Annotated in this window: 50 protein-coding genes and 5 tRNA genes (1 of these 55 running past the window's edge); 34 read left to right on the top strand and 21 right to left on the bottom strand. The window is 46.0% G+C overall.

The genetic code is table 11. From position 1 onward, the window contains the following. On the top strand, positions 1-1,923 hold the 3' portion of the coding sequence (rep, locus tag R7P67_RS17955) for a DNA helicase Rep (protein WP_005379104.1). 93 nt of this gene lie to the left of the window's left edge; the window shows 1,923 of its 2,016 coding nt (coding positions 94-2,016); the start codon falls outside the window, past its left edge; its stop codon occupies positions 1,921-1,923. A 73-nt stretch (positions 1,924-1,996) separates the two neighbouring features. Here the strand turns inward: rep and R7P67_RS17950 are convergent, their stop codons facing one another. Further along, positions 1,997-2,410, bottom strand: coding sequence for a c-type cytochrome (locus tag R7P67_RS17950; RefSeq protein WP_262652863.1), 414 nt, complete (start codon positions 2,408-2,410; stop codon positions 1,997-1,999). Positions 2,411-2,745: 335 nt separating this feature from the next. Here R7P67_RS17950 and R7P67_RS17945 point away from each other — a divergent pair. The 5 genes from R7P67_RS17945 to R7P67_RS17925 all read left to right on the top strand — a co-directional run bounded on the left by R7P67_RS17945 (position 2,746) and on the right by R7P67_RS17925 (position 3,342). Then, positions 2,746-2,822 (top strand) — tRNA-Arg (locus R7P67_RS17945). Positions 2,823-2,855: 33 nt separating this feature from the next. Continuing rightward, positions 2,856-2,931 (top strand) — tRNA-His (locus R7P67_RS17940). Between the two features lie 69 nt (positions 2,932-3,000). Further along, positions 3,001-3,077 (top strand) — tRNA-Pro (locus tag R7P67_RS17935). Between the two features lie 48 nt (positions 3,078-3,125). Then, positions 3,126-3,201, top strand: a tRNA-His gene (locus tag R7P67_RS17930). A gap of 64 nt (positions 3,202-3,265) precedes the next feature. After that, positions 3,266-3,342 (top strand) — tRNA-Pro (locus tag R7P67_RS17925). Between the two features lie 338 nt (positions 3,343-3,680). On the opposite strand, the gene R7P67_RS17920 is transcribed toward R7P67_RS17925, so the two are convergent. Next, complete coding sequence (locus R7P67_RS17920; protein ID WP_262652861.1) at positions 3,681-4,406, bottom strand: HAD family hydrolase; 726 nt, start codon at positions 4,404-4,406, stop codon at positions 3,681-3,683. A gap of 661 nt (positions 4,407-5,067) precedes the next feature. On the opposite strand from R7P67_RS17920, the gene R7P67_RS17915 reads away from it, so the two are divergent. The 5 genes from R7P67_RS17915 to R7P67_RS17895 all read left to right on the top strand — a co-directional run bounded on the left by R7P67_RS17915 (position 5,068) and on the right by R7P67_RS17895 (position 11,684). After that, complete coding sequence (locus R7P67_RS17915; RefSeq protein ID WP_005379108.1) at positions 5,068-6,783, top strand: dipeptide ABC transporter ATP-binding protein; 1,716 nt, start codon at positions 5,068-5,070, stop codon at positions 6,781-6,783. Between the two features lie 92 nt (positions 6,784-6,875). After that, complete coding sequence (locus tag R7P67_RS17910) at positions 6,876-8,429, top strand: ABC transporter substrate-binding protein (RefSeq protein ID WP_005379109.1); 1,554 nt, start codon at positions 6,876-6,878, stop codon at positions 8,427-8,429. 147 nt (positions 8,430-8,576) lie between these two features. Next, a complete protein-coding gene (locus tag R7P67_RS17905; RefSeq protein ID WP_005379110.1) occupies positions 8,577-9,554 on the top strand; it encodes an ABC transporter permease in 978 nt (325 codons plus the stop codon). A gap of 2 nt (positions 9,555-9,556) precedes the next feature. After that, positions 9,557-10,507: an ABC transporter permease gene (locus R7P67_RS17900; RefSeq protein ID WP_005384239.1), complete on the top strand. Its 951-nt coding sequence runs from the start codon at positions 9,557-9,559 to the stop codon at positions 10,505-10,507. A gap of 157 nt (positions 10,508-10,664) precedes the next feature. Next, positions 10,665-11,684 carry an SPOR domain-containing protein gene (locus R7P67_RS17895; RefSeq protein ID WP_005384238.1) on the top strand — a complete coding sequence of 340 codons (1,020 nt, stop codon included), beginning with the start codon at positions 10,665-10,667 and terminating at the stop codon, positions 11,682-11,684. A 75-nt stretch (positions 11,685-11,759) separates the two neighbouring features. Here R7P67_RS17895 and R7P67_RS17890 read toward each other — a convergent pair whose 3' ends face one another. From R7P67_RS17890 to R7P67_RS17865, 6 genes are all read right to left on the bottom strand, one after another. Beyond that, the gene (locus R7P67_RS17890; protein WP_012841245.1) at positions 11,760-11,903 is read right to left on the bottom strand and encodes a hypothetical protein; all 144 of its coding nucleotides are present in this window, start codon (positions 11,901-11,903) and stop codon (positions 11,760-11,762) included. Continuing rightward, the gene (locus R7P67_RS17885) at positions 11,893-14,214 is read right to left on the bottom strand and encodes a hypothetical protein (RefSeq protein ID WP_053349775.1); all 2,322 of its coding nucleotides are present in this window, start codon (positions 14,212-14,214) and stop codon (positions 11,893-11,895) included. Before R7P67_RS17885 ends, R7P67_RS17890 begins: the two co-directional genes overlap by 11 nt. A gap of 262 nt (positions 14,215-14,476) precedes the next feature. Continuing rightward, the gene (locus R7P67_RS17880) at positions 14,477-16,036 is read right to left on the bottom strand and encodes a hypothetical protein (RefSeq protein ID WP_238844386.1); all 1,560 of its coding nucleotides are present in this window, start codon (positions 16,034-16,036) and stop codon (positions 14,477-14,479) included. A 2-nt stretch (positions 16,037-16,038) separates the two neighbouring features. After that, on the bottom strand, positions 16,039-16,611 hold the full coding sequence (locus R7P67_RS17875; protein WP_104979902.1) for a sigma-70 family RNA polymerase sigma factor: 573 nt from the start codon (positions 16,609-16,611) through the stop codon (positions 16,039-16,041). Positions 16,612-16,613: 2 nt separating this feature from the next. Continuing rightward, on the bottom strand, positions 16,614-18,086 hold the full coding sequence (locus R7P67_RS17870; RefSeq protein WP_262652858.1) for a chromosome partitioning protein ParA: 1,473 nt from the start codon (positions 18,084-18,086) through the stop codon (positions 16,614-16,616). A gap of 13 nt (positions 18,087-18,099) precedes the next feature. Continuing rightward, the gene (locus R7P67_RS17865; protein ID WP_005384231.1) at positions 18,100-19,452 is read right to left on the bottom strand and encodes a serine/threonine-protein kinase; all 1,353 of its coding nucleotides are present in this window, start codon (positions 19,450-19,452) and stop codon (positions 18,100-18,102) included. A 219-nt stretch (positions 19,453-19,671) separates the two neighbouring features. Here R7P67_RS17865 and R7P67_RS17860 point away from each other — a divergent pair, with 219 nt between their 5' ends. The 4 genes from R7P67_RS17860 to R7P67_RS17845 all read left to right on the top strand — a co-directional run bounded on the left by R7P67_RS17860 (position 19,672) and on the right by R7P67_RS17845 (position 22,668). Beyond that, the gene (locus R7P67_RS17860) at positions 19,672-20,679 is read left to right on the top strand and encodes a substrate-binding domain-containing protein (protein WP_005379123.1); all 1,008 of its coding nucleotides are present in this window, start codon (positions 19,672-19,674) and stop codon (positions 20,677-20,679) included. A 55-nt stretch (positions 20,680-20,734) separates the two neighbouring features. Beyond that, on the top strand, positions 20,735-21,670 hold the full coding sequence (locus tag R7P67_RS17855; RefSeq protein ID WP_005379132.1) for a LysR family transcriptional regulator: 936 nt from the start codon (positions 20,735-20,737) through the stop codon (positions 21,668-21,670). A gap of 267 nt (positions 21,671-21,937) precedes the next feature. Continuing rightward, positions 21,938-22,342: an SMR family transporter gene (locus tag R7P67_RS17850; protein WP_005384225.1), complete on the top strand. Its 405-nt coding sequence runs from the start codon at positions 21,938-21,940 to the stop codon at positions 22,340-22,342. Beyond that, positions 22,339-22,668 (top strand): SMR family transporter, encoded by a 330-nt coding sequence (locus R7P67_RS17845; protein ID WP_005478614.1) that lies wholly within the window; start codon positions 22,339-22,341, stop codon positions 22,666-22,668. The genes R7P67_RS17850 and R7P67_RS17845 overlap by 4 nt, the downstream gene beginning before the upstream one ends. A 1,602-nt stretch (positions 22,669-24,270) precedes the next feature. On the opposite strand, the gene edd is transcribed toward R7P67_RS17845, so the two are convergent. Further along, positions 24,271-26,067, bottom strand: coding sequence for a phosphogluconate dehydratase (gene edd, locus R7P67_RS17840; protein WP_318086030.1), 1,797 nt, complete (start codon positions 26,065-26,067; stop codon positions 24,271-24,273). Next, positions 26,067-26,591, bottom strand: coding sequence for a gluconokinase (locus R7P67_RS17835; protein ID WP_005379140.1), 525 nt, complete (start codon positions 26,589-26,591; stop codon positions 26,067-26,069). Before R7P67_RS17835 ends, edd begins: the two co-directional genes overlap by 1 nt. 153 nt (positions 26,592-26,744) lie before the next feature. Here R7P67_RS17835 and R7P67_RS17830 point away from each other — a divergent pair, with 153 nt between their 5' ends. Continuing rightward, positions 26,745-28,121 (top strand): GntP family permease, encoded by a 1,377-nt coding sequence (locus tag R7P67_RS17830; RefSeq protein WP_012841240.1) that lies wholly within the window; start codon positions 26,745-26,747, stop codon positions 28,119-28,121. 9 nt (positions 28,122-28,130) lie between these two features. Further along, positions 28,131-28,742 carry a bifunctional 4-hydroxy-2-oxoglutarate aldolase/2-dehydro-3-deoxy-phosphogluconate aldolase gene (locus R7P67_RS17825; RefSeq protein WP_025624148.1) on the top strand — a complete coding sequence of 204 codons (612 nt, stop codon included), beginning with the start codon at positions 28,131-28,133 and terminating at the stop codon, positions 28,740-28,742. Positions 28,743-28,847: 105 nt separating this feature from the next. Here the strand turns inward: R7P67_RS17825 and xapA are convergent, their stop codons facing one another. Then, positions 28,848-29,672 carry a xanthosine phosphorylase gene (xapA, locus tag R7P67_RS17820; RefSeq protein WP_005379149.1) on the bottom strand — a complete coding sequence of 275 codons (825 nt, stop codon included), beginning with the start codon at positions 29,670-29,672 and terminating at the stop codon, positions 28,848-28,850. 120 nt (positions 29,673-29,792) lie between these two features. Between xapA and R7P67_RS17815 the strand changes: the two genes are divergently transcribed. Then, positions 29,793-30,698 (top strand): LysR family transcriptional regulator, encoded by a 906-nt coding sequence (locus R7P67_RS17815; protein ID WP_069509860.1) that lies wholly within the window; start codon positions 29,793-29,795, stop codon positions 30,696-30,698. Between the two features lie 81 nt (positions 30,699-30,779). Here R7P67_RS17815 and gorA read toward each other — a convergent pair whose 3' ends face one another. Both gorA and R7P67_RS17805 read right to left on the bottom strand, forming a co-directional pair. After that, positions 30,780-32,135, bottom strand: a complete 1,356-nt coding sequence (gene gorA, locus R7P67_RS17810) for a glutathione-disulfide reductase (RefSeq protein WP_318086029.1) — start codon at positions 32,133-32,135, stop codon at positions 30,780-30,782. Between the two features lie 259 nt (positions 32,136-32,394). Continuing rightward, complete coding sequence (locus R7P67_RS17805) at positions 32,395-33,234, bottom strand: 23S rRNA (adenine(2030)-N(6))-methyltransferase RlmJ (protein WP_005379158.1); 840 nt, start codon at positions 33,232-33,234, stop codon at positions 32,395-32,397. Between the two features lie 399 nt (positions 33,235-33,633). On the opposite strand from R7P67_RS17805, the gene prlC reads away from it, so the two are divergent. After that, positions 33,634-35,676, top strand: coding sequence for an oligopeptidase A (gene prlC, locus R7P67_RS17800; RefSeq protein WP_017635033.1), 2,043 nt, complete (start codon positions 33,634-33,636; stop codon positions 35,674-35,676). Between the two features lie 66 nt (positions 35,677-35,742). Here prlC and asnC read toward each other — a convergent pair whose 3' ends face one another. Continuing rightward, the gene (gene asnC / locus R7P67_RS17795; protein ID WP_005389595.1) at positions 35,743-36,207 is read right to left on the bottom strand and encodes a transcriptional regulator AsnC; all 465 of its coding nucleotides are present in this window, start codon (positions 36,205-36,207) and stop codon (positions 35,743-35,745) included. A gap of 113 nt (positions 36,208-36,320) precedes the next feature. Between asnC and R7P67_RS17790 the strand changes: the two genes are divergently transcribed. The 3 genes from R7P67_RS17790 (at position 36,321) to R7P67_RS17780 (ending at position 41,074) form a co-directional block, all read left to right on the top strand. Next, positions 36,321-39,446: an EAL domain-containing protein gene (locus tag R7P67_RS17790; RefSeq protein ID WP_318086028.1), complete on the top strand. Its 3,126-nt coding sequence runs from the start codon at positions 36,321-36,323 to the stop codon at positions 39,444-39,446. 89 nt (positions 39,447-39,535) lie between these two features. Continuing rightward, on the top strand, positions 39,536-40,315 hold the full coding sequence (locus tag R7P67_RS17785; protein ID WP_005379162.1) for a class I SAM-dependent methyltransferase: 780 nt from the start codon (positions 39,536-39,538) through the stop codon (positions 40,313-40,315). 186 nt (positions 40,316-40,501) lie between these two features. Further along, a complete protein-coding gene (locus R7P67_RS17780) occupies positions 40,502-41,074 on the top strand; it encodes a hypothetical protein (protein ID WP_176311225.1) in 573 nt (190 codons plus the stop codon). Between the two features lie 68 nt (positions 41,075-41,142). On the opposite strand, the gene R7P67_RS17775 is transcribed toward R7P67_RS17780, so the two are convergent. Next, positions 41,143-42,021, bottom strand: a complete 879-nt coding sequence (locus R7P67_RS17775; protein ID WP_025768287.1) for a carboxylate/amino acid/amine transporter — start codon at positions 42,019-42,021, stop codon at positions 41,143-41,145. 64 nt (positions 42,022-42,085) lie between these two features. Then, a complete protein-coding gene (gene uspA, locus R7P67_RS17770) occupies positions 42,086-42,511 on the bottom strand; it encodes a universal stress protein UspA (RefSeq protein WP_005379165.1) in 426 nt (141 codons plus the stop codon). Between the two features lie 282 nt (positions 42,512-42,793). Between uspA and ftnA the strand changes: the two genes are divergently transcribed. The 3 genes from ftnA (at position 42,794) to R7P67_RS17755 (ending at position 45,110) form a co-directional block, all read left to right on the top strand. Further along, positions 42,794-43,321 carry a non-heme ferritin gene (gene ftnA, locus R7P67_RS17765; protein WP_005379167.1) on the top strand — a complete coding sequence of 176 codons (528 nt, stop codon included), beginning with the start codon at positions 42,794-42,796 and terminating at the stop codon, positions 43,319-43,321. Between the two features lie 91 nt (positions 43,322-43,412). Continuing rightward, positions 43,413-43,736, top strand: coding sequence for a universal stress protein UspB (gene uspB / locus R7P67_RS17760; RefSeq protein ID WP_005379169.1), 324 nt, complete (start codon positions 43,413-43,415; stop codon positions 43,734-43,736). Between the two features lie 180 nt (positions 43,737-43,916). Continuing rightward, positions 43,917-45,110: an NAD(P)/FAD-dependent oxidoreductase gene (locus tag R7P67_RS17755; RefSeq protein WP_149192280.1), complete on the top strand. Its 1,194-nt coding sequence runs from the start codon at positions 43,917-43,919 to the stop codon at positions 45,108-45,110. Between the two features lie 93 nt (positions 45,111-45,203). Here the strand turns inward: R7P67_RS17755 and R7P67_RS17750 are convergent, their stop codons facing one another. Beyond that, positions 45,204-46,547: a sigma-54 interaction domain-containing protein gene (locus R7P67_RS17750; protein WP_005382945.1), complete on the bottom strand. Its 1,344-nt coding sequence runs from the start codon at positions 46,545-46,547 to the stop codon at positions 45,204-45,206. A gap of 436 nt (positions 46,548-46,983) precedes the next feature. Between R7P67_RS17750 and R7P67_RS17745 the strand changes: the two genes are divergently transcribed. The 5 genes from R7P67_RS17745 (at position 46,984) to R7P67_RS17725 (ending at position 50,308) form a co-directional block, all read left to right on the top strand. Then, entirely contained in the window at positions 46,984-47,535 is a 552-nt protein-coding gene (locus tag R7P67_RS17745) for a BON domain-containing protein (protein ID WP_047103707.1), read from the top strand. A gap of 45 nt (positions 47,536-47,580) precedes the next feature. Beyond that, a complete protein-coding gene (locus R7P67_RS17740; protein ID WP_005379177.1) occupies positions 47,581-47,757 on the top strand; it encodes a DUF1328 family protein in 177 nt (58 codons plus the stop codon). An 8-nt stretch (positions 47,758-47,765) separates the two neighbouring features. Beyond that, positions 47,766-47,963: a hypothetical protein gene (locus R7P67_RS17735; RefSeq protein WP_005379178.1), complete on the top strand. Its 198-nt coding sequence runs from the start codon at positions 47,766-47,768 to the stop codon at positions 47,961-47,963. 104 nt (positions 47,964-48,067) lie between these two features. Beyond that, positions 48,068-48,499 carry a hemerythrin domain-containing protein gene (locus R7P67_RS17730; protein ID WP_005379185.1) on the top strand — a complete coding sequence of 144 codons (432 nt, stop codon included), beginning with the start codon at positions 48,068-48,070 and terminating at the stop codon, positions 48,497-48,499. Between the two features lie 144 nt (positions 48,500-48,643). Next, the gene (locus R7P67_RS17725; protein WP_170890701.1) at positions 48,644-50,308 is read left to right on the top strand and encodes a diacylglycerol kinase family protein; all 1,665 of its coding nucleotides are present in this window, start codon (positions 48,644-48,646) and stop codon (positions 50,306-50,308) included. 205 nt (positions 50,309-50,513) lie between these two features. Here the strand turns inward: R7P67_RS17725 and R7P67_RS17720 are convergent, their stop codons facing one another. After that, positions 50,514-50,912, bottom strand: coding sequence for a hypothetical protein (locus R7P67_RS17720; RefSeq protein ID WP_005379193.1), 399 nt, complete (start codon positions 50,910-50,912; stop codon positions 50,514-50,516). Between the two features lie 148 nt (positions 50,913-51,060). Continuing rightward, the gene (locus R7P67_RS17715; protein ID WP_005379194.1) at positions 51,061-51,498 is read right to left on the bottom strand and encodes a DUF2383 domain-containing protein; all 438 of its coding nucleotides are present in this window, start codon (positions 51,496-51,498) and stop codon (positions 51,061-51,063) included. Positions 51,499-51,859: 361 nt separating this feature from the next. Here R7P67_RS17715 and R7P67_RS17710 point away from each other — a divergent pair, with 361 nt between their 5' ends. The 4 genes from R7P67_RS17710 to R7P67_RS17695 are packed head-to-tail and all read left to right on the top strand — an operon-like array spanning position 51,860 to position 54,101. Then, on the top strand, positions 51,860-52,108 hold the full coding sequence (locus R7P67_RS17710) for a hypothetical protein (protein ID WP_005379196.1): 249 nt from the start codon (positions 51,860-51,862) through the stop codon (positions 52,106-52,108). Positions 52,109-52,156: 48 nt separating this feature from the next. Then, on the top strand, positions 52,157-52,669 hold the full coding sequence (locus tag R7P67_RS17705) for a phage holin family protein (protein WP_047103713.1): 513 nt from the start codon (positions 52,157-52,159) through the stop codon (positions 52,667-52,669). Continuing rightward, positions 52,659-52,985, top strand: a complete 327-nt coding sequence (locus R7P67_RS17700; RefSeq protein ID WP_050550070.1) for a hypothetical protein — start codon at positions 52,659-52,661, stop codon at positions 52,983-52,985. The genes R7P67_RS17705 and R7P67_RS17700 overlap by 11 nt, the downstream gene beginning before the upstream one ends. 45 nt (positions 52,986-53,030) lie before the next feature. Then, complete coding sequence (locus R7P67_RS17695; protein WP_054576814.1) at positions 53,031-54,101, top strand: AI-2E family transporter; 1,071 nt, start codon at positions 53,031-53,033, stop codon at positions 54,099-54,101. Positions 54,102-54,119: 18 nt separating this feature from the next. Here R7P67_RS17695 and R7P67_RS17690 read toward each other — a convergent pair whose 3' ends face one another. Together R7P67_RS17690 and R7P67_RS17685 are read right to left on the bottom strand one after the other, a co-directional pair. Then, a complete protein-coding gene (locus R7P67_RS17690; protein ID WP_170890700.1) occupies positions 54,120-56,567 on the bottom strand; it encodes an EAL domain-containing protein in 2,448 nt (815 codons plus the stop codon). Positions 56,568-56,761: 194 nt separating this feature from the next. After that, on the bottom strand, positions 56,762-57,667 hold the full coding sequence (locus R7P67_RS17685; RefSeq protein ID WP_017635023.1) for a DMT family transporter: 906 nt from the start codon (positions 57,665-57,667) through the stop codon (positions 56,762-56,764). Between the last annotated feature and the right edge of the window lie 4 nt (positions 57,668-57,671).

The following is a 57,671-nucleotide window of genomic DNA, read 5'->3' as shown; positions in this document are numbered from 1 at the left end:
ATTACCAATAAAATCGCTTATCTGGTTCAGCAATGTGGTTACAAAGCGCGTAACATTGCGGCGGTGACGTTTACCAACAAAGCAGCACGTGAAATGAAGGAGCGTGTAGGTCAAACGTTAGGGAAAGGTGAGTCTAAAGGTTTGATGGTATCAACATTCCACACTTTAGGATTGAACATCATCAAGCGTGAGTACAAGCATTTAGGGTTGAAAGCGGGCTTCTCACTGTTTGATGACCAAGACCAGCTAGCGCTGCTCAAAGAACTTACCGAAAAGCAGCTTGATGGTGATAAAGATCTGCTACGTCAGCTTCTGAGTTGTATTTCCAACTGGAAAAACGACATGTTGACGCCAGAGCAAGCCAAAGCGCGTGCGCAAGGTGAACAGCAACAATTGTTTGCGTTCTGTTTTGATATGTACCAAAAGCAAATGAAAGCCTATAACGCGCTTGATTTTGATGACCTAATTTTGATGCCCGTTTTACTCTTACGTAATCATGAAGATGTTCGTCAGCGTTGGCAGAATCGTATCCGTTACCTACTGGTTGACGAGTATCAAGATACCAACACGAGTCAGTATGAGCTGGTCAAATTAATTGTCGGAGAACGTGGGCGATTGACTGTTGTAGGGGATGACGATCAGTCTATTTATTCATGGCGTGGTGCGAAACCTCAGAACCTCGTGTTGCTGGGTGAAGATTATCCGAATTTGCGTTTGATTAAGCTAGAGCAAAACTACCGTTCAACGAGTCGAATCCTGCGTGCGGCCAACATTTTGATAGCTAACAACCCTCACGTCTATGAGAAGTCCTTGTTCTCTGAAATTCCTGACGGTGAAAAACTCAAAGTGTTGTTGGCTAAAAATGAAGAGCACGAAGCAGAGCGCGTAACGGGTGAACTAATTGCGCATAAGTTCCTAAACCGTACCGAATATAAAGATTATGCGATTCTATATCGTGGTAACCACCAATCACGTTTGATTGAAAAGTCTCTGATGCAAAACCGTGTACCGTATAAAATTTCTGGTGGCACCTCGTTTTTTGCACGCGCAGAGATTAAAGACATCATGGCGTATTTGCGTGTTTTGGTTAATCCGGATGACGACAATGCATTTTTGCGCATTGTGAACACTCCGCGACGTGAAATTGGCCCAGTAACGTTAGAGAAATTAGGCAGTTATGCCAATATGCGAGGCAAGAGCCTGTTTGAGTCGAGCTTTGAAATGGGGCTCGAACAGCACCTAACGGGACGTGGCCTAGAAAACCTGCGTCGTTTCACCCAATGGCTAGTGGCGATTGCTGATCAAGCTGAGCGTGGTGATACCGTCGAAGCGGTTCGTTCGCTAGTTCGTGATATCCATTATGAAGATTGGCTATACGAAACTTCAGCAAGTCCGAAAGCCGCTGAAATGAGAATGAAGAACGTTTCTGACCTTTATTCCTGGATAGTGGCGGACCTAGAGGGTGACAACTACGATCAAGAAGAGAAAACGTTAAAAGAAGTCGTTCAACGTTTGACCTTGCGTGACATGATGGAGCGCGGTGAAGAAGATGAAGACAGTGATGCAGTACAACTGATGACCTTGCACGCATCAAAAGGCCTTGAGTTCCCATATGTATACTTAATTGGGTCCGAAGAAGGTATTTTACCGCACCAAACCAGTATTGATGAAGATAACGTGGAAGAAGAGCGTCGCCTGATGTACGTTGGTATTACTCGCGCGCAACGTGAACTGACTTTCACTATGTGCAAAGAGCGTCGGCAGTTCGGCGAGTTGATCAAACCGACTCAAAGCCGCTTTTTGGATGAGTTGCCATTTGATGACGTTGAATGGGAAGTAAACAAAAAGCCAGTATCAGCAGAAGAGCGTATGGCGAAAGGTCAAGCACACATTGCCAATATTCGAGCAATGTTTAAGAAGTAAAGTAACCTTGTTCTCACTGACTAAAAACAAAAAGGCTTGCCAACTGGCAAGCCTTTTTCGTTGATGTCTTTACTTATAGACCTTCAATCATGTGGTCAATTGCTGCGATGATTTCATCGTCAGAACAGTCCATACAGGTTCCTTTGGCTGGCATCGCATTGAAGCCTTCTAATGCGTGCTTCACTAACGTATCTTTGCCATGTGCAATACGTGGTGCCCAATCATCGGCATTACCTGTTTTAGGTGCGCCGTTTACACCAGATGCGTGACAAGCAATACAAAAAGTACCATAAACTGTGGCGCCATCACGTGGACCGGTTGGTTCTTCTTTCACTGGCTCAGAACCTGCTAGATAAACATCACCGACAGGTTGGATGCGTTCTGCGATCGCATCGTATTCAGTTTGGCTGATGTCAGAAGCTAAAGCTGCCGTAGAAAACGTTAAGGCAGCGAACAAAACGCTAATCATTTGTCGAGACATATCCATTAAACCCACTTCACATTCCCGAGGTAAGTGACTTACCTATTTATATAGTTAGAGTATTAATGCCGAGCAGAGAAATCATTAAATTCCACTGAATGGCATAGAATGATTAGACAACTTGGTTGCAGCTGTTAAATCAATGTAAATAATGGGTGATTATATCCCGATAACTTGTTGCAATAAACAACAAGTTATCCATGACAGGGCGTGAATCACATCAAAAATCCACTTTAACGGAAGATAACTGTCGAAAAAGAGACCAAACGATAAAAAAAGTAAAAAAAGTACTAGACGGCATAGTGTGATATCCGTATTATTCCACTCCGCCGATAGGGCATGCGCCCGTAGCTCAGTTGGATAGAGCGTTGGCCTCCGGAGCCAAAGGTCGAAGGTTCGAATCCTTTCGGGCGTACCATTGCCTCGGAGGATACATCGGTAAAAATCAGTGGTGGCTATAGCTCAGTTGGTAGAGCCCCGGATTGTGATTCCGGTTGTCGCGAGTTCAAGTCTCGTTAGCCACCCCATTCTTTCTTTTTTAGATTGAATGCGGTAGCATTGCTCCTAATCTTGATTCAATCAAGATAAAACATCGTCGGTGAATAGCGCAGCTTGGTAGCGCATCTGGTTTGGGACCAGAGGGTCGGGGGTTCGAATCCCTCTTCACCGACCACTATTTAGTTTATGGCTCGAATAGAGCGGTAAACAGCAAAAATTGATGGTGGCTATAGCTCAGTTGGTAGAGCCCTGGATTGTGATTCCGGTGGTCGCGAGTTCGAATCTCGTTAGCCACCCCATTAATTAAGGTGACTTCTTAGTTGAAGTGTCCTGTCTGATTTGAGAAAATCAGTAAATACAGTTCGGTGAATAGCGCAGCTTGGTAGCGCATCTGGTTTGGGACCAGAGGGTCGGGGGTTCGAATCCCTCTTCACCGACCACTATTAGAAAGCCTGCTTTTTAGCAGGCTTTCGTCGTTTTAGAGTTTATGATCTCGCTTGGACTGTATTAGTCGGTAATGTATCAATGGATTTGAACCCAAGTGGGGTTCGCCTGAAGTTAGAATTCGGCTCTTCACCGACCGCTATTTAGAGCCTCAGTCGAAAGACTGGGGCTTTTTTGCATCTCTCCTGAAAAGAATCGGCATTCCATTTCAATTTTCCCCAAAAGTGTACAGCTCTAGGGGCTTTTGACCACCTATGATCCAAATGCTTTTCGAGCTGACAAAATAAACCCCAGAGCAGTGTCTGGGGGTTTGTAGTTTTCTAATCCGCTGCTTTTATTGGGCGAGTGTTTTAAGGATTTCTTTTACTTCTACCGTTTTTTGGATTTCAAAACTTGGCGTTATATCCGTTGAGTTACTTGCGCCTGTCGCATTCACCCACACACTCAAAATGCCCATATTGTTAGCGCCAGCAATGTCAGCAGGTAAAGAGTCGCCCACGTGTAGAGCCTCTTCTGGTTTTACTTCGACCAAGTCGAGCGCTTTTTGGAAAATACTTGTAGCAGGTTTCTCTTCTGGCTCTTCTCCTCCCACAATAATATGGTCCACCCAGTTGCTCATTTGTGTCGCGTTTAATTTAGGGTGTTGAGAAAAAATCGGGCCGTTAGTGATCACGACGAGTTTGTAATGTTGACGAAGGTCGCTGAGCATTTCTTTTACACCAGGGAAGAAAGTGAACGCGCCCATACGTGCAGAGTCAAAGTAGTCTTGAGCTTGTTGAGCCTCTTTTGCAGCGATGCTGACGCCTTGCTCCGCCAAGATGTTTTGGATCAGGCCACAACGGAAGGCATTTTCATCGGGTAGCAGAGCCACAAGGTGAGGGAACTCAGCATTCAGCTTTTTGTATACACCCTGCAAGTAGCGCTGCAAAAACGCTTTTGGCTCGGTAACTTGTGGATAGGTCTTATGAATCCAAGTTGTAAACGCTTGTCCTGCAACTTTATCGGCTTGTGACGTTGCACATAAAGTCTCGTCCATATCAAAAAAAATCGCTTTAAGCACAGGGGCTCCTTTTATTTACGGCTTGGCTTTGACACTGTTCATCTATTATCCCACTCTCAATTGTGTCGTAAAGGGTTAAAACCGGCGAGTTTTCTTATGACGTACGAATGAGGATAGCGGTACTTTCCTTTGCTTAGTCAATAAACCGCTTAAGTGGCGCATATTCTGCGTTGGAGCAGGATTTGTGTGGTTTTGCTGTTTTGTTCACGTTTTGACCTATCCTTTCTCTTCCTAAGTTTGGCTTTTTGTATTTGCCGACTATTTTATTAATAGTTTTTTATGTTGAAAAAACACTTTTTGCATATGATATTGTTTGTTAAATGTTAATAAATGCACATGAATAATATGGTTAATGATCTTGTTTAGCTCATGTTTACTTTTAGAGCATTTTTCTAGTTTTATTGGTGCATGACGCACAAAAATAGTGTGATATGAAAATGGTTAAATACTTGTTAATGCATTTTTATTCGCTAATTGTGCGTTTATTTAATGTTTTTTCGGCGGAATATACTTTAATTGTTGCTTTTTTGTGTGATTTTTGCCAAATTATTTCCGCATTAAGATTTCAGAGTATTATTCTGAATTTGAACGGATTCATTCAGGTGATGAATGGTGCCTTTGGCATGATTCGATACCACAGACAAGGCAGTAGAGGTCTGAAATGTCACTATTAGAAGTGAAAAACCTTCGTATTGAATACCCATCCCGACACGGCGTTCACGCTGCCGTGAAGTCACTTTCTTTTCATATTGAACGTGGTGAAATCGTGGGTGTTGTTGGCGAATCAGGTGCGGGTAAATCCACCGTTGGTAACGCTGTTATCGATTTGCTTAGTCCCCCAGGTCGCGTTGCTAGCGGTGATGTATTCTTGGATGGAGAAAAAATTTCTGGCCTATCACCAGAAGCGATGCGTAAGGTTCGCGGCTCGAAAATAGGTTTTATTTTCCAAGATCCGATGACCTCGCTCAATCCACTTTTTACTGTTGAGCAACAGCTGAAAGAGACGATCCACGCTAACATGAAGGTCTCTGATGAAGAGGCGTATCAGCGCGCGCTTTCTCTTATGCAGCAGGTTGGTATTCCGCAACCAGAAAACCGCTTAAAACAGTACCCGCACCAATTCTCTGGTGGTATGCGTCAGCGTGTTGTCATTGCTATTGCTTTGGCTGGTGAGCCTGATCTCATCATCGCGGACGAACCAACTACGGCGTTAGACGTTTCTATCCAAGACCAAATCCTCAACTTGATCCGCGAGCTGTGTATCAAGAACAATGTCGGCTGTATGTTAGTTACTCACGATATGGGTGTCGTCTCCAACGTCACCGATCGCGTGGCGGTAATGTATCGTGGTGACTTGGTGGAGTTTGGACCAACAGCCAAAGTATTGGGCGATCCTGATCACTCTTACACTCGCAGTCTAATTTCAGCGGTACCACGTTCAGACAGAAAGTTAGATCGTTTCCCGTTAGTAAGCTATATCGAAGAAGCGGCGGAAATGGAGCCACTCGATATCAAGAACCACTGGTTAGGACAAAGCCAAGATGAGCGTGAGTACACTGGCCCGCTTTTGGACGTGAAGAACGTCAATCTTCGCTTTGTGACCAAAGACTCTTTGTTCGAGAGCCGCCGAGAATACGTGCAAGCATCTAATAATGTGAGCTTTGAAGTGCACGAAGGCGAAACCTTTGGTTTGGTGGGCGAGTCTGGTTCAGGTAAATCGACCATTGCACGTGTGATTGCTGGTTTATACCAACCTAACTCTGGTCAGGTGAAATTCGAGGGCATTGACCTGACCGCTTTAACCTCTGAGAAAGAGCGCCGCCCGATGCGTCGTCAAATGCAGATGGTGTTCCAAAACCCATATACTTCAATGAACCCTCGTATGAAGGTATTCGATATTATTGCTGAGCCAATCCGTTTCCATAAATTGACGAAAAACGAGTCGGAAACTCGCCAAATCGTGAATGACCTATTGGATCATGTTGGTTTGGGTCGAATGGCTGGGCTTAAGTACCCTCATGAATTCTCCGGTGGTCAGCGTCAGCGTATTTCTATTGCGCGTGCGTTGGCGACTCGTCCTCGACTTTTGATTTGTGATGAACCGACCTCAGCACTGGACGTATCGGTACAGGCACAAATTCTAAACTTGCTGAAAGATCTGCAAAGTGAGCTGAACTTGACTATGTTGTTTATCAGCCACGATTTACCTGTTATTCGTCAGATGTGTGACCGAGTAGGTGTGATGCAAATGGGTACACTTTTAGAAGTGGCACCAACAGAACAGTTATTCACGGCACCTCAACACGAATACAGCAAAAAATTGATTTCTCTGATGCCGGAGTTTACTGGCTTGCGAGAAGAGATCGAAACGGCATAAACCAAGCAATTCGCTTGGCTAACCTTTAGTCATAACAAAGACGCAAACACAACAACAAGGGATCCGTATCCCCGCATGAAGGAGTTATGCAAATGAAAACCATGAAAAGCAAATTAGCAGTGGCGCTAATGGCTGCGGGCCTAAGCTTTAACGCAATGGCAGCAGATATCAAAGTTGGCTATGCAGCTGACCCAGTATCGCTTGACCCACATGAGCAGCTATCAGGTGGCACACTGCAAATGTCACACATGGTATTTGATCCGTTGGTTCGCTTTACTCAAAAAATGGATTTCGAGCCTCGCCTAGCGGAAAGCTGGGAACGTATTAACGATACGACTGTTCGTTTCAAACTGCGTGAAGGTGTGAAATTCCATTCTGGCAATACTCTAACGGCTGACGACGTCGTGTGGACGTTCCAGCGTTTACAAAGCTCTCCTGACTTTAAAAACATCTTCGACCCGTACGAGAAAATCGTCAAAGTTGACGACAACACGTTCGATCTTGTAACTAAAGGTCCTTACCCACTAGTGCTGCAAACCGCAACGTACATTTTCCCAATGGACAGCAAGTTCTACACTGGCAAAACTGCGGACGGCAAAGATAAGTCTGAGCTAGTGAAGCACGGTAATTCATTCGCATCGACTAACGTTTCTGGCACGGGTCCATTCATTGTGACTTCTCGTGAACAGGGCGTAAAAGTGGAATTTGAACGCTTTAAAGATTACTGGGACAAAGAGTCGAAAGGTAACGTTGATAAGCTAACGCTTGTGCCAATCAAAGAAGACGCAACTCGTGTAGCAGCGCTGCTTTCTGGCGGTGTTGACATGATTCACCCTGTAGCGCCAAACGACCACAAACGCGTTGAAGATGCTGACGGCATCGACCTAGTTACGCTACCTGGTACTCGTATCATCACGTTCCAACTAAACCAAAACAGCAACGAAGCATTGAAAGACGTTCGCGTTCGCCAAGCGATTGTTCACGCAATCAATAACGAAGGTATCGTGAAGAAAATCATGAAAGGCTTCGCAACGGCCGCTGGTCAGCAAAGCCCGGCTGGTTACGTAGGTCACGATGACAAACTGGTTCCTCGCTACGATTTGAAGAAAGCGAAAGAACTGATGAAAGAAGCGGGTTACGAAAACGGCCTGACGCTAACGATGATCGCACCAAACAACCGTTACGTGAATGATGCGAAAGTAGCACAAGCGGCAGCGGCAATGTTGTCTAAGATCGGTATCAAGGTTGATCTGAAGACCATGCCAAAAGCGCAGTACTGGCCTGAGTTCGACAAGTGTGCGGCAGACATGCTGATGATCGGTTGGCACTCAGATACAGAAGACTCAGCGAACTTCAACGAGTTCCTAACTATGACTCGTAACGAAGAAACCGGTCGTGGTCAGTACAACTGTGGTTACTACTCAAACCCAGAAATGGACAAAGTGGTTGAAGCTGCGAACGTAGAGACGGATCCTGCGAAACGTGCAGAAATGCTGAAGGGCGTAGAAGCGACACTATACAACGACGCAGCATTCGTACCGCTACACTGGCAAAGTGAAGCATGGGGCGCGAAGTCTAACGTGAAAGCGGCAGACATCGTTAACCCAATGGTAATGCCTTACTTCGGTGACCTAGTGGTTGAATAATCACGGTTAGTCGACTTTGAGGAGGGATGGATTTCCCTCCTCAACTTAAAGCACTCGACTCAGTTTTGTTTCAGTCGGATTGAGTTGGTTATTTAGACTGAATTTTCTCTCTAATTTAGAGATCTATGGATAGTTAAGGGGCAAGGAATGTTTTCGTTTCTGGTCAAGCGCCTGTTTCAGGCACTGATAGTGATGTTTGTGATCAGTTTGGTGGCGTTTGCCATTCAGGACAACCTGGGTGATCCGCTGCGTGAGCTTGTAGGTCAGTCGGTTTCGGAATCGGAGCGTCAAGCGCTACGCGACGACTTGGGCCTGAACGATCCCTTTATCACAAAGTACACGCGCTTTGTGGGTAATGCACTACAAGGTGATTTGGGTACATCATACTTTTTCAAGCGACCTGCGGTTGAGGTGATCCTCGATAAGCTGGTGGCAACATTAGAGCTCGTGTTTGGCGCGACGCTTATCATCATTGTTTTCTCTATTCCGCTTGGGGTGTACTCTGCGATTCATCCTAAGAGTGTTTTTACCAAATTTGTCATGGCGATGAGCAGTGTCGGCATCTCGATTCCGGTGTTCTTAACCGCAATCATGCTGATGTATGTCTTCTCCATAGAACTTGGTTGGTTGCCTTCCTATGGGCGAGGTGAAACCGCTAACGTACTCGGTTGGGAATCTGGCTTCTTTACCATTGATGGTATCAAGCACCTCATCCTACCTTGTATTGCGCTAGCGTCTATTATGCTGCCGTTGTTCATCCGCTTGGTGCGTTCAGAAATGCTGGAAGTTCTGAGTTCGGAATACATTAAGTTCGCCAAAGCAAAAGGTTTGAACTTACAAAAGATTTATTACCAACATGCACTTAAGAACACCATGCTACCAGTATTGACGGTAGGTGGCGTGCAGATTGGTACCATGGTGGCCTACACCATTCTTACTGAAACCGTGTTCCAATGGCCGGGCACTGGCTTCCTTTTCCTAGAGGCAATCAACCGTGTAGATACACCGCTGATCACTGCCTACGTTATCTTTGTTGGTCTGATCTTCGTGGTAACCAATACCATCGTTGACTTGCTGTACGGCATCATCAACCCAACTGTGAACCTAACTGGAAAAGGAGCTTAATCATGAGCCAATCAAATTTAACACCAGCTCCTGCTCCATCAGCGTGGCAGCGTTTCAAAGAGTCAGATTTTCTGTATTACTTCAAACGCGACAAAGTGGCGATGGCGAGTTTTACCGTCTTTATGATGTTCTTAGTATTGGCATTGGCTGCACCGATTCTTGCGCCAACAGACCCGTACGATCTGACGTCTATCGACATCATGGATTCTGAGTTGCCACCTTCGTGGATGGAAGATGGCGATGAGCGCTTTGTGTTGGGTACTGACGAGCAAGGTCGCGATATTTTATCGACCATTCTTTACGGTTCTCGTTTGTCTTTGACGATCGGCTTTTTAGCCGTCGGTCTTCAGTTGATTCTGGGTATCATCATTGGTTTGTCGGCGGGTTACTTCGGTGGTCGTATCGATAGCTTCTTGATGCGCTTTGCGGATGTTCAACTATCGTTCTCAACCATGATGGTGGCGATCATCGTATCGGCCATTTTCAAAGCCAGCTTTGGCAGCGATTTTTACAGCCAATACGCAGTGGTGATGCTGGTGGTGATCATCGGTGTGGCTGAATGGCCGCAATACGCACGGACTATTCGTGCCTCGGTATTGGCAGAGAAGAAGAAAGAATACGTCGAAGCGGCGCGTGTGATGGGCTTTAAAGCGCCACGCATCATGTTCCGTCACATTCTGCCGAACTGTCTATCGCCAATCTTGGTTATCTCGACGGTACAGGTAGCGAACGCGATCATGTCGGAAGCGGCACTGTCATTCCTAGGTTTGGGTCTGCCAGTCGATCAGCCGTCACTGGGTGCGCTAATCAGCATCGGCTTTAACTACATCTTCTCTGGTGCATGGTGGATTACTGCTTTCCCTGGCATCGTGCTAGTAACATTGGTTTTGGTTATCAACCTGTTGGGCGACTGGCTACGTGATGTATTCAACCCGAAACTGTACAAAGGATAAGAATTTTCCCACCAAGCGTTGTAAATTCACTTAATTCCTTCCTAAACTGAGAGCCGGATGCAAATTCCGGCTCTTTTTTTGCTAGTTATTCTTTGTTCACATTTTTTTGGCGCTTTGCCGCCATAATGACCTTACCCACTAATTTAGAGTGAAGTGTATGGAAATGAAGAAGGCACAACACCCATCTCGTATCTTCCAAGCAAGCCTGGCTTTGGGTTTGTTGCTGGTATGCGCCCAGTTTTCTAATCCAGTTGAGGCGGAGGAGTTCCTTTGCCAAGCCACTCAAGCCAGCGAGAAAGAATTACCGATGCTTGAGAAAACATGCCCAATTGGTAACGGAGTATGGGGAAAGAAAGTGCCGCAAGGAGGCAACTACCTCTACTGGATTCAATGCGGATTACTACCAAAGCCAATGTCACTCGCGAAAGCTAAGCCTCTCTATAGTAAAATCACGACTGACGTATGGATGAAGCCTGAATCCAAAGGCTATCGCTGTTTGATTGGACCTTACAAGGCATTGTCTGATGCGAGGGATGACTTACGAGGAGTCAAAACCTTGTCGAATTACAAAGAGGCGTTCATCCGAGTGGTTGGGAAAGGGACGAAACAACCAGTAACACCACCTACACCTAAATCTACTGTATCGTCGAAATCAGCCGCATCTTCGGTTAAGCCAACACCGACGGTGACCCCGAAACCCGCGCCAGTTCCTGCTGTGCGAGCTGATACCGACGCCTTTAAAGCGCGGGCAGAGAAGCCAGATACCAAGGCAAAAAGTTCGCGTGATAGCTCTTCGTCTACGCCTGTTGCTAAGACCAAAGCGAAGCCAATTGTCACTGGAAATGATGACATTGAAGTTCGGTTGAGAACTTCAGTACAGGGCAAAACGTACGTGGTCCCATATTTACTCGATCACCATAATCAGTTTTACATGGAACATGGTAAGCCGTGGAACCGCCTCAACTACGAAAACTCGCACAAAGTATGTCAGCAACTGGGTATGAACTTAGCTAACCCTGCAGAGTTTAAAGCGCTGAGGGCGTCTGGGGTGATGGAAAAAAATCAATGGCCACTGCAACTGCCGTATTGGGGCAAAGATAAGAAAGGTTTGTTCGCCGATCGTGAGCCCAATCAGCTCACCGGAACCTCATTATTGAACGTGGTGTGCGTGAAATAACGACTCAGATATTGCGGTCAAAATATAGAAGAAAGCCCCGAGTTCGGGGCTTTTTTGCGGTCTCAAATATTATCGCTATTTGAGTGGCGTTTCTTTGTGACAGTTAGAGCAGATATACACTTCTTTGATGCCGACCAATCGTTCCCAAAGTGTTCTGCGTCTTCTACGCAAATGCACGCTATCACAGCAAGGGTTAACGATGGTTGCTTTAGTCATCATCACCAGGCTCCAAAATCGGTAGTGAACTCGCGATGCTTGTCATGGCTTCTTTGCTGTTAGAGTACAGACCATATTCCGGTGCGGATTCATGACCGTTTTGTTCTTTACTCCAACGAATACCAATATAAAAGTCACCAAAATCGCGGTTGATGTAACGATGACGAGTTTTGTAATCTGACTCTGAGCCTGTTTCTTCTAGAATCAGCAGTTCACGGTCTTCATCATTCTGGATTTCCCAATTACCTGGAGTTTGGAATCCTGTTGGCATGAACGAAGTGTAGTTGTAAGTATCAGTGTCGTATTCGTACGCACCTGACGAGTATTTCAGGACTGTGTCGTCGCCTGTGCCATTACTTTCTACCATCAAGTCATGCTCTACCGTGCCGTGTTTGATGTGTTCTGCAACCGAAAGTGATTCTGCAAATGGGGTATTGCTTGAGTCCATCCAGAACAGCTCATCATCTGATATTTTAACGATCATTTGAGTGCCGTTATGCTCGGTTTTGTGCTGGTACAACATTTCATACTCGTCGCCGTAGCTGTTGTATAGCTTACCGTCTTTCAGCTCAACGTCGTTACAGTCTTTATTGTTGTATTCCGTGTAACCAGTTTGTTGGTCCAGATCGGCAAGAATGGCGTAAGCATCGTGTTCCCATGTGTCTTTTAGGAAGTCACTGATGTTCGCTTTGTACTCTTGATTCATCTCATCGTGGTTTGAACCCCAGCAGAATAGTAGGCCTTCAGAATCTTGCATCAACATGGCGTAGCCAATTTCACCATCTTTCTGTGCAAAGCTACCCATTTTCCATTCTTGACCGTTGAAGTGCTCGTGAGTGAAGCCCAAAGTCGGTACTACTGGTGGTGGCGTGACGCCTTCGATAACCGTTGGCATGCTGAGCGCAATTTGTACCGCGGTATGGCCATCTGTTGCGCTAATCGCCAGTACTGCTCCAGCTTCACCTGCTTTTGTTGGTGTGCCTTTAATGGTGATAATTGCATTACCATCCTCAGATACTGTTAGACCTTCAATGTCTACATAGTCCGCTGAGTAGTCGGTAATTTGACCGTCTTTATCTTGGAACAAACCAGAAATATCGAGTGTTTGTTCAAACACTTCACCTTGTTGTAGGTACCAACCATCAACGATGGACTGCAGACGCGCTTGTTCTGTTTCTACAACCATTGGTGGTAAGTTTGCCGATTCGATTTCGAACTGAAATACGGTGCTTACCGTACCCAAAACCTTACCTGACGAATCAATGTCTTGCGCAGTTAGAACAATCTCAAAATCACCAGCTTTCTCTACGATTGCAGTTGGATGTAGAACAATCAGGTTGCCAGTTTGCACAACTTCAATGCCTGTGCCTGCAAAGTTGTGCGTCAGTTTGGTTGTCACAAGGTTTTGGTCTTTGTCTGCAAATAGACCTTCAATGTCTAGCTCTAAGCCATCAAAGTCCACGCCTTGTACGATTTTTGGTAGTTTTTCTAGCTTATCTTTAGCTGCCTTTTCGACGATTTTGTTTACGGTTAGCTTGTTATTAACTGCCGTTTCAGGTGCTAAGGTGTCGCTGTCTGGGGTCGCGTCAGTGATGATTGGACGTAGATTTGGGTCATTGATGTTTTCGCCAGATGCAACAAGACGTTCCACTTCTTGGTTTGCCGCTTGAGCAAACTCCGTGGCTTTTTTCTCGTAGTTCGTTGGGTTTTGTGCTTTCGAGTCGGTCAGAATCTGAGCGGTTTTATGTAGTTCGGCGTTTTTTGTCGCACCTTCAACAAAATCACTGTACAGATCAATTGGTGCTTCTTCTGAGCCTCCTAGCGCTTGGTTTACTTTCGCTTTCGCATCTTCTTCACTAATGGCTGGATCTTTTGCCATTTCAATCGCCACAAGATCCGTGATAGGTGAAATCACGTTTGACGATGTTGGTGCACGGAATACGATTTCGTGCGCCATAGCTTGGCCTGGATGATCCATATCAACCGTGTATTTGCCAGCGTACTCTTTCGCATCCAAGGCGATGAGCTGTTTCTGCTTTGAACCGTTTGGTGTGATGGTCTGTAGCGCTAGAGTGCTTTCTGGTTTTGCATCCAATTTCAGTTGACCTTTCTCATCGGTCAGACCAAGGAATGTTTCTTGAGTGTCCCATTGGCCGTTGTTGTTCGTATCTTCAAAAACAACGGCATGCTTGAAGTAGCCGTCAAAACCTGTGATCACAACGCCGTCGTTAGCACTGTTTGAACCACCATCTGAACCGCCACAGCCTGTAAGAGCGATAGCCACTGACGCTGCTAGTAAACTCACCTTATTCATTATTTATTTGTCCTTGTTTCGTTTCCGAATGAGAAAGTCGCTTTTTTTATTATTTTTTTCTTTATATCTCACTAGTGAGATATAAGAGAGTGGTGTCTTTTTAATGACTATTGAGCTTAGGTTCAAGACACGAAAATCCGCACAAAACCCGTAAAATTTATTTCTATTTTTTGTCTATGATGGAAAATTTATAATTTGATCACGGTTCCAGTTTTATTTTGGGAATGATTGTTTTGTTAAAATAACCACCTGTAAAAAAGGTTTATTGGGTGTCGCTAAGGACAGGGGCGTGATAAATCATGTTGATCTTAAATTCCTCAACGCGATCAGCAAATTGAGGGTGAGGTTTAAGCACATAACTGTAGACTTCGCCTGGAATGAATATGTCGTAATCTGTGTATTCAAGGTTGTAAAACATAAATGTTCGTTGCCAGTAATTATCTGGCCAGTCAGCACAATGTATTGGTGTCACGTTGTCAAAATCCATTGAGCTAGAGATAATATCGGCAAACTCTCCTCGCCCAGCTACGATAGAGCTGTACCAGTAAAATAAATAATCATGACAAAAGAGGTCATGTTGATTTGATTTCATATTGAGATCAGAGTCCAGTTTGTGCACTGGTTCGTTACCCTGAACACTTCTATCAAATATGTAGTTGCTAGCAGTCCCGTTTATGTAACCTCCTCCTGAAATTGGAAAGAGGTAGTCAAACGACGTTCCTTGATATTCGTACTCGCCAGTGTGGACATTGATGCGCTTTTCCATGGACTGCTTGTTCTTTTGCATGGTATAGCTTTCGAATTGTTTACCATCAAACACGGTGGTGAAGTAGTTCCGAGTATCTTCATGAACCTGAGATGGGTATTCTTTTTTGATGGTCCAAATTTGGCGTACACCTTGGACATAAACGATCAACGAGTCATCACTGATTTTGTACTTGCCCACTTTTTTCAAGTCTCCCTTTTCAGGACACTGGCGTTTGTTGTGTGAGGCGGCATAACTTACTTCGCCCCCCTCAAACTGAAAGGCCTCGCAATACACCACTTCATACGCGTACGCGATACCTGCAAGATTTTGTGTCGTCTCTAGGCGATAAACTACATCGCCAACTAACGAGTGTTCTGTGTCATTTTGATCTGGTGTGATAACGGGTAACTCAAAGCGCGTTGTGACCCATGCATGATCGCTATTACCGTGATAATCATCGCGCGCTGCTACCGCCAAATATGTGGTGGTTTTTATTTCCTCAGGCGCTCCTTGCACCATCATTTGTCCTTGGTTGAGGACTCTTAACCCATTGGCGTTTTCAAGCCAAATCTGAGTGGTGAGGAGATCGCCATCTGGGTCTTCAAAAAGCTGGTTAAGGTTGAGCGAATAACTCACCGGAGAGTTTTGTTTCAGCTCCCAAGCATAAATAATGGTTTGTAGCTGCTGTTCCACAGTGAGGTTGATGATGGGTTTATTATTCTCTGATGGGTCCTCTTGTGGTCGGCTGTTCTTATCACCCAATGCTGACTCGTAAAACGTGTTGTCTTCTGTGGTATGAAATGGATTCGTAACAGGGCCTGGTTGTCCTAAAAGGGCGGAGTTAAATGCGTCATCTCCCGCTTTTTTATGAGTGCGATCCAACGCAGAACCTGTCAACGCTTGCTTTACTTCAACTAAAGATGTGCGCTCATATTGACGATGTGCTTGCTGGGTTGACTTGTCGGCGTTGTCTGACGAGTCTTCCACAGATGCCAAATTGTGTTTGTTTGAAATGAAGTAAATACCGAACAAACCGACGCATACTGCGCCGATTATCCAAAGCTTTTTGTTCATGATTACGTGTGCGCCATTCGTGATTGTAGCCAACTGCGAGAGAATTTGAGGTCTTTCTCTATCAGGCTTGCGCTGCATTCGAGTAGCTCACTGATTTCTTGGTTTTTCATGCCCATTAAATACTTGAGTTTGAGTGCGCTCGATTGGCGTGGATAGCGGCTACTGAAACTATCCAGAGCTTTATCCATGATAATCAATTGCTCGAAACGATCTTCTTCATCTCTCATCAATGTAATGTGTTGACGCTTTTGTGCTTGGTGCGAGCGTGCGTTGTCGATCAAGATTTGACGCATCACTTTGGCGGCCATCAAAAAGAAATCGCGCTTTGTTTCAATTTCACTCATGTCGCAGTTGGACATTTTCAGGTAAGCATCATGAATTAATGCCGTGGTGCTGTTGACGCTGTCTGCCAGTACTTTGTTGTCGGTGCCGTACTTTTCTGCATTTCGTTCACGCTCGTGTTGGGCGATCTTACGCAACTGTAAATAAGCAAACTGATAGAGCTCGCTCTCAGCTTGTTTATCACCAGATTGCCATTGTTGAATGATTTGTGTCAGTGCTACTGCTGTTGCCATGGTTATACATCCTCGCTCACTTTGACAAATTCAGAAATGGTGTGGGTTTCAATGCGATCAGAGCCGTCTTGGTTGCGCAGAACATTTTGTTGATAGCGATATAAAATGCCTTGCTCCCAAGTTGCACCAGCTGGCAAGTATTCCCAGGTGGTGTAATTGATTTCGGATGGGGTTGTTGACCAACGTACCATGACGTTCATTTGCGCGAGTTCGGCTTTGGGGGCGCTATTGTTGACCCACCACATGTCGGAAAATTCGCGGGTAACATCTTGGGTGTACAGGCTTATATCGGTTGGGCAGGTGTCCGTATTTTGCGGCAGTCGCATGACTTGTTGATGGCGCATCAATAGGCACGATTGTGTCATGGACTGTTGGTGGTATTCGGTTTGCTGCCACACACCGAGGTAGTCAATATCGTGTTCGCTAGTATTGGGATACGTAAACCAGAGCATTTCTGTGCGGTTATTGTGTTGGATGTTTTTTTTACGCCCGAGACCTTGTACTTTTTCCATCAATAACTCGGTGCTCGGATCAAAATTGAGGGCAACGGAGCGGTACTTCCAGTCGCCTTCATCATCGAAGTCTTCGAGAGAAAAGCCATTCAAGTCGTTGCGGGTGCACCCTGTGATTGAACAACCAACGATATTAAACCAATCCGCAAACTTACTTATCGGTTCGACGACATCTTCCGTGATAGGGCGTTTCATCGAGAGGAAGCAGCCTTGAAAATGATCGCCAATGCTTGGGTGTTCAATCAATGAGTCTTTGGTGATGGTGAATCGAGTTTCACCAATAGGAGGACGATATTTGGGATGATGCTGATAGCGTAGATCGTAAGCACAAGCGCGGCCTTGCCAATCCTTCTTTTTGATGACGATGTTTTTGAACGTCATGTCGCGAGGTTCAAAAATGATCTCATCAGAGGAAAAATTTTTTTCAATGTACTGCTGGCTTTCGTTTAGGTGCTCAATCGCCTCATTGACAGATACCCAATCGAGATTGAGGTAGAGTTTAGCGTCATCCAGGTAATTGAGATCAAGGCCTTTGAGCTGGCTTTGAAAGTGAGGATCAGAAAGCACACGGTTTGCTAGGACAATTTCCTCACGATTCTCAGGCGTGCTGTCGAGAGAAAGCAGCAGACGCGTCATATTGATGCTGCGGCTAGGTTTGGTTGTCGCCATCGTCGGCGTCAGCACTTCTTGGCTTGATAAGGTCGTCAGCAGATAACCTTTATCATCGTTACCAAGGAAGAAGCTAATTACATCACCGGGTTGGTAATGAAATGCTCCTTGTTGAGTGACGCCAGTGATATTGGAACTGGTTTTGTAATACAGGCCAGTCACTGGGGCGTCGATAAAGTAACCTTGCTTCAAGGTTGAAGCTGGTGGGTGTGAAGTGGCAGCTGAAACGTCTGCTGCCAACGTGGACGTAGCCGTCAATGCAGACAGCCAAAATACCACTGAACGTGTATACATCTTGTTTTAAGCCTTATTGGTTGGTGCTGTCCTTAGACGCACAATTTGGCTGACAACTCATTGGTGTAGTTAGGTGCTTCTCTGGCACCGGTGTCATCATCGCCAACAACATTTTTTGTTTTATATGTTTGGGGATATCTGGGTTAGAGAGTATCCGCCTTCGTGTTAACTCCATCATGGAGTTCACTGAGAGATGTTCGACATTTTGCCCCTTCGCGTGGAAGATGAGGCGAGTCATTTCGTACATCATATCTTCTGCAATCTTCTTCTCTTGTTGCAGCTGGATATTCTTTTGCATCATGGCGCTGCCAAATAACACACCAGAGAGCACAATGATGCCTGACAATACCGAAGCAAGGGGACGTCGCTGTACCAAGCGAAAGGCGCTATACAATGGCCAGTTTTTTTTCTGCTCGATTGGGCGGCGTTCGATAATTCGTTCGATATCAATGCGCAATGCTCTAGCATCGGTATATCGCATTTGAGTGGCAGGACGCGTTGCGCGTCTTATCACCCAGTAAACATCAGACCAAATTGTTGGTGATGGAAACATCAAAGCGAGAATTTTGCCCAAGGAGTACACGTCGCTTTGCTCTGTTAGAACCTGTCCTGCTTGCTGCTCTGGGCTGGCAAAATTTTGGCTAAACGCAATCAGCGCTGAGGGTGAGTCTTCTCGGTTGGAGTGCGCTTTTTGAGTCAAGTTGAAGTCAAGCAGCTTGGGACGCTTGCTACGATCAATCAGTATATTTTCTGGTTTTAGATCGGCATGCAAAACCTGGTGTTGGTGGGCGTGCTCCATCGCCTGACAGATCTGCTTAAACAGCAGCAGCTTCTCCGTTTTTTCTAGCTTATTTTCAGATAGGTACTCATCTAAAGTTTGACCAAACACCCGCTCCATCACGATGTAAACCGAATCTTGATGGAGACCGCCGTCAAACACTTTCGCGATGTAAGGATGGTTTAGACGCGCGAGAAGTTGAGCTTCATCGAAGAGTGCGCGTTGCCCTAACACATTGCTCAAATTGCTTTGAATAAACTTGATAGCCAGATCTTGCTCGAACGTTTCATCTGCACGTAGAGCGGCGTATACGACACCCATGCCACCACGCCCCAACTCATGAGTTAGGCGGTACTTACTGATGATTTCTCCGCTTAGATCGACGTCTTGGTTCGTAGCCTGATGAGCACCAAAATAAAGTAACTGCGTTAGTTGTTCTTCCGGTGTCTCGTTGGCTAAAAGAGGAACGAGTTGTCGATACAGCTCAGGTTGACTTCGTTGCAATGCTTGGAGGTATTGCTGCTTTTGGGAGTCGTCCAGATCAAGCAGGTGGTAGTAAATCTGGGTTTCGCTAGAGCCTAACTGCACTGTGACTAATGTCTTATTCTTTTAGGTACGGCATTTTATAAGAACTTTGATATAAATGTCATTTATTTATTCGGTTTTGATTCACAATCCATGAAACGCAATTTGATGGCTAGTGGAGTAATAACGTCATGATTTTGCGAATTATTTTCACTGAGCTTGTCGGCAGAGAGTCTATTCGTCATAATGTTACTTGTAACATTACTGATAAATCACATATTTATGGCTCAACAGAATAAGAAAACTCGTACGACATTGCAGGATGTCGCAGACCAGGTTGGCGTCACGAAGATGACCGTTTCACGCTATATGCGTAACCCTGAATCGGTGGCAGAAAAGACTCGGGCCAAGATTGCGACTGCGATTGAAGAGATGGGTTACATCGAAAACCGTGCACCGGCGATGTTGTCAAAGTCCTCCAGTAAAGCCATTGGTATTTTACTGCCGTCTTTGTCCAACCAAATTTTTGCTTCCTTTGTTCAGGGCATAGAGATGGTGACCAAAGCCAATGGCTATGAGACGCTTTTAGCGCATTTTAGCTACGATGAGCTTGAAGAAGAGCGCAAGATCGCGTCATTACTCTCTTATCAAGTCGATGGGCTTATTCTAACTGAAAGCCATCACACGCCGCGTACATTACAGATGATCAAAAATGCGGGCATTCCGGTGGTCGAAACCATGGAACTGCCATCGGAGCCGATTGATATGGCGGTTGGACTCGATCATGAAGATGCGTCGTACACCGTGGTTAAGCAGATGCTAGATACGGGGAAGCGTACAATCGTCTATTTTGGCGCGCGTCTGGATACGCGAACCAAATTGCGGATGCAAGGTTACGATCGCGCGATGACAGAAGCAGGGCTAGAACCCAAACATGTATTAACTGGTGATCATTCTAGTTTTTCTTTAGCGCATGATTTGCTCGAACGCGCACTGGAAATGCACCCAACGCTCGATGGGGTGTTCTGTACCAACGATGACATCGCAATTGGCACCATGCTGAGTGCGCAGCAACGTGGCATTCAAGTTCCACAGCAATTGGCAGTGGCGGGCTATAACGCGCTGGATATCGGTCAAACCATCAGTCCGAAACTGACCAGCGTTGATACGCCGCGTTTCCAAATTGGTGTAAAGAGCGCAGAGCTATTAATTGCGCGCCTGAAAGGCGAAACGCAAGAAGAAAAAGTCTTCGATATGGGTTATCAGATCACGTCGGGAGAGAGTGTTTAACTAATTGTTAACTGCTCTTTGTATTCGCTCATCAATGGTATTGGTAGGTTAGGGTATGGCACATCAGCTGGATGCATTGGATCTCAACTTAATGCGTTTATTAAAAGCCGTGGTGGAAAACCGCAGCATCAAGCTGGCCGCAATGCAGCTTGGCATTTCTCAACCGAGCGCCAGCCGCGGCGTGATGAAGTTGAAGCAAGTGTTTGATGACCCGCTTTTTGTGCGTAAAGCACATGGGGTAGAGCCATCACCCATGGCGATTCGTCTCGCCGCCGAGTTCGACAATATGGTTGCACCATTGGAAAAAGTGGTGCAAGAATTTGAAGTGTTCGACCCACTGCAATACCAAGGGCAGATTGCGATTGTAACTGACCCTTATTTGATGGATGAGCAAGGGCAGCGACTGCTCACTGGTTGTCATCGAGCCTTTCCCAAAGCGCACTTTGCCTTTTCCAGCTGGAATACTTACTCGCACGATGAAATGTTAGAAGGTGAGCACGATTACTGCATTCTTGACCAAGAGACCGAGCTGTCGAAAGACATTTACATGCGCCCGTTATTCGTTGAAAAACGAGTGATTTTGGCGCGCAAAAACCACCCAACGTTGTCGAAAGTCAGCAATGATTGGGACACGGTGTCCAAACTACCACTCGTCTCTTTGCCTGCGCCTGCGTCATATAAACCGCTTTGTACCGTGGAGTCCGAGTATCGACGCATGGGTTATGAGCCAGTAGTGTTACTGAAGTCCTATAATTTGCGTTTGGCTTGCCAAATGTTGCAAGAAACCGACGCGATTATGTATGCCAGTCAAAGCTCGGCATTGTTGATGCCAGAACTCGCCTCTTACGCAATGCCACCCGTTAATCGTGAGTTCAGTCAGTTTGTGGTCTCTGGCGGTTTCCTTCAAACCAACCGCAACCATCCTTTGCACAGACACCTACATAAAGTGGTGCGACAAACCCTCAATACGCCGCTGATTTTTACGCAATGACGTCACCTGATGGCATCGGCTGAATGAGAGTAGATGCTTTAACCTTATCAATATTATGTGATTACATAGACAACTTACTTCTTAAGATATTCAAAAATGAATATCTCAATTACCTGTCTCTTTTTCCTACCCAGCGCTAACCTTATCTCAAATAGTCAGGAGAAGTGGCTCATTTTTATCTTTTTAACTTTTTGAATGTCGATACAGGTACGCGACATTCACCATTCTCCGTTATGCATCTTTTTTATTTCTGATGGAGGATTAATCATGCTAGTTGCACGTCTATTTTTATTGCTCGCCATCGTTGCCGAAGTGGCTGGTACAAGCACTATGTCTCTTATCGGACAAGGGCACGGGTGGTGGGGCTACATCGTAATGTATGTGCTGATCGCAATCTCTTACTACTTTCTCGCGTTTGCCGCGAAGAAAATATCTATCGGTGTGGCATACGCTGTTTGGGAAGGGTTGGGTATCTCGTTGATCACCGTGGTGTCGATCATCGCCTTTGATGCACACTTAAACCATCAAGAGTTGTTTGGTTTGATGTTAGCCGTTGTTGGCATTGTGTGTGTGACCTTAGGGGAATCACATGGTCAACCTAACGCCAAGAAAAATGCCGATAAACCGGCAAAAGAACGTTCATTTTCTACTAGTACAAGGTGCGAATCATGAGTCAATTTTTTACGATGTCATTTGGATTTGTCGTGATGGCTGCCTTGGTCGATATCATGGCCAATATGGCGCTGACACGCTCAAAAGGTTTTAAATATAAAGGCTGGGGCATTGCGGCGATTGTGTTGGTACTGACAGCATTCACGCTGTTGGCACAAGCGGTGAAAGAGATCGACTTAGCCATTGCTTATGCCTCTTGGGGTGCGATCGGTATCTTGGGTACCGCAGTGGGTGGAGCCTTGCTGTTTAAGCAGAAACTCAAACCAATCGGCTGGTTTGGTATCTTTGTGGTGATTGCTGCGGTCGTGGTGATGAAGACCGCTTGATATAATTTACTGAATGCTAGATATCGTCATTCTGAGCAGCAAGAGACGAGCGTGATTCAGAATCTACCAACAAAAAGTGCTGTGGAAGAGGGGTTTTCTCTGGCTTCACAGCACCTTGATATTAGATTCCTGATCTCGCCTAGGCTCGTCGGAATGACGGACTCATTCATTTTTAAAAAGAACAGAGGCCAATCCTAAAGTTCGTCATTTTGAACAGCAAGAGACGAGCGTGATTCAGAATCTACCAACAAAAAGTGCTGTGGAAGAGGGGTTTTCTCTGGCTTCACAGCATTTTGCTATTAGATTCCTGATCTCGCCTAGGCTCGTCGGAATGACGGATTCATTCGTTTTTTAGAAAGAACTGAGGCCAATCCTAAAGTTCGTCATTTTGAACAGCGAGGGACGAGCAAGATTCAGAATCTACCAACAAAAAGTGCTGTGGCAGAGGAGTTTTCTCTGGATTCACAGCACGTTGATATTAAATTCCTGATCTCGCCTAGGCTCGTCGGAATGACGGATTCATTTTTTTAGAAAGAGCAGTGACCAATCCTAAAGCTTGCCATTCTGAATAGCGAGGAACGAGTGTGATTCAGAATCTACCAACAAAAAGTGCAGTGGCAGAGGTGTTTTCTCTGGATTCACAGCACGTTGATAGTGGATTCCTGATCTCGCCTAGGCTCGTCGGAATGACGGATTCATTCGTTTTTAGAAAGAGCAGTGACCAATCCTAAAGCTTGTCATTCTGGACAGCGAGGGACGAGCGTGATTCAGAATCTACCAACAAAAAGCGCTGTGGCAGAGGTGTTTTCTCTGGATTCACAGCACGTTGATAGTGGATTCCTGCTCTCGCTTAGGCTCGTCGGAACGACGGATTCATTCGTTTTTAGAAAGAACTGAGGCCAATCCCAACGCTCGTCATTCTGAACAGCGAGGGACGGGCGTGATTTAGAATCTACCAACAAAAAGTGCTGTGGCAGAGGTGTTTTCTCTGGCTTCACAGCTCGTTGATATTAGATTCCCGATCTCGCTTAGGCTCGTCGGAATGACGGATTCATTCGTTTTTAGAAAGAGCGGTGGCCAATCCCAAAGCTCGTCATTCTGAACAGCGAGGGACGAGCGTGATTCAGAATCTACTAACAAAAAAGTGCTGTGGCAGAGGAGTTTTCTCTGACGTCATAGCATGTCGATATTAGATTCCTGATCTCGCCTAGGCTCGTCGGAATGACGGATTCATTCGTTTTTAGAAATAGCGGTGGCCAATCTCAAAGCTCGTCATTCTTAATAGTGAGGGACGAGCGTGATTCAGAATCTACCAACAAAAAGTGCTGTAACAGAGGGGGATTTTCTCTGGCTTCACAGCACGTTGATATTAGATTCCTGATCTCGCCTAGGCTCGTCGGAATGACGGATTCATTCGTTTTAGAAAGAGCGGTGGCCAATCTCAAAAACTCGTCATTCTGAACAGCGAGGGACGAGTGTGATTCAGGATCTACCAACAAAAAGTGCTGTGGCAGAGGTGTTTTCTCTGACTTCACAGCACGTTGATAGTAGATTCCTGATCTTGCTTAGTCTCGTCGGAATGACGAGGTCTTTCTTCTAGCCTTAAACAATAAAGCTTGCGCCTTCTTCTGCACTCGATACGTTTTGGCGGATCACGCTAAACAAGCCTCGTCCCCATGTTTGTTGGGTCGATTCGGTATCGAAATGAATCAACTCGCGTCCAGTGGTATCGCTTAAGTTGTTCAGTTCGCCCGTTTGGCAATCCAGACGAATCAAATCACCGTTGCGCACCAAACCAATCGCGCCACCACGAATGGCTTCTGGAGAAACATGAATCGCAGACGGAATTTTACCGGATGCACCAGATAAACGACCGTCAGTAACCAGCGCCACTTTAAAGCCCGCTTTTTGCACGTTACCTAAAATTGGCATCAGTTTGTGCAGTTCAGGCATGCCGTTTGCCGCTGGGCCGTTGTGTGTGACCACAACGATGCAATCTTTGTCCAGCTCGCCACGTTTGTACGCGGCTTCCACTTCGTGTTGGCATTGGAATACGATCGCAGGTGCCACTATTACGCGTTGCTCTTCTTTTACCGCAGACACTTTCACCACGGCTTTGCCCAAGTTGCCAGTCAATACGCGAGTGCCGCCAGTATTTTGGAAAGTGGCATCCGGTTTGGCGATCACGTCACCGTCTTGGCTGCCTTGGCACGGTGTCCAAGTCAGTTGTCCATCGACAAGGCTCGGCAGCGTCATTTGGTCTTCAAATTCACCAAACACGGGTTTCACATCGCGATGCAAAAGCTCGGATTGGTTCAAGCGGTGCAATAACGCGGGCACGCCCCCCGCGTCTTGGAACGCGTTCATATCGGCTGGGCCGTTCGGGTAAACGCGCGCTAATAAAGGAACCACATCCGACAGATCGCTGATGTCTTGCCAGGTGAGCAAGATGCCAGCAGCACGCGCCACGGCGATCATATGAATGGTGTGATTGGTGCTGCCGCCAGATGCAAGTAGAGCGATGATGCCGTTGACCAAGCTCTTTTCTGTGACCACCTCGGCCAGCGGACGGAAGTGTGCAGAACCCGCCGTCATTGAGGCGATTTTCAGAGCCGCGTGATCGGTTAACGCTTTACGCAGTTGGGTATGGGGATGAATGAATGCCGAACCTGGCAGCATCAAGCCCATGGCTTCGAACACCAACTGGTTGGTGTTGGCGGTGCCGTAAAACGTACACGTCCCCGCAGAGTGGTAAGCGCGACACTCCATATCCAGCAGAGCGTCTTTGCTGACTTCTCCCGCTGCGTATTTTTGGCGCACGTCGACTTTCTCTTCGTTGCTGATGCCTGTTGCCATCAGACCCGCAGGCACAAACGCCGTTGGTAAGTGTGCGTAAGACAGCGCGCCCATCAGTTGCCCCGGTGCGATTTTGTCACATATGCCAAGCAGTAATGTGGCATCAAAGACATTGTGACTCAAAGACAACGCCGTTGATTGCGCAATTAAGTCACGTGAAAACAGCGACATATCCATGCCTGCTTGACCTTGAGTCACCCCATCGCACATCGCTGGCACACAACCTGCGACTTGCGCCGTATGGCCGTAGTCCGCCAGCACTTGTTTGATTTGCACTGGGTAATCTTGGTACGGCTGGTGGGCGCTCAACATGTCGTTGTAGGCGCTGATCAGCGCGACATTGGCATGAGTAAAATCGAGAATATTTTTCTTTTCAGAAGAGCAAGAAGCGGCGACTGCATGGGCTAAGTTACCACAAGATAAACCAACGCGGCCTTTGCCCGCTTCGGCTTGCACTTCGGTGCGAGTAAGAAAGGCAGCGCGCGCTTCACGGCTGCGCTCGGTCAAACGTTGTGTGACCTCAAGAACAACAGAGTGAGTCATTACGCCACCTCGATCGCTTGCATTTTGATTAGCTCAGCGGCAGAGCGTTCCACCACGTCGCTGATGTCTCCGTCGATACTGACGATCAGAGTTTGAGGCTCGTTGTCTGGGCGCTCTAGTGTCTCGAATTGGCTCTTCACCATGTTTTCTTTCATGAAGTGGCCTTTGCGCATACGCATGCGATTAAGGATCAACTCCCTATCGCCATCAAGGAACAGGAAGGTCACATTGTTGTTGCCTTCGCGGATCTGATCGCGGTAAATCTTTTTCAGTGCTGAACAGACAATAATGCCGTGTTCGTTTTTGCTTTCTAGGCTGTACGCCGCATCACGAATGCGTTCTAGCCATGGCTTGCGATCATCATCGTTCAGAGGCTGGCCCGACGCCATTTTCTGAATGTTCGCTCGTGGATGAAGATCATCACCATCAATGAATTTACGCCCTAGCTTTTTCGCTAGATGCTCACCAATTGTGCTTTTACCACTAGCACAAACGCCCATAACGATGACACTACTACCAGCCATAACTTATCCTCATAACCAAATTTGCGCGTGATCTCAATTTTTGAATTCACTTTAAAATATGGGTTTATCTTATTCATGTTATCGGTAACATGTTACCGGTAACTGAAATAAATGTGAACCATAACACAAACAATAATTCTTAAAGGTGAACCTATGGAGCAATTAACCCAAGCCCCAGATCCTACGTTCCTACTGACGATTGCAGGCCTTGCCATTGCAGCGTTACTCGTTCTGATCATTAAACTGAAAGTCCATGCTTTTGCTTCCCTTACTATGGTGAGTTTAGGCACAGCAATCGCCACTGGCGTTCCTTCTGAGAAAGTCGTATCGACCATGATGGGCGGCTTCGGCGGCACACTGGCTTCCGTGGCATTGCTAGTTGGTCTTGGTGCGATGATCGGTAAAATTCTTGAAGTGACTGGCGGTGCGAAAGTGCTGGCAGACACTTTGATTGGTCGCTTTGGTAAAGAGCGCGCACCATTTGCTTTGGGCGTCGCTTCATTACTGTTTGGCTTCCCAATCTTCTTCGATGCTGGCCTTGTAGTGATGATGCCAATCATCCTAAGTGTGGCGGCTCGTTTTGGTGGCTCACCAATTAAATACGCGTTGCCTGCAGCTGGTGCTTTTGCGGTTATGCACGCGTTTGTTCCACCACACCCAGGTCCGGTTGCAGCGGCAGAATTCCTTGGTGCAAACATCGGTCTGTTATTGGTGGTGGGTATTCTGGTGGCTATTCCAACTTGGTACCTTGGCGCTTACCTATTTGGTTTGTACGCGGGAAAAAAATTCGATATCCCACTATCTAAAGCCTTCTTTAATGGCGAAGCGATGGTGGATGAGCGCAACGCACCAAAATTTGGCACGGTTATGACCATCCTTGTGCTGCCAGTCCTGCTAATCTGTTTGGATACGGTACTGAACACACTGGCGGTTGCGGGTGTGATTGATGGCAAAACGGCACTGGTTGAGTTCCTACGTATGCTAGGTAAAACTCCAGTCGCGTTGCTGATTACTTTGATTGTCTGTCTGGCTGTGTTTGCCAAAGACTACGGCATGGCAAAACTAGAAAAATTGTGTGGTGAGTCATTGGCTCCTATCTGTGGTGTTATCCTAGTAACGGGTGCAGGTGGCATGTTTGGCGGCGTACTGCGCTCAAGCGGCATCGGTGATGCACTGGCTGACGTTCTTACAGATACAGGTATGCCTGTGATTGTGGCGGCGTTTGTTATTTCAACCTGTCTGCGTGTTGCTCAAGGCTCGGCAACGGTAGCGCTAACCACTACGGCAGCTCTTATCGCGCCAGTTGTGGCTGCATCAACAGGTTTGAGTGAACTAGACCTTTGCTTTATCGTAATCGCGATTGCGGGTGGTGCAACGGTACTGTCTCACTTCAATGACTCTGGTTTCTGGTTGGTATCTCGTCTGCTTGAGATGGATGAGAAAACCACATTAAAAACTTGGACGGTAATGGAAACGTTACTTGGCGGTATCGCGTTTATTATCGTCGCAACATTAAGCTTTATTCTTTAGAGGTTCCCCATGACAACACTTGAACAACGATTAAGAGATATCAAAATCGTCCCAGTTATCGCAATCAACGACGTAGCACACGCTCTGCCACTGGCAAAAGTGTTGGTAGAAAACGGTTTACCATGTGCGGAAGTGACATTCCGCACCGAAGCGGCGGCGGAATCGATTCGCATCATGCGTGAAGCGTACCCAGAACTGTTGATTGGCGCGGGCACCGTTCTGACCACAGAACAAGTGGATATCGCGATCGAAGCGGGCGTGGACTTTATCGTTAGCCCAGGCTTCAACCCAACCACAGTGAAATACTGTCAGCAACGTGGTGTGACTATCGTACCGGGTGTAAACAACCCAAGCTTGGTTGAGCAAGCGATGGAAATGGGTCTGCGTACGTTGAAGTTCTTCCCTGCTGAGCCATCAGGCGGCGTAAACATGCTGAAAGCACTCACGGCGGTTTACCCAGTGGAATTCATGCCAACAGGTGGCGTGAGCCCATCCAACGTGGAAGATTACCTAGCGCTGAAATCGGTTGTAGCTTGTGGCGGTACTTGGATGGTGCCAACCGCAATGATGGACAACGGCGATTGGGAAGGCATTGCTGAATTGGTTCGCGCAGTTAAGTAAAACGCACAAACGGCTCCGAAATACCCCCGAACGTTAGAAAAAGTGATACGAAAAAGGGTCATCAAGTTACTTGATGACCCTTTTGCTTTTTGGGATGAAACGGCTTTAGAAGTGATGCTTCATAAAGCGCTTAATAAAGCGAATGAAATCGGCTTCGGCTAGCTTCGCGCACTTCAATGTTTGGGCGTGAGACAATTCTACATCTCCCAAGCCTTCTGCCATGTTGGTGATCGCACATACTGCCAATACGGGTAAGCCGCAATGCGCCGCAGAAATCACTTCTGGCACGACCGACATGCCCACGACATCACCACCGATGATTTGCATCATGCGGATTTCGGCTGCGGTCTCAAAGTTGGGGCCTGTGTAAGAGACAAACACACCTTCATTCAGGTGAATACCATTGGCTTTGCCGACTTCAAACGCTTCTGCGCGCAGGTCTTTGTCGTACGCATTGGCGAGGCTGAAGAACCTCGGGCCGTACTCTTCATCATTCGGACCGATCATTGGCGATTCAGGCATGGTGTTGATGTGGTCATGAAATACCACCAGAGAGCCGACATCAATACGCTCAGGGCGAAGTGAGCCTGCCGCGTTGGTGACGAGCAGAAACTCACAGCCCAGCTTTTTAAAGGTTCGTACGGGTGTTGTCATGACCTTCATTGAGCCGTGTTCGTAGTAGTGACCGCGACCTTTCATGCACACTACGTCTACGCCGCCCATGGTGCCAAGTACCAACTCACCAGAGTGGCCTTGCACGGTGCTAACCGGAAAGCCTTCGAGCTCTTCGTATGGAATGACCACTTTGTCTTGTAGCTCGTCTGCCAATACGCCTAAGCCAGAGCCTAAAATAAACGCCGCTTTAGGTTGGAAGTTTGGTTTGCGTTCGCGAATGGTTTGTAGTGCGCCGATTACTGGATCGTGATTCATGTTAGTCACCTTCTGGTTGTGTGTTGATTCCATTGTGTGACTTTCTGCGCTGGTTATCTTTGCTTTATTCGCTACTATTATCCTTAAAAAGAGGATGATGAAATTCGCTAGGACTCAATTATGAAGTCAGAACCATTTGAGCGCGTGACGCTGAAGATGCTGCGTTACTTTTACGAGGTCGCACAAACCAAGCATTTCACTAAGGCGGCCGAGAATCTCAATATCACCAATTCGCCGTTGAGCAATCGCATCAAAGAGTTGGAAGAGGTGCTTAACGTCAAACTGTTTGAGCGCGATTCAAGAAACGTCATGCTGACGGAGGCCGGGCGATTGTTGGAGTCCAAATGCCAACTGATTTTTCAGACCTTGGATGTCTCGCTCAATCAAGTGCAGCAAGTGGGGTTGAACCAGAGAAATATCCTACGAGTTGGTGTGGTAAGTAGCGCATTTTGGGGCGGATTTGATCGTCTGTTACAGCGTTTCCATGCTGAGCATGACACTTATCACGCCGACATTTTTGACCTTAACCCAGAGACGCAAAAGAAGCATCTGAGCGAGAAGAAAATCGATGTGGGCATTGTGCGTTTTGCTGATGCACTCAACATTTATCCGTATCAGTCGGTATCTTTGGGCAAAGATGTGTTTGTGGTGGCGGTGTCGGAGCAACATGAGTTAGCCAGCAAATCTTTGCTGCGGCTCCAAGATTTAAAGACGTGTGAGCTTGCGTTTATGAGTTTGGCGAATTCTGCCTCGGCAAACTTCATCATCAATGCCTGTCTGCAAGAAGGCTTTTCACCCCATATTGGCAAACAAGTGGTGGAGCCAAGCACCTTGATGGCATATGTAGCAAACAGCAATACCGTGACGTTGGTTCCGTCGACGTTTTCTCAGCATCATTGGCATGGGATTCGTTTTATCAAGCTGAAAGAGTCACTGCGTGCAGACTTGTGTCTGATTCATGATGGTAAGCAAGAGAGTGCTATTAAAGCCGAGTTTATTCGCACATTATTAGAGAATGCGAGTTAAGCATGGGATAACAAAAAAAGGTCATCCTAAGATGACCTTTTCAAATGATTCGCTGAAATCAGCAATGCGATTAGCGCGTAATTAACGCATCGTTACGAACTCTTCTGAGCCCGTTGGGTGGATAGCCACAACAGAGTCGAAGTCTGCTTTGGTTGCGCCCATCTTCATTGCTACGCCGAAGCCTTGGATCATTTCATCTACCGTGAAACCGATGCCGTGTAGGCCAACAACCGTTTCTTCTTCGCCCGCACATACAAGCTTCATCTTACATGGTTGACGGTGCTTAGTAACAGCGGTGTACATCGCAGTAAAGCCAGATGTGTAGACTTTGATGTTGTCTTTGCCGTACTTCTCTTCTGCTTCTTGCGTTGTTAGACCGATAGTGCCGATTGGTGGGTGGCTAAATACCACAGTTGGTACCAAATCGTAGTCCATCTTCGCGTTTGGTTTGTTGTTGAAAAGACGCTCAGAAAGTTGACGACCCGCTTTCACTGCTACTGGTGTTAGTTCGATACCGCCTTCCATGATGTCACCCACACAGTAGATGCCTTTCACGTTGGTTTCTTGGTATTCGTCTACCTTGATGTAGCCTTTTTCGTTCGTTGCCACGCCGGTTGACGTTAGGTTGATTGCGTCTGTCGCTGGGTGACGACCGATTGCCCAAATCAGTTGGTCAACGTTTTGGCTCTCACCGTTTTCTAGGTGCAGAGTTAGGCTGCCATCGGCTTCTTTTACCACTTCTTTTGGTACAGAGTGGGTGTGCAGTTTTGGACCTTCTGCGTCCATCACTTCAACCAACGTATCGATGATCATTGGATCGAAGCTACGTAGTGGTGACTCTTTACGTACGAACAGGTGCGTTTCTGTACCTAGCGCGTGCAGTACGCCAGCAATTTCAACTGCGATGTAGCCTGCGCCCACAACCGCAACGCGTTTTGGTTGCTCTGTTAGGTCGAAGAAGCCGTTTGAATCGATGCCGTATTCAGCGCCTGGAATGTTTGGAATAGTAGGACGACCACCAACCGCGATCAGGATGTGATCTGCTGTGTAGTGTTCACCGTTTACTTCGACAGTTTTTTCGTCAACAAACTTAGCAAAGCCTTTAATCACGTTTACTTTATTGTTGCCAAGAACGCGATCGTAAGATTGGTGAATACGACCAATGTACGCCTGACGGCTCTCAACCAGTTTGCTCCAGTTGAAACCTTTCACGTCGACATCAAAACCGTAATCTTCTGCGTACAGGTTCATTGCTTCTGCGATTTGCGCGCCATGCCACATCACTTTTTTCGGTACACAACCTACGTTGACACAGGTACCGCCAAGGTCTTGAGCTTCGATTAGCGCAACTTTCGCGCCGTACATCGCCGCACGGTTTGCAGATGCGATGCCGCCACTGCCGCCACCGATACAGATATAGTCAAAATGAGTCGCCATTACTTTCTCCAAGAGCTTATAAATTTTATCTGGTACATAGATAGATTGGGATGACCTTGTCCGAACTCAATGCCACCGTTATCCCACTATCATAAATCGAATTCGACTAATTCCTAAATGGGAAAAAGCGACAATACTTATGACAAATAGCGATGAGAGGCACAAAAAGAAGAATAAGCACGATTGGAGGGAGAAGGTGAGAGCATAAAAAAGCGCAACGAGAATATCGTTGCGCTTGAAGATATCAGTACGGAAGTGCTTACTCTGGCACAATCCAGTCCACTTTCCAGTGGCCAGTTGCTGGTGCGATCGCGTCTTGCAGGAATGGCAGAATTTCTTTCATCTGGCTTTCCAGTTTCCACGGTGGGTTAATCACAATCATGCCGGATGCCGTCATGCCGCGCTCGTTGGTATCGGGTGCAACACCTAACTCGATTTGCAGAATTTTACGAATGCCCAGTGCTTCCAAGCCTTCGATCATATCTTCGATGTCGTGGCGGTTTACCACTGGGTACCAAATCGCGTAGATACCGGTTGCCCAACGTTTATGGCTCTGATGAATCGCTCGCACCACATCGCGGTACTCTTTCGCGAGTTCGTATGGTGGGTCAATCAGCACCAAACCACGACGCTCTTGTGGCGGTAAGCTTGCTTTGAGGCGTTGGAATCCGTCTTCTTTGAAGATGCTCACTTGGCGATCACGATGGAATTCTTGCTCTAACAATGGGTGATCGGCCGGGTGCAACTCGGTCAGCACCATGCGATCTTGTGGGCGGATTTGCGCGCGCGCCACACGTGGTGAGCCTGGGTAGTAACGCAGCTTCTCGCCGTTGTTGAGCACTTTAATGGCATCGATGTAGCTTTTGATGTCTTCAGGAATGCTTGGGTTATCCCAAATACGTGCGATGCCTTGTTTGTATTCGCCCGTTTTTTCAGACCATTCGTGAGTCAGATCGTAACGGCCCACACCCGAGTGGGTATCGTGATAAACGAATGGCTTATCTTTTTGTTTCAGCGCATCAAGAATGAGGCTTTGAACGATGTGTTTGACCACGTCGGCATGGTTGCCAGCGTGGAAGCTGTGGCGGTAACTTAACAAATTAAACTCTCGAAACACTCTTTGGCTGAGTGTGGTCTGTGATTTTCACTCTATGGCGGTATTATACTCAAGTAACTTAAAGATGTAGAACTTCCAATCAAATCTGTTCCTCTGATAAGGGGACGCTATTGAAATTTCTTTAAGTCACCCACACTTACTATTGGTAATCGAATTGAACTAGGTGAGTTTCTCGCACTCAAAAGGGTGTGAAATTTCATTTAGGTATAACAAGACTCAAGGACAGAGTAGCGCTGGTTGACTATATGATGGTCATTGCGGCATAGAGAAAGGGAACGGAGCTCCCCCAATCCATGTTGCTGGCTCGTCTGTACATTGAGTTGGCCTATCTACACAAAATAGACAGGCAATCACAGAGTCAAAACACAAAAGGAATTATTCATGTCTAATCCTCTTCTGACGTTTACGGACCTACCTCCGTTTTCTCAAATTAAACCAGAACACATCAAGCCTGCCGTTGAGCAAGCGATTGCTGACTGCCGAGCAAAAATCGATGAAGTTCTACAAGACAACGCTCACCCAACTTGGGACAGTGTGATTGCGCCAATTGAAGAAGCGGATGATCGCTTAAGCCGCATCTGGTCGCCAGTGGGTCACATGAACTCGGTAGTGAACAGCGAAGAGCTACGTGAAGCTTACGAAAGTTGCCTACCAATTTTGTCAGAGTACGGCACTTGGGTTGGTCAGCACAAAGGGTTGTACGAAGCGTACAAAACCATCAAAGCGAGCGAAGAATTTGCAACGTTAACTCGTGCCCAGCAGAAAACCATCACTGATGCACTGCGTGATTTCGAGTTATCAGGCATTGGTTTGCCATCCGATGAACAGCACCGTTACGGCGAGATCAGCAAACGTATGTCTGAGCTGAGCTCTAAATTCTCTAACAATGTGCTGGATGCCACCATGGGTTGGACCAAGCACATCACAGACGAGAAAGACCTAGCAGGTATGCCAGAATCGGCGCTGGCAGCAGCGAAAGCTGCCGCAGAAGCAAAAGAGTTAGATGGTTACCTCATTACGCTAGATATCCCATCTTACCTACCTGTCATGACGTACTGCGATAACCAAGAGTTGCGTAAAGAAGTGTACGAAGCGTACGTGACGCGCGCTTCTGATCGAGGTCCAAACGCAGGCAAATGGGATAACTCAGAAATCATTACTGAGCAGCTAAAACTGCGCCATGAAATTTCACGTATGCTAGGTTTCAATACTTACAGTGAAAAGTCGTTAGCAACAAAGATGGCTGAAACGCCGGATCAAGTGCTGGGCTTCCTGAATGACCTAGCGACACGAGCGAAACCGCAAGGTGAACGTGAAGTCGAAGAGTTACGTCAGTTTGCGAAAAGTGAGTTTGGTGTTGAAGAGCTGAACGTTTGGGATATCGCTTACTACAGCGAGAAACAAAAGCAGCACCTGTTCCAAATTTCGGATGAAGAACTGCGCCCATACTTCCCAGAGTCAAAAGTCGTGAGCGGTCTGTTTGAAGTGCTAAACCGCGTGTTTGGCATGACCGTTACTGAGCGCGAAGGCGTAGACACTTGGCATGAGTCCGTGCGCTTTTTCGATATCTTTGATGCTGAAGGCACACTCCGTGGCAGTTTCTACCTAGATCTCTACGCTCGTGAACACAAACGTGGCGGCGCGTGGATGGATGATTGTCGTGGTCGTCGCGTTACGCTATCTGGCGAGCTGCAAACGCCGGTTGCGTATCTAACGTGTAACTTCAACCGTCCAGTGGGCGACAAACCAGCACTGTTCACGCACGATGAAGTCGTGACGCTATTCCATGAGTTTGGTCATGGAATCCACCACATGTTGACGCAAGTTGATACAGGTGCTGTTTCAGGTATTAATGGCGTGCCTTGGGATGCGGTTGAGCTACCAAGTCAGTTCCTAGAAAACTGGTGTTGGGAAGAGGATGCGCTGGCGTTCATTTCTGGTCACTATGAGACAGGTGAGCCGCTACCTAAAGCGATGCTAGACAAAATGCTCGCAGCGAAAAACTTCCAATCTGCGATGGGTATTTTGCGTCAGCTAGAATTCGGCTTGTTCGACTTCACGCTTCACACCGAATATGACCCTGAAGTGGGTGCGCGTGTACTGGAAACTCTGGCGAAAGTGAAAGAGAAAGTCGCGGTAGTTCCTGCGGTTGAGTGGGCGCGTTTCTCACACAGCTTCGGCCATATTTTTGCTGGTGGCTACAGTGCGGGTTACTACAGCTACCTGTGGGCTGAAGTGCTGTCGTCAGACGCGTATTCTCGCTTTGAAGAAGAAGGCATCTTCAACAAAGAGACGGGTCTAAGCTTCCTGAACAACATCCTAGAAATGGGGGGCAGTGAAGAGCCAATGGAGCTGTTTAAGCGCTTCCGTGGCCGCGAGCCACAAATCGATGCACTGTTGCGCCATTCGGGTATTGCGGCGTAAATTGAGCAAAAAACATCAAGGCCAACCGTTCGGTTGGCCTTTTTTGTACAGTTTTTATAAAAAATTTTACGGATTTACGTTTCGGTTGATCGGGTTCTGCAACGATATCAATGTCTCCGTGGACTGAACCTCATCAATGGCTTGCAGCTTGTCGATCAGTACAAATTGCAGCTCTTCAATCGATTTGCACATCAATTTGACGAATATGTTATACGCGCCCGTGGTGTAGTAAGCTTCAACGACTTCGTCGAGCGCGTTGAGTTTTTCTAACGCGGAGTGGTAATCACGAGCTGCATTGAGGTTAATACCAATAAAGCAGCACACATCGTAGCCAAGCTTTTTAGTATTGATGATCACCTCCGTTCCTTCGATGATGTCAGCCGACTTCATCTTCTCGATACGCACATGGATAGTGGCAGGGCTGACATCGAACTGCTTTGCCATTTCTGCGTAGGGCGTTCTGGCGTCAGCCATTAGTGTTTTTAATATTGCGCGGTCAAGGTCGTCGAGTTTCGGCAGGCTCGCATTCATACTATGATTTCCGTTAGGGATAGAGTTTTACCTCCCTTTTATACTCATAGCGGATAGGATTCACAAGGTTTGGCAGGAGTAACTGCGGGTTAACTCCGAGCTATGGAGATAATGTGCAGCGTTTTCTGGTTATTGCCGCGCTATGTTGGAGCGCGTTTGCTACGGCCTCAGATCCGAAGGTGTTGGTCGTGCACTCCTATCATCAGGGTTTTTTCTGGACGGACTCCATACAGCGAGGCATCGAGCAACAGCTGGGCGATCGAGCGCTGGACATGCGTGTGCTCTATCTAGACTCGAAACGTAACCAGAGTGAGCAGTTTTTTGCACAACTAAAATCCTTGTATCTTACGAAATTACGCAAAGAGCGATTTGATGCCATTTTAGTGAGCGATAACAATGCACTTGAACTCATGCAGCGTTTAGCCCCAATCATCAAAGACACCCCAGTTATATTTAACGGCATTAATAACTACCATCCTTCTTTACATCGTTCTCTGAATGCAACCGGAGTCATGGAAGATGTCGATTTGGAAGCGAATCTCGCTCTTATTGAGCGCTTACATCCGAACTACACACAAGTTCTCATCGTCAGTGACCACTCGGTGACCGGTGAGGTGTTGCGTTATCAAATCGACAATTTTGTCCTCAAGTTCCCGCAATATCGAGACAAAATCGTACAAGTTGTTCCAGACAGTATTATCGATCTAAAACAACAAGTCGCAAAACTGAGTTCCGATAAAGTCGTCTTGTTCTGGACCTATTACCGAGATAAACAAGGTATGGTTGGCAGCGAGCGTGACTGGGTTGGTGTCAACAAAGTCTCAAACGCGCCGCTGTTTATGGTGCATGACATTGGTTTGGGTCATGGCGCAGTTGGAGGGGTTATTCAAAGTGGTTATCGGCATGGTATTGAGAGCGCAGAGATGCTTGAATTCGTTTTGGATAACCCTGATCAGCCTCTGCCTGCCGTGAAAAAAAGTGATTCTGAAATAAAGCTCGATTACCAAGCGGTAGCGCGTTGGGGATTGGGGGCTGAACAAGAGGTTTCTGCGGTATTTTTTAATAAGCCAATGAAGCTTTCTGAACGTTTTGCCAAGGAAATTCGCCTGTTTGGTAGTCTGTTTGTGGTGATGTCGGTGGTCATTTTGCTGATGGGTTATTATTTACAGCGGATGCGTCGAAGTGAGAGCGCTGCGCGAGAAAGCCAGGCTATTCTAGAATCGATTTTCGATCAGAGCATGCAGTATATGGGCATTTTGGATGCCAACGGTGTGCTTAAATCGGGCAACGATCACCTTCAATCCTTACTTTATCACCAAGGACTGCGCTTAGACCGACCACTTTGGTTTCACCCCAACTGGAGTGAAAAAGCACAAGCGTTGCTTGAGGAGTATTTCCACGCGCCTCACCATCAAGTGTCGACGTTTGAAGCTGAACTTTGGAGTAAAGAACACGGCGCATTGGTGTTAGAAGTTTCGCTCAAGCCTTTTTCTCAGCAAGTAGGGAATCATAAGCAATACTTGTTTGAAGCGCGCGATATTACCAGTCGTAAATTGATGGAGGACAAGCTCTACCAACGTGAGTCAACCCTACGCAACTATTACGAGCAGCAGCCCGTGATGATGGTGACGCTTGATAGTAATAACCGAATTCAAGAAGTGAATCGATTTGCTCAACTACTTCTTGGCTACAAACCGATGGACATGCTCGGACATCGCCTGAGGGAGTTCTATTTTGATGACAAAGTGCTGTTCCCTCGCCAAGTGTTATTGCAACCCAACCAGCAAGTGCATGGTGTTTGGCGACGTGAAGTCGAGTATCGTCATGCAAATGGTCATCGTGTTTGGGTGCGCGAGAATATTCGTCCGCTGAGTGAATCTGAGCAACTGCTGATTGTGGGCGAAGATATTACCGAAACCAAACTGCTTTCCGAGAAATTGGAATACCAAGCTCGCTATGACTTACTGACGGGGACTTACAACAGAAACCACTTTGAACTAGAGCTTAAGACCGCACTGTGCGAAGTGGACAGCCATCGTCGAGTCCACGCCATGTTGTACCTCGACTTAGATCAACTAAAAGTCCTCAATGATACGGTTGGGCATGATGCAGGTGATGCGGCGATTCAATTCTGCGCCAGTATGCTGGAAGGCGTTCTGCCGTACAATTCCATCTTGGCTCGAATGGGAGGCGATGAGTTTGCGGTGTTACTCAAAGACTGTGACGAATATGGCGCCATCAATATTGCCAAACTGATCATCTCGACACTAAGCGAACACCTCTTTATTTGGGAAGACACACGCCTGTTCATCAGTTGCTCAATTGGTATCCGTATCATCGATCATACCGCTGATACGCCACAAATGGTGCACGCTCAAGCAGACTCTGCTTGTCACGCCGCTAAAGAGCAAGGCCGTAACCGCTATAATCTATTCAGCTTAGATAACGAAGAGTTGCAGCGTCGTCAGATGGAAATGCAGAGCGTCAATTTGGTGCATGAGGCATTGTCGAATCAACGTTTAGAACTGTTTGCTCAACCGATAAAAAGCTTACAAAAGCACGAGACTCAAATGTATTTTGAGATTTTGGTGCGTATTCGCAATGGGTACGGTGATTATGTTTCTCCTGCGCTGTTTATCCCTGCTTCCGAGCGTTACAACATTGCCCATTGGATTGATAAGCAGGTTATTACTCAAACACTAGAGTGGTTTGAACAGCGTCCTGAGGTGGTTGAACAGCTTGGTCGCTGTTCGATAAACCTTTCAGGTCAATCTATGGGGAATCAAGAGTTTATTGACTTCTTGTTGGATCGATTGGAAAGTTCGACTCTGCCGTGTGAAAAAATCTGCTTAGAAATCACTGAGACAGCGGCGATGAGTAATCTGGATCAAGCTATTGAGCTGTTTACCAAGTTAAAGGCTTTGGGTTGCATGATTGCATTGGATGATTTCGGTTCTGGCTTGTCTTCATTTGGTTACTTAAAGAAACTTCCTGTCGATATCGTGAAAATTGATGGTCTTTTCGTGCAAGATATCAACGTAAACGAAATGGACCGCGTGATGGTTCGTTCAATCAATGACTTGGCGAAACAGCTCGGCAAAGTGACGGTGGCGGAGTTTGTCGAAAATGACCAGGTCATGCAGCATTTGATAGACCTCGGTGTGGACTACGGTCAAGGCTACGGTATTGGTCATCCTAAGCCGCTTTCTGAGCTAGTGGAGCAGCTGACGGTTGTATAACCTCTGCGTAGCAAGCTCAACCTAGCATTAATAGGTAACTTAGGTATACACTCAGCGCCAGTTACCTCGATTTTTATTGGAGCCTCCTTTTGCAACTGCAATTGATCTGTGAAAACCCGTCTCAACAATCTCATCTTGATGAACTCGCTGCGCGTTGGCAGCTTTCTCATACTGACGATAGCGATTTTGCTTTGGTGCTAACCACCGAGCGTTTGGAGCTACGTAAAGTGGATGAACCAAAGCTGGGTGCAATCTTTGTGGATTTGATTGGTGGTGCGGTCGGTCATCGTCGCAAGTTCGGTGGTGGTAAAGGTCAGGCAATTGCGAAAGCGGCGGGGTTGAACAAAGGGGCAACGCCAACCGTGTTAGACGGCACGGCAGGTCTTGGTCGTGATGCGTTTGTGCTCGCCTCGCTAGGTTGTAAAGTGCAGATGGTCGAGCGTCATCCAGTCGTAGCGGCTTTGTTAGATGATGGCTTGGATCGAGCGAAACAAGACCCAGAAATCGGCACCTGGGTATCTGAGCGCATGTCGCTTATCCATGCTTCTAGCCATGATGCGCTGGAACAATTGGCGCAAGATAAAGACTTTGTCCAGCCAGATGTGGTGTATCTTGACCCGATGTATCCGCACCCAGAAAATAAAAAGAAGTCGGCGCTCGTGAAAAAAGAAATGCGCGTTTTCCAATCGTTGGTTGGCGCCGATTTGGACGCCGATGGCTTACTAGAACCAGCCATGGCGTTAGCCACAAAGCGTGTAGTAGTTAAACGCCCAGATTATGCTAACTGGCTGAACGAGAAAAAACCGACCATGGCGATTGAAACGAAAAAAAATCGCTTCGATGTCTATGTTAAAGCATCGATGGCATAACTTCCTGACGGCTCAACTTTTCTTGTCACAGTACGGTGTCTCGTGCTGTGACTCAGCCTCTCTTTCCTCGTCTCTATTGATAGTTTTCTCTTGCTAATTCCCTTCCCTGACTGTATATCTAACTAAGAATTATTATTATTTCACTTGTTGTGATGCGGTCGATAACTGGGAAGCTGGAGTAGTAGAATGGCTAAACGTTTATGTAAAATGAGTCGCAAACAGATCGCGGCAGAACTTGGTGATATCCATCGTTTAGTTGTCGCACCAAAATTCGTTTGTGGTTCTTGCGCACGCTCTTCATCGGCCAAAGATACCCTTTGTAAGCCAGCCGCAATTCCTCCACAAAAATGCCAAGACAAGCCATTGAGTGAGCAACAAGCATGTGGCTTATTGGTTGAAGCTCTGCCATCACAAGCGATTCCAGTGACCACGAAACAAAGCAACGAAAAAGCCGCGATTGTGAAGCGTGTTGTTGAGCGTGTGAAAGAGAAAAAACAAGCCGAAAAATCTCCGGAGCCAGTAAGAGCCGACGCACCAGTATGGTTTGATTTAGCGGATAAAAAATCGCTCAAGAAAGCGAAAAAAGCACTGAAAAAGCACTATAAGCAGCAAAAGAAGTTGCTAAAAGTGGCGAAAAAACAACAAAAGTTACTTAAGCGTCAGCGCAAGCTTGAAGCGCGCAATGCGAAACTAGAAGTGTTGCTGCCAACGCCACCTAATGCTTTGATGAGCGCAATCTCACAAGCCAAAGTGCATTAATCAAACAAAAAACGCTCTCCAGTCGGAGAGCGTTTTTTATTGTCGAAATGTTTATAGGATTAGCTGCGTTACTTATTGGCGTAACTCATCTCTACGCGCTTTTTCACCCAGGTTTCGTTAATCCATAGGGATAGCATGATGATCGCACCGCCAATGGCGAGTCGCATGACATCAACATCGCGGTTCCAAATCACAATGTTTACAATCAAGCCCGCCGGAACCAATGCATTGTTCATTACTGCCAGTGCGCCTGCGTTCACCATAGTCGCGCCTTTGTTCCAAGCAAAGTAACCAAAACCAGAAGCAATCAACCCAAGGTATGTCAGAATGCCCCATTGCGTTGTAGTGGTGGGTAGTTTGTCGAGGTTACCCATGAGCGCGAAAGCCACGGTTGCTACACAAAGTGCACCTAAGTAGAAGTAGCCAAACACGGTGTGTTGTGGCAAATCGACGGGTTCACTCTCCATGATATATTTGTAGCCCACCTGACCGATGGCAAAGCAGAGGTTTGCTCCTTGTACGACCAAAAAGCCCAGTAGGAAATCTTCATTAATGCCTGCAAATTTAATCCAGGCGGCACCAAATACGGCTATTGCAGCGGTAACTAAGTACCAAGGTGAAAAGCGACCTTTCAAGAAGTCATAGATTAGCGTGACGTAAATGGGTGTGAATACGGTGAACAGCAATACTTCTGGCACGGAAAGGAGCAAAAAAGATTGGTAGTAGAAGCAATACATCAAGCCGAGCTGGAAGCCACCGACGGTCATCAGTTTCGCGATTAGGGATTTGCTAACGCCACGGAATTTCAAAAAGGGAATGAAAACCAAACTCGCCAGTGCCACGCGCATGAACACCGAGAACCAAGAATCAACCTGACCGGCGAGGTAAACGCCGATCAGGCTAAATGAGAATGCCCAAAGTAGGGTAACTGCGGATAGATAAGCCATGGATGAGAATCTTTATCAACAACAAATGTGCCCGCAGTCTAACCAAGTTTTATCGCTGCGCCAATCAGTCTTTTAGCGGTACGACCAGCATATCGACTGGTGAGCAGTTAATCAGCTGTCGAGTCGAAGATAGAATCTTGCTCCAGAAATCTTGGTGATGACCACAAACCACCAAATCAATACTGTAATCTTGAATGGTATCGCACAGCTCATTACTCAAATCGCCACTACCGACTAAAGTATGGGCAATTGGGTATTGCGCATATTCAGCGAAGTTTGCCAATTGTGTGCGCGATGCTTCCATTGCTTGATGTTGCGCTTCTGCCATATTGATATCGATAAGCCCGGTGTAGAGTTCTGCGTAGTTCACGTCGATGTGAATAAAAGAGACTTTCGCATCCAGAGGTTTAGCCAGTGATACGGCTTTCTTAATCAACACTTTACTGTCGTCTGAAAGGTCGACTGCCACAAGTATGTGTTTGTAACTCATATTGCTATCTCCTTGTAAGGTCATAGTTTTAGATTAGCACCAACCCCAAAAAAAATTTGCTGAAGTGATCTCATATCGGTGCCGTAGGTACAAAGTCTTGTCTCAGTAATCATGTTATAGTGGCGTTATACCCAAGTGACTTTGATATGCTGAAATAAGCGTAGTGTTACTGACTAGAGTTGAAGTGAAACTTCGCCGTGTCTGCCAGACCAAGCTATTCTCGCAGCGTCATTTATTTCGAGGTTACTTGGGTATATTGCATGCACAATAATAGGAGTTAACATGCTGTCTCAAACTATGGTCGAACAATTGAATGAGCAAATTAACCTAGAATTTTTCTCATCCAATCTATACTTACAAATGAGTGCTTGGTGTGAAGACAAAGGTTTTGAAGGTGCGGCTGAATTTTTACGCGCTCACGCCGTAGAAGAAATGGAGCACATGCAACGCCTATTCACTTACGTGAGTGAAACTGGCTCAATGCCAATCTTAGGCGCTATTGATGCGCCAAAGCATGACTTTGCGAGCCTAGGTGACGTTTTCCGCGAGACATTTGAACATGAGCAAATGATCACGGAAAAAATCAACAAACTGGCGCACGTTGCATTTACTAGCCAAGACTACTCAACGTTTAACTTCCTACAGTGGTACGTGTCAGAACAGCACGAAGAAGAGAAGTTGTTTAAAGGGATTTTAGATAAGATCGAACTGGTAGGTGAAGACGGTAAAGCGTTGTTCTTCATTGACAAAGATCTAGCACAAATGGCGAAAGAAGGTTCATCTTCAATCATGGATGCTCCAGCTGCGTAAACGCGTTTTGGGACGTTGTAAGTAGCGGGTAAAGACGAAGTGTTGATCGTCTTTTTCTCTTGAGCATTGTTGAAGATGTAGGGAGGAAAAGATGATCAGTGGAGACACAATCTTATTTGCGCTAATGGTGGTAACTGGAGTTAATATGGTCCGGTATCTCACCGCTCTTCGTTCTCTAATTTATATCATGCGTGAAGCGCATCCGCTGTTATATCAGCAAGTTGATGGTAATGGTTTTTTTACCACTCATGGAAATGTCACCAAGCAGGTGAGGTTGTATCACTACATTAAAAGTAAAGAATATCATCACCACCACGATGAAATTTTTACTGGTAAGTGTGAAAGAGTGCGTGAATTGTTTGTTCTATCGACCGCGTTGCTCGGCGTGACGCTACTTGCAGCCTTCATTCTCTAAGAGTCAATAATCTAGATAGTTGTTCTGTCTGAGATTTTGCGGACATACAGAGCGCTTAGAGTTTAAGCGCTTTTCCCTTTCGGTATTTGTCGGTAGAATGTCGCGCCTAGAAAGCAAGGATGTGCAATGTGCACATCCTTTTTTATTTTGATTCGATACCAATCAGTCTAAGAGCTACCGATGAGTAAGAAATTTGATGTTGTTGTAATTGGCGCAGGCGCAGCAGGTTTAATGTGTGCTGCAGAAGCAGGCAAGCGAGGCCGCCGTGTTTTGGTGCTCGATCATGCTAAAAAGCCAGGACGTAAAATCCTTATCTCGGGCGGTGGTCGTTGTAACTTCACTAACTACGACGTTTCAGCTAATCACTATTTGTGTCAAAACCCGCACTTTGTTAAGTCGGCGCTCTCCCAATACACTAACTGGGATTTCATCTCGATGGTGTGTAAACATGGCATTGAGTTCGAAGAGCGTGATCACGGCCAGTTGTTTTGTGTCGATGCATTTACGGCCAAAGATATCGTGAAGATGTTGTTAGCTGAGTGTGACATGCCGAACATCGAGCAGCGTTACCAATGCGATGTTCATTCGATTGAAAAAATTGATGAAGGCTTTCGTTTGCATGCTGGCACTGAGATTGTCGAATGTGAGTCTTTAGTTATCGCAACAGGTGGCTTGTCGATGCCAAAACTGGGAGCGACACCATTTGGTTATAAAGTCGCGGAACAATTTGGTCTTCGAGTTATCCCAACCACGGCAGGGCTTGTACCATTTACTCTGCATAAAGAAGACAAAGAAGACTTTGCTGAGTTATCTGGTATCGCGGTACCTGTGGAAATTACGGCTGAAGATGGCACCATGTTCAAAGAAGCCCTGTTGTTCACACATCGTGGCTTATCTGGTCCAGCAGTGTTACAGATTTCTTCATTCTGGCGGGCCGGACAAAAGGTGTTGATCAATCTTGTGCCAAACGATGATGTTGCTGAGTTATTAGAACGTAGTCGTGAGAAGCATCCAAATCAGTCACTCAAGAATACGCTTGCCAAAGTGCTGCCTAAGCGTCTGGTTGAAGTCTTAATTGAACGTAAAGAGCTAGTCGATAAACCGCTAAAACAGTTCAATCAAAAGGAGCTTGCGGCGATTGTGGAGCGCCTAGAGCATTGGGATATCGCCCCGAATGGCACCGAAGGCTACCGAACTGCGGAAGTGACACTCGGCGGTGTCGATACTGATCACTTATCCTCGAAAACCATGGAATGCAAAGACATTAAAGGGCTTTATTTTATTGGTGAAGTGATGGATGTGACTGGTTGGCTAGGGGGCTACAATTTTCAGTGGTGCTGGTCGAGCGGCTTTGTTGCGGGGCAGTGGGTTTAATCAAACACCAAACGCAGCCTAACTGCATAAAAGATAAGATACAAAAAGAGCACTGAATAAAAGTCAGTGCTCTTTTTGTATTCCCATAGCGAGTTACTCGTCTTGATACTTTTCGAGTTTGTTATAGAGCGTTTTCACGCTAATGCCTAACTCCTGCGCTGATTCCGTTTTATTACCTTGATTCTCTTCAAGGGTATTGAGAATGGCGGCTTTTTCTAGCTCTTCTAGCGAAACGCCCGCCGGAACAAGGTCTTCGATACTGGTGCCTGTTTCCAATGGTGGTGTGTCGAAGATAAGATGTTCATCTCGGATGGTGTCATCAGCCAAAATGAATGCACGCTCGATCGTGTGTTTGAGCTCACGGACATTACCTGGCCAGTCGTGTGCAGCGATTTTTTGGATCGCAGAGTCAAGAATCGTTTTGGTTTTTGCCTCATTGGCGTTGCGGTGCGCAATAAAGTGCTTGGCCAGACCTACGATATCACCGCCTCGTTCTCGCAGTGGCGGTATCGTTAATGGGAAATGCGATAAGCGGAAAAACAGATCTTCACGCAGGAACTGCTCCTCAATGGCGATTTTAGGATCACGGTTTGTAGCAGCAATGATGCGAGTATTAGCGATATGAACTGTATTACTGCCAACTGGGCGATACTCTCCGGTTTCTAGCACCCGCAATAGCTTCACTTGATGCTCGATAGGCATCTCGGTGATTTCATCTAAAAATAGGGTGCCGCCCTCTGCCTGCTTAAATACACCTTGGTGAGTTTTATTTGCTCCGGTAAAAGCGCCTTTCTCATGGCCAAACAGTTCACTATCAACCAATTCAGGGCTAATGGCACCACAGTTAATCGCTATAAAGGGCTGTTGTTTACGCTCACTCGCTAAGTGGATGGTCTGCGCCACCAGTTCTTTGCCTGATCCACTTTCACCGACAATAAGGACGTTGGCTTCTGTTTTAGCAACGCGCCTGATCATACGATAGAGCTGATGCATCGGAGAGGAAGAGCCGACCAAAAGACCAAATTGGTCAAGATCGCTGGTGGACACTTTACGCCCTTGATCTTGTTTGTGTTGATAGTACTGGCTGACTTCGCTCAGGGTGTCCGTCAGAATGGCAATATCAACGGGCTTTCTGTAGTGAAAAATAGCACCCAAGTTCATCAGCTTATCCAAGTTCTCGTTTGGAGCGCCTGAGCTAATGATGATCAAGTCCATATCGTAGATGTCTTCGATATTAGAAAGACGTTGATAATCTGCACTAGTAAAGTGGGCGACTTCAACAATCGCAACTTCCGGTTTGAGTTGTAGGAAATCTTCAATCCATTGGTCTGCGGCATCGATGTCATGCAGACGAAATTTGTTCAGTTCCTGGCAAGAAGCGATGGCATTTTTAAGTGATGGATCTTGTATTCTTAGAAACAGGCTTGGCATCGACATAGAAATGTCCTCTTTACTATGACAGAAACAATGTACGTGGATTATTCTCACTTCACAAGACAAAATATTGTCAGCATAGATTTAAGGGTTTGTTCGGTATTTTTATGTTGTTAGCCCCTTTTTGGTATATATCGGTGAGAGCCATCAGTAGATATTTCCTTTTGTTCAGATTTTTATTTTTAAAATAATAATTTTGCTATTAATTGATTCTGGAGAAATAGCCTTTCTGTTTTATCAGGTTATTTCGGCACAAGTGACGGAGGCTTTATCACCGATTAAAAATTACATTTTTTACGTGTAAATAATTCATGCTTATACTTTATTGCTCATCTCATTTTTACCTCTTTTCTTTATTAGTTAATTAAAAACAATAAGTTATAAAGTTGGCACATGGTTTGCTCCTAGGGAAATGCAACGTCAATAAAGGAGAATTACCATGAATAACATCGCAGCTAAAATTGTACTTACGTCAGTTCTTGCTACTTCATCTACAGCAGTCTTAGCGAGTGATAAATGGGAAAAAGAATCCATGGACGCTTGGCTAGATGGTAAAGCTGAAACCACGCTACTGCTAAACAGCAATCTCAACTCTTTTGATATCAATACCGATGTTGAGAATCAGGTCGTTACCCTTTCTGGTTCGGTAAACAATGATCTTGAAAAATCACTTGCCGAAGAGCTTGTTACTGGTCTTGATGGTGTGAAAAAAGTAAACAACGAATTGTCAGTAGTGAATGAAGGCAAGAAAGAAACTGATTCAGAAGCTTTAGCTACACTGACCGATTCTAAAATCACGACTATAGTTAAAACGCGCCTACTAATGGATACCAATGTGAGTGGTACGGATATTGATGTAACGACAGAACACAAAACGGTAACGTTGGCAGGTAAAGTTAATTCAGATGCGGAGCATGATCTTGCAATTTCAATTGCAAATAACACCAATGACGTAAATAAGGTGATTGATAAGCTAGAAGTGGTTCAATAATAGCGAGCCGAGTGATTTAACCCACTTTTATTAGGAGGTAACACTATGGTTCGTTGGATGTTTATTTTTCTGGCACTGGCACTAATTTCTGCACTATTAGGCTTTACCGGTATTGCAGGAGCTGCTGCCTCTATCGCGCAAGTGATATTTTACCTATTCCTATTGTCATTAATTGTATCAATAGTGATTGTTCTGCTGGGAAGAAAAAACGTAAATAGATAGGAGATTCCATGCGACTTACGTCATTTATTTACCGTATCGCCGCAGTATTCGGTTTGGTGTTTGCGTTGGCAGCTTGTAGTGAAGAAGGGCCAATGGAACAGGCCGGCAAAAAGATAGATGAAGCCGCCGAAGAAACCCAAAATGCGATTGAAGATGAATGTGAAAACATTAAAGAAAATCTAAACGCTGAAGACCAAGACTGTTAGCCGAATCAGGTTAGGTTTTTTACGCATAGCTATGTAAGAGAGGGGCGGTCAATAACCGCCCTTCCTTTTGTCCCAATTGTTTACAATCAGATAAGGAGTCAAAGATGAAAAACATATTTGATGTACTGAAAGAGAGCCATGAAAAGCAACGCCTTTTACTCGATGCTCTGATGGAAACGTCTGGAGATTCCCCCGCTCGTGAAGAGTTTTATCACAACCTTAAAGAGGAACTCGAACAGCACGCAGCGGCAGAAGAGCGGTTTTTCTACGCGCCTTTAATAGATAGCGATAAGACCATTGATCTCACTCGCCATGGCATCGCAGAGCATCATGAAATTGATAAAGTGATTGCACAGCTTGATGCAACCGATATGAGCTCGCCAGCGTGGCTCAACCTAATGAAAACCTTACGTCACAAAGTGTTGCACCATCTTGAGGAAGAAGAGCAGCGTTTCTTCCAGTTAGCCGGCAAGGTAATGACCGATAAGCAGAAAATGAAACTAGCGGATGGTTATGTTGAAGAGATGGCAAGCTAGGTAGAGTGTTGGACCTTTTCGTGCCATTTCGGCACGGGAAGGCACTCAATCAAGGCGTTTACTCAAGTTCATGTATCCAAGCTCAATCCCCCGCGTATTCTAACTTCCACTAAAAAGTGCACTCGCTGAAGGCAAGGAGAGCGAATGTTTATCATCAAATATTATATTCTTGGCGCTCTGATCAGTTTATTGGCCGCTATCTATACGCCTCAAATTATCGTTAGTCTGCTGTTCTTGTGGATATCTCTTTCTTTAGCGTTGGTCAGCGTAGCCTACGTATTCGACATTCCCTCTATTTTTAGAAAAAACCAAGATGGCAAGATTGTCAGGTGGATTCGCTGGGCATTCATCCCATTTTTATTGGGGGCTAGAGCGTATAACGCCTGGGAAAGACGGCGTGATACTGTACCTCCAATCCAAAAAGTCAGCGACAATTTATACCTATCTCGCCGTTTGTTTCAGAGTGACTTAGATTTTCTCGAATCCAATGAGATCTCTTGTATTGTCGATGTCACCGCAGAATTTGCAGGCCTTGAAAGCGCGATGACCGACAAGCAGTTTCATTACCTTTCGATTCCGGTACTCGACCACAAAGCCCCAACGCTAGAGCGCCTGCGCCATGCGATTAACTGGATTGATACTCAAATCTCGTGCTCGCGGGCAGTGGTTGTGCATTGTGCGTTAGGGCGTGGTCGTTCAGTGTTTGTTGTGGCGGCGTATTTATTAAGCAAAGACCCGTCACTGACGGTTGAATCCGTGATGAAAAAAATCAATGACGTACGCAGTACCGCGAGATTGAATAAATTACAGATTAGAACGTTACGAGCGATCAGTGAAAAAGGCGTGCTAGGGCTGGATCAATCCACTTGGATGGTGGTTAACCCTGTTGCAGGTGGCGGAAAATGGGAGGAAAACGAACAGCACTTGATTCGTGAACTAACCAAAAAATATCGCTTGAGTATTCATCAAACCACCACAAACCTCAGCGCCGAGCAGCTAACACAACAGGCAAAAGAAAGTGGAGCTAAGCAAATCATCGTAGCTGGTGGCGATGGCACAGTAACAGAGGTGGCGAGCCAATTGGTGGATACCGACCTAAAACTCGGTATTGTTCCGCTCGGAACTGCCAATGCGTTATGTCATGTGCTCTATGGCGTTGGCGTAAAATTCTCACCGGTCGAAAAAGCGTGTGAAGCGTTGCTTGGCGGACACTGCCAACGTATTGATACTGCGGACTGTAATCAGCGGCTTATTTTATTGGTCTTAGGCATTGGGCTAGAACAGAAAATGATCGAGCACGCTCAGCGAGAAGAGAAAAATGTTTTTGGACAACTCGCTTACCTCACCGGCTTTTTTAATGCTGTAGTGGCGGAAGAAACGCAAGCTTTAACCGTTTCGTTAGACGATCCAACTGAAGATGGAAACCACGACAATAATACACAAACGCTTGAAGTCCATAGTTTTGTCGTTGCGAATATCGCTCCATTTAGTACGTTGCTTGCCCAAGGTGGTGATGCGCCGCAGCCTGATGATGGCAAGCTGCATATCACATATTTAGATAACACCGAGTCTTTAGGCGGACGTCTTATCGCATTGTCGGATCTGACATTAACGAGCGTAGGCGCACAGGAAGAATCGACACATTTTCAATACGCGACGGCTCAGAGCGTCACTATTTCTGCGAATAAACCGATTGAGTATGTGATTGATGGTGAACTGTATTCTGATGAGCAACTGGCAATCAAGCTGCGTCCAAAGTCATTGAACGTATTTGTTCCAAGCCAGAGAGGTAAATCAGCTTCGCTTTAACACAGATAATCCGCGGATAACGCGCCATTTGCTTCGTATTCTACATGGCGCTTTTTCTGTGTTGTTTGATGATTTGGTGTGCGTCGTAAAAAGGCTATCAAGGTCGCTGCGTAGTAGATGCAGCGGCTTTTTTCTATCTACACCTTTTACTAGGTTGATTGGGGATGAGGGTTAAACAAAGTGAAAGAAAGAAGGGCGAGTATAATTACTCACCCTGAGGTAAGTGCTTTTCAATTTCATCGTTTTCAACTTGTAAAGCAGCTAACCAATAAGAAACAAGTGCGGTTAAGTTGGTGTCGTCAATGGCTCTAAGCAGGGCTTTTAAATCATCTAACAGTAGTTTATTCATAAAATGCATTTCTTTGTAATTGCCTAACTCGGCAACGCCGTATTCGGTGGCATTTTCTGCAATGAATTGTTCACCATCTTGATCGAAGAACAGCTTCGCCATCTTTTTGATCATCACTTTTTCTATTTTCACGAATCGATATGCCGCTCTTGCGAGTGTCATGTGTGATTGCGGGTTAACGAGAGGCAAACACGTTTGGCGATGGTGTGTCATTTTTACGAGTAGCTCCCTTACTCGATTGTTATCCAATGTCATAGTGACCTCTTTATTTATGACTATTGTCGTGGGACATTTCTCGTGATGGTTATGTTAATGCGCCTGTGGGCTTGTCAGAAATGGCCAAAGCAAGTTGGCCATTTCTTTGATCAATACCGAGCTTTATTGCAAAGGCGACCACCAAGTTTTAGCTAATAAGGCTGATGCTGCTGAGTTTTTCTTTGCAGCTTTTTATATCGCTACGAACTTTCAGCAGAACCGAGTTATCCGCCTGCTCTGGGTGGGAAGTAATCAAATTCTCAATCTCTTTGAGTACCTTGCTTTCGACACCTTCAAGCTGTTCTAAATACATAGACTCTTTGTCAGAGGACACTTCCTTCATCACGTCGCTGTAGACCTCACGCGCCTTGATGGTGTAGGAAACCGGAGTGTCGTCGGCAGATTCTTCATTGTTACTTGCTAGAGAGTAGGGAGTGAGCTCAATGACTGCACGCTCACGTACTCTGAGCAGTTCTACCAACACATTATTCAAAGAAGTGTTGTCGATGTTCTCGATGGCCTTGTTGTAAATTTCATTTCCGCTTTCGATAAGCTCAATGATTGAGGCGATGTTTTCATTTTTCATATGCCACTCCTTATTTACTGGTGATAGGGGTGTTTGAGCGTATGGAATACAAACACGATGTTTCGTCTTCAGTTGCAGGTTGTATGCCAATGAACTTTAAGTCTTATTAATCAGTGACTTAATATCTTGTTTTGCAATAACTTGCTAACAGTCGGTAAGGCGCTAAGAAAAAATTACAAGAATGGCGGGGAAAGCCTGGAAAGAATTACACGTACAGATACGGCTTTTTATCGAAATAAAAATAAAATCAATAAAAAACAATAACTTAAAATTCTGGCATGGATATGGCTTTGTAGGGAGTAAGTGAGGTCAAACATTGTTTCACTTGATTCACTATTCAACTCATTAATGGAGGCTAGTTATGGCTACTACAAAAGAAAGCACAGTAAAACCTCAAGAGCAGTTAGAAGAAGCATATCACTTAGCGGAACAAGCCACGACGGAAGCCGTTGGCGCGATGAAAGACCAAGCCAAAGAGAAGCTGGATGTCGGTGCGCAGCAAGTTCAGCAGGCGACTAAGTCGGCAGAAAATGTAATCAAGGAGCGCCCATTGCTGAGCATAGGCTGCGCCTTCCTTGCTGGTTGGGCGGTTTCGAAGCTGATCAAATAATAGTGGTCACCAAGGATTAAGCCACACAACAGAAAGGCGAGGCTTCACATGAATAACTCAGGGCAAGTTACCAATCAGCAATCAGGCTCGGCGGCTTCAGACAGCGGCCGAGCCCCTGATGGGGCAGAAGAACAGGATATCCAACAAACCATTAATGGTTTGAGCAGCATTCTTGCGCAATTGGACCAACTGACGACATCGCTAAAAGCATGGTCAGGTTCAACGTTGGATTTGTTCCTCTTGGAGATGAAAGTTAACGTGTCCGCAGTGCGTCAGATTTTGCTGTGTACCGTTGTTTTTACCCTATTGTCGGTATTGTTCGTATTCAGTTTGTGCCTTGCCTCTGGGGTGGTGGCTTATCAGTTAACTGCCAACGTGTATGTTGCCGTGGGTGTATTTATCACATCATTAGGCTTGGCATTATTTGCTTTAGCCTGGTGGCAGAAGCGTTTAGTTGGATTTCTTGGATTCAAAAATACGACAGAACAATTACAGGAGGGGTGGGATGCGCTCGCTACAAAAGCTCAATCGAGCCATGCGGATCAAGCGGATGGAAGGTAAAGCGTCTCTAGAGCAATGCTGTTTGTCGATGGAAATGTTCACGTTTACCACCAAGAAGTTTGTGAGAGAAAACCCTTGGACGACATTAGGCATTAGTGCTGTCGTTGCCGTTACCGCAGCAAAAGCAGGTCGATTGTCTCGACTGACTTCTTCTATTTCGTCAATGGGGCTATTGGTTAGCAGCGTGTCTGATATTGCCGATTCGCTCACAAAGCCGGTCGCGGCAGCTTCTCTGGATGAGTCAGATGCGGAGCAAAATGGAAATGCAGCAACACAAGTAAGCAACGCTGCGACGACAGAGGGCGAACCACTCTAATAGCGGATTTCACCGCAAAATTTTCTTACCGATTCTGAGCTTATTATGACAGCGAAATTGAACATTCCTGCCAACACTGCGATTGGTGCAACGCTTCTCGTCCTGTTACTCGTCCCAGGGCTGTATTTTGCCAAGCCAATATTGTTACCTATTGTGCTTAGCACCTTTATTTCTCTGCTGTGCAGTCCTTTCATTAATTATCTTGAAGACAAAGGCTTACCACGTGCTATTACCGTCGTGTTGACGCTGTCATTCCTCGTTGGCGCTTCAATTATTGGTCTTGCCGCCATGTCGGAGCCCGCCAAGCAATGGTGGTCTGAGCTGCCCAGTATCGTGAAAAATGTGTCGCAAGAAGTAAGCGAAGTTACTAAAGCTTCGGCTGATCACCTTAATACTCCATTGAATATCGCCAACGATATGAGTATGGATGAGGTCGGGAACAACACCGTATTTTCTTTGGTAAAAACGCTCGCGACCACTACGCCGACGATTTTGACACAAGCGATGATCGTGCTGTTTATGGTTTACTTTATGCTCAATCATGGACGAAGCTTATTTCGAAAGTCAGTGTCTTACTTACATGGGTTCGCCAAACAGCGCCAAGCGATTGAGTTGGTCAAAGCGCTACAGAAAGACCTATCTCGATACATTGGCACCATCACTTTAGTGAATGCTGGGCTGGGGTTGAGTGTCGGGGCCGTGTTTTTTGTTCTAGGCCTTGAAGATCCATTTCTATGGGGCGCATTTGCAGGCGTGATGAATTTTGCGCCGTACCTCGGCCCTGTCATATCCATGATGAGCTTTGGCTTTGTTGCTTATCTTCAGTTGGAGTCGGTCAGTTTTATGCTGACGGTTGTGTCTATCTATTTACTGCTCAATTTGATTGAAAGTCAGTTTGTTACACCAACACTATTGGGGAAAAGGTTTAATTTAAACCCATTAGTGATTTTTGTTTGGCTTGTTTTTTGGGGCTGGCTTTGGGGCGGAATGGGACTATTGATCGGTGTGCCGTTGCTGGTTTGTATCAATATTTTGGTTGATCGCCTAGAGCTGTGCCAATCAGCCCAAAATCAAGCAAAGCAAATCACCTCCGCGGACGTGGCACCGCGAGAGTGACTTGAGGAGCAAGCTGGTTCAATGAAACAGTTTTTCAGCGCTCACTGGCTGACTAAATAAATATCCCTGACCATAAATACAGCCTTTTTCGAATAAATAATCGGCTTGTTCCCGAGTTTCTATCCCTTCCGCGACGACTTTCAACGACAGCGTTTTTCCCATGGCAATAATGGCATTCACAATCGCGTTGCTGTCGCTATTACTTGGGACATCACTGACAAATGAGCGGTCAATTTTCAGTTTGTTGATTGGCAAACCTTTCAAGTAAGACAAAGACGAATAGCCAGTTCCAAAGTCATCCAGAGAAATCTCAATACCCAGCTCTCGTAATTGATTTAACGATGCAATGGCTTGTTGAGGGTCGATCAGTAAAAAGCTCTCTGTGATCTCCAAATCTAACCGTTGGGCAGGGTATCCGGTGTTATCGAGGATAGTACTTAATCGCTGAATGAAATTTGACTGCTGAAGCTGCAACGCAGAAACATTGACGGCGATTTTGCCAAACTCGATGCCTTGGTCCAGCCAAGCATTACCTTGCAAACAAGCTTGTTGTAACACCCACTCACCAATACTTTGAATCAGCCCTGTTTTTTCTGCAATTGGAATAAAGTCTGCTGGTGGTACAAGGCCAAACTCTGGATGCTGCCAGCGTAATAAAGCTTCCACGCCGACAATCGAATTTTGTTCCAAGTTGTATTGCGGTTGGAATTCTAACCGGAGTTGTTGTTTTTCTATTGCTTGATGCAAAGCGGATTGAATGCGTACATGGGATACGGATTTATCGGTCAAATCCGGTGAGTAAAACGCGTAGCCGTTGCGTCCATTTTTCTTCGCTAAGTACATCGCGGTGTCTGCGTTTTTCAGTAAGGTTTCACTGTCTTGACCGTCTCTTGGGTACAAGGCAATACCAATACTGGTCGAGACACGAAGTGAGTCGTGATTTGCCAAGTCGAATGGTTGCTGGAATACGCTTAGAATATCGCCGACGGTTTCCAGTAAGGCAACATCACTATGGATGTCTGGCAAAATAATCACAAATTCATCGCCGCCAATGCGAGCCACATGCGCATTGAGGTGAAGCACATCTTGCAGACGAATCGCTAACTTAGACAGCAATTGGTCACCACAGAAGTGGCCCATGCTATCGTTGATGTGTTTGAAATGGTCGATATCTAAGAATAGGGTGGCAAACGTCTGCTGGTTTTTGTGTCCGGTTTCGATGTGTTGTTCGAGTAAGCTGAGTAAATGGGTGCGATTAGGTAGATTGGTTAATGGATCGTAAAAAGCCATGCGCTGCAGCTTTTCTTCGTGTGCCTTACGCACAGAGATATCTTCAAACACACAAATGTAGTTAATAAGGTGGTTTTTATCGTCCATTACGGCGCTAATGGTCGCTAATTGCGGATAAATGCTGCCATCTTTCTTTCTGTTGATGAATTCGCCTTTCCATTGGCCTTTGTTTTCGAGTTGATGCCACAACTGTTGATAGAAACCTTGATCATGATGGCCTGAGCGCAGGATTCGTGGGTTTTTTCCTATCACCTCTTCAGAGCGGTAACCTGTAATTTGGGTAAAAGCCGTGTTTACATCAATGATGTTGGCATTGCGGTCTGTAATGACCATGCCTTCTTGCGAATTGTTGAAAATTTGGGACGCTAAGGAGAGCTGCGTTTCTACCATTTTTCGGCGGGTGATGTTACGTGTCATCCCCAGAATGCCGATTAAGTTTCCCGCATGATCACGGACAGGAGACTTAATGGTTTCTAGCCAAGTGGGGTTATTGTTTTCATCAATTTGACGGCATTCTTCAACAATATTTTGCGTGCCAGTGGCTACCACCAATTTATCGGCATCAATGAATTTTTCCGCACGTTCATGGCTAAACAGGGCAAAATCGTCTTTTCCAATGATTTCACTGTTGGTTTTTTGCCACGCGTTTTCTACGCTTCGGTTGGTCATCGAATAAAGGCCATCCATGCCTTTTATCCATACGTGGTCTTCAAGGCAGTCGATAAACTCTTGTAGTGTTGGTGTTGGCTTTATTTCCGCGCTTTGATGTCGCGTTTGTTCTTGCTGACAGTGCAAGTTGATATCAAAGCTGATCCGCCCCGCGATTGCGCTTAGCCATGCCGAAACAACCGTCGATTGATCATTAGGGTGAGTCAATGTCAGTACGGCAAGCAATTCGCCATTAGGTAGCCAAATCGGTCCTATGCTCAAGGTTTGCTCTTCAAAAGGGGTATGGCTAACTGTAAAATCTGTCGGCGTAAAGTGATCGACAACTTGCGTTATTACATCGACGATAGCACGATGATTTTGGGTTGAGGTGGACACCTCAGTCGATAGCCACTGCTGAGTATCGCTCAGAGTATAAAGCTGTCCCTGAGCTTGAGTTACATCACAGCATTGTCGCAGAACGTGTTGCCAGTCTGCCATCAAAGGCGAAGGAATAGCGAAGCGAAACATAATTAATAACGAGTCCTAAATCGCCCAAAGGTAATTATATTAGAATCTAGCGTAAGCTATTGGGCTTTGTGAGTATCGTATCCAACGCGTAGCTAAATCCTAGCAGCGTAAAGTGCTTTCTATCATTAAAATGTTATCTATATCTCTTTTTTATCCAACTTATTGCATCGTTTTTTAGGGCTTTTGATAGGTGATTAAGAAGCGTTTACCGCTTTGGTTTTCTTGCCCCATGAGACTTGCTGAATGACTAAGCCACTGATGATCAACACCAGGCCAATCAAGGTTGAAGGATGAATTTCTTCGCCGATGATAGTAGCTAACAACATGAGTGAGATAAATGGAGAAGCAAAGATCAGATTACTGATACGCGCGGTGTTTTGCGTTGATTTGAGTGCGCTCAGCCACAAAACGAAAGTGATCCCCATTTCAAACAGTCCGACATACGTCACCGCTGCCCAGCCTTTAGCTGAGATCATCTGCCAGTTCGCACCTTCATAAAGACTTAAACCAATGGCGAATGGAATAGCGACCAAAAAGCCGAGCAGAACGCCAACCACAGGGTCGGCCTTATTTTTGGTATTTAAAATCCAGTAACCGGCCCACAGCAGCGTTGATAGCAGCGCAAGACCAACACCCAACGGGCTCTCAAATTCCATGCCTAAAAGATTGCCTTGTGTGGCAATCACTATCACGCCGACATAACTAAAACCGCAAGCCAGCCAGTCCTTACCACGGATCTTTTGTCCTAAGAAAACAGCGGCCATTAGCGTTAAGGTGATGGCCCAGCTGTAGTTGATCGCTTGAGCCTGAGATGCGGGCAGCAAGTCATATGCTTTGAACAGAATAACGTAATACGCCAAAGGGTTAATCAACCCAAGCAGTAGGTAATACCAAGGGTTTGAGAAAAATGTAGCGCTTAACTGGCCCAGTTTACCTTGCACACCACAGATTACTGTTAGCGCAATCGCAGAGACGATGCTGGCAATGCATAGCATTTGAATCGGCGTAAATTCTGCCAACGTGAGTTTAAATGCGGTTGCAACGGTAGACCAAAGTAATACTGCTGAGAGCCCAAATCCTAGGGCGCGACGCTCGTTCATGATG

The sequence above is a fragment of the Vibrio sp. Vb0937 genome (genome assembly GCF_033338855.1).
This window is presented reverse-complemented; position numbering and strand designations above follow the sequence as displayed.

What these genes read in the sequence shown, in the direction of transcription:
- ftnA (WP_005379167.1), top strand. Translation starts at nt 42,794, where the DNA reads ATGCTGTCTCAAACTATGGTCGAACAATTGAATGAGCAAATTAACCTA.
- R7P67_RS17845 (WP_005478614.1), top strand. Translation starts at nt 22,339, where the DNA reads ATGAGTCAATTTTTTACGATGTCATTTGGATTTGTCGTGATGGCTGCC.
- R7P67_RS17915 (WP_005379108.1), top strand. Translation starts at nt 5,068, where the DNA reads ATGTCACTATTAGAAGTGAAAAACCTTCGTATTGAATACCCATCCCGA.
- R7P67_RS17860 (WP_005379123.1), top strand. Translation starts at nt 19,672, where the DNA reads ATGGCTCAACAGAATAAGAAAACTCGTACGACATTGCAGGATGTCGCA.
- R7P67_RS17700 (WP_050550070.1), top strand. Translation starts at nt 52,659, where the DNA reads ATGGAAGGTAAAGCGTCTCTAGAGCAATGCTGTTTGTCGATGGAAATG.
- R7P67_RS17910 (WP_005379109.1), top strand. Translation starts at nt 6,876, where the DNA reads ATGAAAACCATGAAAAGCAAATTAGCAGTGGCGCTAATGGCTGCGGGC.
- R7P67_RS17835 (WP_005379140.1), bottom strand. Translation starts at nt 26,591, where the DNA reads ATGGCTGGTAGTAGTGTCATCGTTATGGGCGTTTGTGCTAGTGGTAAA.
- R7P67_RS17705 (WP_047103713.1), top strand. Translation starts at nt 52,157, where the DNA reads ATGAATAACTCAGGGCAAGTTACCAATCAGCAATCAGGCTCGGCGGCT.
- prlC (WP_017635033.1), top strand. Translation starts at nt 33,634, where the DNA reads ATGTCTAATCCTCTTCTGACGTTTACGGACCTACCTCCGTTTTCTCAA.
- R7P67_RS17815 (WP_069509860.1), top strand. Translation starts at nt 29,793, where the DNA reads ATGAAGTCAGAACCATTTGAGCGCGTGACGCTGAAGATGCTGCGTTAC.
- R7P67_RS17695 (WP_054576814.1), top strand. Translation starts at nt 53,031, where the DNA reads ATGACAGCGAAATTGAACATTCCTGCCAACACTGCGATTGGTGCAACG.
- R7P67_RS17895 (WP_005384238.1), top strand. Translation starts at nt 10,665, where the DNA reads ATGGAAATGAAGAAGGCACAACACCCATCTCGTATCTTCCAAGCAAGC.
- R7P67_RS17875 (WP_104979902.1), bottom strand. Translation starts at nt 16,611, where the DNA reads ATGGCAACAGCAGTAGCACTGACACAAATCATTCAACAATGGCAATCT.
- R7P67_RS17885 (WP_053349775.1), bottom strand. Translation starts at nt 14,214, where the DNA reads ATGAATAAGGTGAGTTTACTAGCAGCGTCAGTGGCTATCGCTCTTACA.
- R7P67_RS17950 (WP_262652863.1), bottom strand. Translation starts at nt 2,410, where the DNA reads ATGGATATGTCTCGACAAATGATTAGCGTTTTGTTCGCTGCCTTAACG.
- R7P67_RS17825 (WP_025624148.1), top strand. Translation starts at nt 28,131, where the DNA reads ATGACAACACTTGAACAACGATTAAGAGATATCAAAATCGTCCCAGTT.
- R7P67_RS17755 (WP_149192280.1), top strand. Translation starts at nt 43,917, where the DNA reads ATGAGTAAGAAATTTGATGTTGTTGTAATTGGCGCAGGCGCAGCAGGT.
- R7P67_RS17855 (WP_005379132.1), top strand. Translation starts at nt 20,735, where the DNA reads ATGGCACATCAGCTGGATGCATTGGATCTCAACTTAATGCGTTTATTA.
- R7P67_RS17710 (WP_005379196.1), top strand. Translation starts at nt 51,860, where the DNA reads ATGGCTACTACAAAAGAAAGCACAGTAAAACCTCAAGAGCAGTTAGAA.
- R7P67_RS17685 (WP_017635023.1), bottom strand. Translation starts at nt 57,667, where the DNA reads ATGAACGAGCGTCGCGCCCTAGGATTTGGGCTCTCAGCAGTATTACTT.
- R7P67_RS17775 (WP_025768287.1), bottom strand. Translation starts at nt 42,021, where the DNA reads ATGGCTTATCTATCCGCAGTTACCCTACTTTGGGCATTCTCATTTAGC.
- R7P67_RS17725 (WP_170890701.1), top strand. Translation starts at nt 48,644, where the DNA reads ATGTTTATCATCAAATATTATATTCTTGGCGCTCTGATCAGTTTATTG.
- R7P67_RS17830 (WP_012841240.1), top strand. Translation starts at nt 26,745, where the DNA reads ATGGAGCAATTAACCCAAGCCCCAGATCCTACGTTCCTACTGACGATT.
- R7P67_RS17890 (WP_012841245.1), bottom strand. Translation starts at nt 11,903, where the DNA reads ATGATGACTAAAGCAACCATCGTTAACCCTTGCTGTGATAGCGTGCAT.
- xapA (WP_005379149.1), bottom strand. Translation starts at nt 29,672, where the DNA reads ATGAATCACGATCCAGTAATCGGCGCACTACAAACCATTCGCGAACGC.
- R7P67_RS17735 (WP_005379178.1), top strand. Translation starts at nt 47,766, where the DNA reads ATGCGACTTACGTCATTTATTTACCGTATCGCCGCAGTATTCGGTTTG.
- R7P67_RS17870 (WP_262652858.1), bottom strand. Translation starts at nt 18,086, where the DNA reads ATGTATACACGTTCAGTGGTATTTTGGCTGTCTGCATTGACGGCTACG.
- R7P67_RS17850 (WP_005384225.1), top strand. Translation starts at nt 21,938, where the DNA reads ATGCTAGTTGCACGTCTATTTTTATTGCTCGCCATCGTTGCCGAAGTG.
- uspB (WP_005379169.1), top strand. Translation starts at nt 43,413, where the DNA reads ATGATCAGTGGAGACACAATCTTATTTGCGCTAATGGTGGTAACTGGA.
- R7P67_RS17780 (WP_176311225.1), top strand. Translation starts at nt 40,502, where the DNA reads ATGGCTAAACGTTTATGTAAAATGAGTCGCAAACAGATCGCGGCAGAA.
- R7P67_RS17715 (WP_005379194.1), bottom strand. Translation starts at nt 51,498, where the DNA reads ATGAAAAATGAAAACATCGCCTCAATCATTGAGCTTATCGAAAGCGGA.
- R7P67_RS17720 (WP_005379193.1), bottom strand. Translation starts at nt 50,912, where the DNA reads ATGACATTGGATAACAATCGAGTAAGGGAGCTACTCGTAAAAATGACA.
- R7P67_RS17880 (WP_238844386.1), bottom strand. Translation starts at nt 16,036, where the DNA reads ATGAACAAAAAGCTTTGGATAATCGGCGCAGTATGCGTCGGTTTGTTC.
- R7P67_RS17740 (WP_005379177.1), top strand. Translation starts at nt 47,581, where the DNA reads ATGGTTCGTTGGATGTTTATTTTTCTGGCACTGGCACTAATTTCTGCA.
- R7P67_RS17690 (WP_170890700.1), bottom strand. Translation starts at nt 56,567, where the DNA reads ATGTTTCGCTTCGCTATTCCTTCGCCTTTGATGGCAGACTGGCAACAC.
- edd (WP_318086030.1), bottom strand. Translation starts at nt 26,067, where the DNA reads ATGACTCACTCTGTTGTTCTTGAGGTCACACAACGTTTGACCGAGCGC.
- R7P67_RS17900 (WP_005384239.1), top strand. Translation starts at nt 9,557, where the DNA reads ATGAGCCAATCAAATTTAACACCAGCTCCTGCTCCATCAGCGTGGCAG.
- R7P67_RS17905 (WP_005379110.1), top strand. Translation starts at nt 8,577, where the DNA reads ATGTTTTCGTTTCTGGTCAAGCGCCTGTTTCAGGCACTGATAGTGATG.
- R7P67_RS17745 (WP_047103707.1), top strand. Translation starts at nt 46,984, where the DNA reads ATGAATAACATCGCAGCTAAAATTGTACTTACGTCAGTTCTTGCTACT.
- asnC (WP_005389595.1), bottom strand. Translation starts at nt 36,207, where the DNA reads ATGAATGCGAGCCTGCCGAAACTCGACGACCTTGACCGCGCAATATTA.
- gorA (WP_318086029.1), bottom strand. Translation starts at nt 32,135, where the DNA reads ATGGCGACTCATTTTGACTATATCTGTATCGGTGGCGGCAGTGGCGGC.
- uspA (WP_005379165.1), bottom strand. Translation starts at nt 42,511, where the DNA reads ATGAGTTACAAACACATACTTGTGGCAGTCGACCTTTCAGACGACAGT.
- R7P67_RS17730 (WP_005379185.1), top strand. Translation starts at nt 48,068, where the DNA reads ATGAAAAACATATTTGATGTACTGAAAGAGAGCCATGAAAAGCAACGC.
- R7P67_RS17750 (WP_005382945.1), bottom strand. Translation starts at nt 46,547, where the DNA reads ATGTCGATGCCAAGCCTGTTTCTAAGAATACAAGATCCATCACTTAAA.